Source organism: Tepidisphaeraceae bacterium (assembly GCA_035998445.1).
Classification (GTDB): Bacteria; Planctomycetota; Phycisphaerae; order Tepidisphaerales; family Tepidisphaeraceae; genus DASYHQ01.
On record DASYHQ010000013.1, the window covers coordinates 286,995 to 344,665 of the forward strand.

At 64.6% G+C, this 57,671-nt stretch carries 52 protein-coding genes (2 of these 52 cut by a window edge); 24 read left to right on the plus strand and 28 right to left on the minus strand.

The genetic code is table 11. The features are described 5' to 3' along the window. Together VGN72_04550 and VGN72_04555 are read left to right on the plus strand one after the other, a co-directional pair. Positions 1-301, plus strand: the end of a protein-coding gene (locus VGN72_04550) for an LL-diaminopimelate aminotransferase (GenBank protein ID HEV7298613.1). Its footprint begins 935 nt before the window's first position; the window shows 301 of its 1,236 coding nt (coding positions 936-1,236); its start codon lies beyond the left edge, outside the window; its stop codon occupies positions 299-301. 151 nt (positions 302-452) lie between these two features. Continuing rightward, positions 453-1,457 carry a glycoside hydrolase family 130 protein gene (locus VGN72_04555; GenBank protein ID HEV7298614.1) on the plus strand — a complete coding sequence of 335 codons (1,005 nt, stop codon included), beginning with the start codon at positions 453-455 and terminating at the stop codon, positions 1,455-1,457. Positions 1,458-1,705: 248 nt separating this feature from the next. Here VGN72_04555 and miaA read toward each other — a convergent pair whose 3' ends face one another. Then, positions 1,706-2,644, minus strand: coding sequence for a tRNA (adenosine(37)-N6)-dimethylallyltransferase MiaA (miaA, locus tag VGN72_04560; protein ID HEV7298615.1), 939 nt, complete (start codon positions 2,642-2,644; stop codon positions 1,706-1,708). Positions 2,645-2,831: 187 nt separating this feature from the next. Here miaA and VGN72_04565 point away from each other — a divergent pair, with 187 nt between their 5' ends. Next, complete coding sequence (locus tag VGN72_04565; protein ID HEV7298616.1) at positions 2,832-3,278, plus strand: Hsp20/alpha crystallin family protein; 447 nt, start codon at positions 2,832-2,834, stop codon at positions 3,276-3,278. An 82-nt stretch (positions 3,279-3,360) separates the two neighbouring features. Here the strand turns inward: VGN72_04565 and ligA are convergent, their stop codons facing one another. Beyond that, on the minus strand, positions 3,361-5,556 hold the full coding sequence (gene ligA / locus VGN72_04570) for an NAD-dependent DNA ligase LigA (GenBank protein HEV7298617.1): 2,196 nt from the start codon (positions 5,554-5,556) through the stop codon (positions 3,361-3,363). 64 nt (positions 5,557-5,620) lie between these two features. Here ligA and VGN72_04575 point away from each other — a divergent pair, with 64 nt between their 5' ends. The 4 genes from VGN72_04575 (at position 5,621) to VGN72_04590 (ending at position 10,949) form a co-directional block, all read left to right on the plus strand. Next, complete coding sequence (locus VGN72_04575) at positions 5,621-8,125, plus strand: glutamine amidotransferase (GenBank protein ID HEV7298618.1); 2,505 nt, start codon at positions 5,621-5,623, stop codon at positions 8,123-8,125. A 66-nt stretch (positions 8,126-8,191) separates the two neighbouring features. After that, positions 8,192-9,295, plus strand: a complete 1,104-nt coding sequence (aroB, locus tag VGN72_04580; protein ID HEV7298619.1) for a 3-dehydroquinate synthase — start codon at positions 8,192-8,194, stop codon at positions 9,293-9,295. Positions 9,296-9,300: 5 nt separating this feature from the next. Beyond that, complete coding sequence (gene dprA, locus VGN72_04585; protein HEV7298620.1) at positions 9,301-10,491, plus strand: DNA-processing protein DprA; 1,191 nt, start codon at positions 9,301-9,303, stop codon at positions 10,489-10,491. A 14-nt stretch (positions 10,492-10,505) separates the two neighbouring features. Next, a complete protein-coding gene (locus tag VGN72_04590) occupies positions 10,506-10,949 on the plus strand; it encodes an NUDIX domain-containing protein (protein ID HEV7298621.1) in 444 nt (147 codons plus the stop codon). Between the two features lie 93 nt (positions 10,950-11,042). Here VGN72_04590 and VGN72_04595 read toward each other — a convergent pair whose 3' ends face one another. The 7 genes from VGN72_04595 to VGN72_04625 all read right to left on the minus strand — a co-directional run bounded on the left by VGN72_04595 (position 11,043) and on the right by VGN72_04625 (position 16,388). Beyond that, complete coding sequence (locus tag VGN72_04595; GenBank protein ID HEV7298622.1) at positions 11,043-11,687, minus strand: SGNH/GDSL hydrolase family protein; 645 nt, start codon at positions 11,685-11,687, stop codon at positions 11,043-11,045. Positions 11,688-11,707: 20 nt separating this feature from the next. Continuing rightward, a complete protein-coding gene (locus tag VGN72_04600; protein ID HEV7298623.1) occupies positions 11,708-12,091 on the minus strand; it encodes a globin in 384 nt (127 codons plus the stop codon). A gap of 52 nt (positions 12,092-12,143) precedes the next feature. After that, on the minus strand, positions 12,144-12,929 hold the full coding sequence (locus tag VGN72_04605; GenBank protein HEV7298624.1) for an SDR family oxidoreductase: 786 nt from the start codon (positions 12,927-12,929) through the stop codon (positions 12,144-12,146). Next, positions 12,922-13,392 carry a hypothetical protein gene (locus tag VGN72_04610; GenBank protein ID HEV7298625.1) on the minus strand — a complete coding sequence of 157 codons (471 nt, stop codon included), beginning with the start codon at positions 13,390-13,392 and terminating at the stop codon, positions 12,922-12,924. The genes VGN72_04605 and VGN72_04610 overlap by 8 nt, the downstream gene beginning before the upstream one ends. Next, positions 13,389-13,853, minus strand: a complete 465-nt coding sequence (locus VGN72_04615) for a DUF6036 family nucleotidyltransferase (protein ID HEV7298626.1) — start codon at positions 13,851-13,853, stop codon at positions 13,389-13,391. The genes VGN72_04610 and VGN72_04615 overlap by 4 nt, the downstream gene beginning before the upstream one ends. Before the next feature lie 261 nt (positions 13,854-14,114). Then, a complete protein-coding gene (locus VGN72_04620; GenBank protein HEV7298627.1) occupies positions 14,115-15,143 on the minus strand; it encodes a ketose-bisphosphate aldolase in 1,029 nt (342 codons plus the stop codon). Between the two features lie 144 nt (positions 15,144-15,287). Continuing rightward, complete coding sequence (locus tag VGN72_04625) at positions 15,288-16,388, minus strand: GNAT family N-acetyltransferase (GenBank protein HEV7298628.1); 1,101 nt, start codon at positions 16,386-16,388, stop codon at positions 15,288-15,290. 157 nt (positions 16,389-16,545) lie between these two features. Between VGN72_04625 and VGN72_04630 the strand changes: the two genes are divergently transcribed. The 4 genes from VGN72_04630 to VGN72_04645 all read left to right on the plus strand — a co-directional run bounded on the left by VGN72_04630 (position 16,546) and on the right by VGN72_04645 (position 19,404). Continuing rightward, positions 16,546-17,115 carry a PEP-CTERM sorting domain-containing protein gene (locus VGN72_04630; protein ID HEV7298629.1) on the plus strand — a complete coding sequence of 190 codons (570 nt, stop codon included), beginning with the start codon at positions 16,546-16,548 and terminating at the stop codon, positions 17,113-17,115. 51 nt (positions 17,116-17,166) lie between these two features. Further along, the gene (locus VGN72_04635; GenBank protein HEV7298630.1) at positions 17,167-17,709 is read left to right on the plus strand and encodes a PEP-CTERM sorting domain-containing protein; all 543 of its coding nucleotides are present in this window, start codon (positions 17,167-17,169) and stop codon (positions 17,707-17,709) included. A gap of 96 nt (positions 17,710-17,805) precedes the next feature. Then, complete coding sequence (locus VGN72_04640; GenBank protein HEV7298631.1) at positions 17,806-18,672, plus strand: PEP-CTERM sorting domain-containing protein; 867 nt, start codon at positions 17,806-17,808, stop codon at positions 18,670-18,672. Positions 18,673-18,825: 153 nt separating this feature from the next. Further along, a complete protein-coding gene (locus tag VGN72_04645) occupies positions 18,826-19,404 on the plus strand; it encodes a PEP-CTERM sorting domain-containing protein (GenBank protein HEV7298632.1) in 579 nt (192 codons plus the stop codon). 188 nt (positions 19,405-19,592) lie between these two features. Here the strand turns inward: VGN72_04645 and VGN72_04650 are convergent, their stop codons facing one another. Continuing rightward, entirely contained in the window at positions 19,593-20,300 is a 708-nt protein-coding gene (locus VGN72_04650; protein ID HEV7298633.1) for a hypothetical protein, read from the minus strand. Positions 20,301-20,615: 315 nt separating this feature from the next. Between VGN72_04650 and VGN72_04655 the strand changes: the two genes are divergently transcribed. After that, positions 20,616-21,164, plus strand: coding sequence for a hypothetical protein (locus VGN72_04655; protein ID HEV7298634.1), 549 nt, complete (start codon positions 20,616-20,618; stop codon positions 21,162-21,164). Between the two features lie 58 nt (positions 21,165-21,222). Here the strand turns inward: VGN72_04655 and VGN72_04660 are convergent, their stop codons facing one another. After that, a complete protein-coding gene (locus VGN72_04660) occupies positions 21,223-21,726 on the minus strand; it encodes a hypothetical protein (protein ID HEV7298635.1) in 504 nt (167 codons plus the stop codon). A gap of 490 nt (positions 21,727-22,216) precedes the next feature. On the opposite strand from VGN72_04660, the gene VGN72_04665 reads away from it, so the two are divergent. After that, positions 22,217-22,807 carry a hypothetical protein gene (locus tag VGN72_04665; protein HEV7298636.1) on the plus strand — a complete coding sequence of 197 codons (591 nt, stop codon included), beginning with the start codon at positions 22,217-22,219 and terminating at the stop codon, positions 22,805-22,807. 44 nt (positions 22,808-22,851) lie between these two features. Here the strand turns inward: VGN72_04665 and VGN72_04670 are convergent, their stop codons facing one another. From VGN72_04670 to VGN72_04680, 3 genes are all read right to left on the minus strand, one after another. Continuing rightward, positions 22,852-23,727, minus strand: a complete 876-nt coding sequence (locus VGN72_04670; GenBank protein HEV7298637.1) for a hypothetical protein — start codon at positions 23,725-23,727, stop codon at positions 22,852-22,854. Between the two features lie 273 nt (positions 23,728-24,000). Then, on the minus strand, positions 24,001-24,534 hold the full coding sequence (locus VGN72_04675; GenBank protein HEV7298638.1) for a hypothetical protein: 534 nt from the start codon (positions 24,532-24,534) through the stop codon (positions 24,001-24,003). 41 nt (positions 24,535-24,575) lie between these two features. Continuing rightward, positions 24,576-24,953, minus strand: coding sequence for a type IIL restriction-modification enzyme MmeI (locus tag VGN72_04680; protein HEV7298639.1), 378 nt, complete (start codon positions 24,951-24,953; stop codon positions 24,576-24,578). 160 nt (positions 24,954-25,113) lie between these two features. Between VGN72_04680 and VGN72_04685 the strand changes: the two genes are divergently transcribed. After that, positions 25,114-25,899, plus strand: coding sequence for a nuclease-related domain-containing protein (locus VGN72_04685; GenBank protein HEV7298640.1), 786 nt, complete (start codon positions 25,114-25,116; stop codon positions 25,897-25,899). A gap of 35 nt (positions 25,900-25,934) precedes the next feature. Here VGN72_04685 and VGN72_04690 read toward each other — a convergent pair whose 3' ends face one another. From VGN72_04690 to VGN72_04720, 7 genes are all read right to left on the minus strand, one after another. Further along, positions 25,935-26,447: an RsbRD N-terminal domain-containing protein gene (locus VGN72_04690; protein ID HEV7298641.1), complete on the minus strand. Its 513-nt coding sequence runs from the start codon at positions 26,445-26,447 to the stop codon at positions 25,935-25,937. Positions 26,448-26,711: 264 nt separating this feature from the next. Continuing rightward, entirely contained in the window at positions 26,712-27,512 is an 801-nt protein-coding gene (locus VGN72_04695; protein HEV7298642.1) for a DUF1080 domain-containing protein, read from the minus strand. Positions 27,513-27,686: 174 nt separating this feature from the next. Continuing rightward, on the minus strand, positions 27,687-28,052 hold the full coding sequence (locus VGN72_04700; GenBank protein HEV7298643.1) for a hypothetical protein: 366 nt from the start codon (positions 28,050-28,052) through the stop codon (positions 27,687-27,689). 15 nt (positions 28,053-28,067) lie between these two features. Continuing rightward, positions 28,068-29,369 carry a CvpA family protein gene (locus VGN72_04705; GenBank protein ID HEV7298644.1) on the minus strand — a complete coding sequence of 434 codons (1,302 nt, stop codon included), beginning with the start codon at positions 29,367-29,369 and terminating at the stop codon, positions 28,068-28,070. Between the two features lie 123 nt (positions 29,370-29,492). Then, the gene (locus tag VGN72_04710; protein ID HEV7298645.1) at positions 29,493-31,163 is read right to left on the minus strand and encodes an ATPase, T2SS/T4P/T4SS family; all 1,671 of its coding nucleotides are present in this window, start codon (positions 31,161-31,163) and stop codon (positions 29,493-29,495) included. Between the two features lie 120 nt (positions 31,164-31,283). Beyond that, a complete protein-coding gene (locus VGN72_04715; GenBank protein ID HEV7298646.1) occupies positions 31,284-32,354 on the minus strand; it encodes a 3-isopropylmalate dehydrogenase in 1,071 nt (356 codons plus the stop codon). Between the two features lie 341 nt (positions 32,355-32,695). After that, positions 32,696-35,263, minus strand: coding sequence for a carbohydrate-binding protein (locus VGN72_04720; GenBank protein HEV7298647.1), 2,568 nt, complete (start codon positions 35,261-35,263; stop codon positions 32,696-32,698). A gap of 261 nt (positions 35,264-35,524) precedes the next feature. Between VGN72_04720 and panB the strand changes: the two genes are divergently transcribed. Together panB and VGN72_04730 are read left to right on the plus strand one after the other, a co-directional pair. Continuing rightward, the gene (panB, locus tag VGN72_04725) at positions 35,525-36,418 is read left to right on the plus strand and encodes a 3-methyl-2-oxobutanoate hydroxymethyltransferase (GenBank protein ID HEV7298648.1); all 894 of its coding nucleotides are present in this window, start codon (positions 35,525-35,527) and stop codon (positions 36,416-36,418) included. Between the two features lie 98 nt (positions 36,419-36,516). After that, positions 36,517-38,067 (plus strand): trypsin-like peptidase domain-containing protein, encoded by a 1,551-nt coding sequence (locus VGN72_04730; protein ID HEV7298649.1) that lies wholly within the window; start codon positions 36,517-36,519, stop codon positions 38,065-38,067. Positions 38,068-38,291: 224 nt separating this feature from the next. Here the strand turns inward: VGN72_04730 and VGN72_04735 are convergent, their stop codons facing one another. Beyond that, positions 38,292-39,401, minus strand: a complete 1,110-nt coding sequence (locus VGN72_04735; protein HEV7298650.1) for a glycoside hydrolase family 172 protein — start codon at positions 39,399-39,401, stop codon at positions 38,292-38,294. Between the two features lie 307 nt (positions 39,402-39,708). Between VGN72_04735 and VGN72_04740 the strand changes: the two genes are divergently transcribed. The 6 genes from VGN72_04740 (at position 39,709) to VGN72_04765 (ending at position 50,051) form a co-directional block, all read left to right on the plus strand. Continuing rightward, positions 39,709-43,794: a choice-of-anchor D domain-containing protein gene (locus tag VGN72_04740; protein HEV7298651.1), complete on the plus strand. Its 4,086-nt coding sequence runs from the start codon at positions 39,709-39,711 to the stop codon at positions 43,792-43,794. A gap of 198 nt (positions 43,795-43,992) precedes the next feature. Next, positions 43,993-45,096, plus strand: coding sequence for a LacI family DNA-binding transcriptional regulator (locus VGN72_04745; GenBank protein HEV7298652.1), 1,104 nt, complete (start codon positions 43,993-43,995; stop codon positions 45,094-45,096). Between the two features lie 208 nt (positions 45,097-45,304). Beyond that, entirely contained in the window at positions 45,305-46,198 is an 894-nt protein-coding gene (locus VGN72_04750) for a PEP-CTERM sorting domain-containing protein (GenBank protein ID HEV7298653.1), read from the plus strand. 201 nt (positions 46,199-46,399) lie between these two features. Then, a complete protein-coding gene (locus tag VGN72_04755; protein HEV7298654.1) occupies positions 46,400-47,125 on the plus strand; it encodes a prepilin-type N-terminal cleavage/methylation domain-containing protein in 726 nt (241 codons plus the stop codon). Positions 47,126-47,234: 109 nt separating this feature from the next. Beyond that, positions 47,235-48,065, plus strand: a complete 831-nt coding sequence (locus VGN72_04760; protein HEV7298655.1) for a prepilin-type N-terminal cleavage/methylation domain-containing protein — start codon at positions 47,235-47,237, stop codon at positions 48,063-48,065. A gap of 69 nt (positions 48,066-48,134) precedes the next feature. Beyond that, entirely contained in the window at positions 48,135-50,051 is a 1,917-nt protein-coding gene (locus tag VGN72_04765; GenBank protein ID HEV7298656.1) for a hypothetical protein, read from the plus strand. 115 nt (positions 50,052-50,166) lie between these two features. On the opposite strand, the gene VGN72_04770 is transcribed toward VGN72_04765, so the two are convergent. The 5 genes from VGN72_04770 to VGN72_04790 form a co-directional block, all read right to left on the minus strand. Then, on the minus strand, positions 50,167-51,339 hold the full coding sequence (locus VGN72_04770) for a DUF3618 domain-containing protein (GenBank protein HEV7298657.1): 1,173 nt from the start codon (positions 51,337-51,339) through the stop codon (positions 50,167-50,169). Next, complete coding sequence (locus VGN72_04775; GenBank protein HEV7298658.1) at positions 51,315-51,848, minus strand: phage holin family protein; 534 nt, start codon at positions 51,846-51,848, stop codon at positions 51,315-51,317. Before VGN72_04775 ends, VGN72_04770 begins: the two co-directional genes overlap by 25 nt. A gap of 2 nt (positions 51,849-51,850) precedes the next feature. Then, positions 51,851-52,726 (minus strand): hypothetical protein, encoded by an 876-nt coding sequence (locus tag VGN72_04780; GenBank protein ID HEV7298659.1) that lies wholly within the window; start codon positions 52,724-52,726, stop codon positions 51,851-51,853. A gap of 352 nt (positions 52,727-53,078) precedes the next feature. Continuing rightward, entirely contained in the window at positions 53,079-55,115 is a 2,037-nt protein-coding gene (locus VGN72_04785) for a hypothetical protein (protein HEV7298660.1), read from the minus strand. A 117-nt stretch (positions 55,116-55,232) separates the two neighbouring features. Then, on the minus strand, positions 55,233-56,336 hold the full coding sequence (locus tag VGN72_04790; GenBank protein HEV7298661.1) for a hypothetical protein: 1,104 nt from the start codon (positions 56,334-56,336) through the stop codon (positions 55,233-55,235). Positions 56,337-56,532: 196 nt separating this feature from the next. On the opposite strand from VGN72_04790, the gene VGN72_04795 reads away from it, so the two are divergent. Both VGN72_04795 and VGN72_04800 read left to right on the plus strand, forming a co-directional pair. Next, a complete protein-coding gene (locus VGN72_04795; GenBank protein ID HEV7298662.1) occupies positions 56,533-56,880 on the plus strand; it encodes an SLC13 family permease in 348 nt (115 codons plus the stop codon). Then, entirely contained in the window at positions 56,877-57,128 is a 252-nt protein-coding gene (locus VGN72_04800; protein ID HEV7298663.1) for a hypothetical protein, read from the plus strand. The genes VGN72_04795 and VGN72_04800 overlap by 4 nt, the downstream gene beginning before the upstream one ends. Positions 57,129-57,175: 47 nt before the next feature. Here VGN72_04800 and VGN72_04805 read toward each other — a convergent pair whose 3' ends face one another. Next, positions 57,176-57,671 carry the end of a polyprenol monophosphomannose synthase gene (locus VGN72_04805; protein HEV7298664.1) on the minus strand. Its footprint extends 629 nt past the window's final position, so 496 of the gene's 1,125 nt are visible here — the last part of the coding sequence; the start codon falls outside the window, past its right edge — the gene reads right to left on this strand; the stop codon is at positions 57,176-57,178.

A 57,671-nucleotide genomic window follows, 5' to 3' on the forward strand; every position in this document is an offset into this window, starting at 1 on the left:
GCAGATTCGCTCGCTGCTCGACTTCTACCTCGCCAATGCCAAGCTGATCCGCGAAGGCATTTCGTCCATCGGCCTGAAGGTGTTCGGCGGCGTGAACGCGCCGTACGTGTGGCTGAAGACGCCAGGCAACACGACGAGCTGGCAGTTCTTTGATGATCTGCTGAGCAAGGCCAACGTCGTCGGCACCCCCGGCAGCGGCTTCGGCGCCGCCGGTGAGGGTTACTTCCGCATCAGCGCGTTCAACAGCCGCGCGAACGTGGAAGAGGCGCTGCGTCGCATCAAGGCGAACGTGAAGGCGTAGGCGCAGCCGTCCTGAGCCGACAATGTCATCCTGAGGTACTTCGAAGGATCTCTTCTGTCCCGCGTACAAAAGACGGGGAAAGATCCTTCGGAGTATCTCAGGATGACGAGTGGTGTCGCCCCCCCTCCGCCCCCGTCCTACTGGAACTTCCATGATCACAGCCGACCTCACCTCCGCGAGAATTATCAAGCGTCACCCGACCCCCGTTTTGGCCAAAGAGGACGTGCCCTTCCCCGCCACCTGCATCTTCAACGCCGGTGTCTGCAAGTTCGGCGGGCGCTACGTGATGCTGTTCCGCAACGACGTCGGCGAATGGGGCAAGTCGCACTTCCACACGACCAACCTCGGCCTAGCCTTCAGCGACGACGGCATCAAGTGGACCGTGGAACCCAAGCCGGTTTGGGACAGGTCGGATCCCGGCATTATCGCCGCCACCGATGGCGACATCATGCGCGTCTATGACCCGCGGCTGATCCCGATCAACGGCCGCTGCTACGTCTGCTTCGCCTGCGACACCAAGCACGGCCTGCGCGGTGGCGTGGCGGTGACGGAAGACTTCCACAAGTTCGAGGTGCTGTCGCTGTCCGTCCCGGACAACCGCAACATGGTCCTGTTCCCCGAGAAGATCGACGGCAAGTACGCCCGCCTGGAACGCCCCATGCCCGTCTACAGCCGCGGTGGCGACAAGTTCGACACGTGGTTCAGCGACTCGCCGGACCTGCGGTACTGGGGCAACAGCCACCTGGTCGCCGGCGTCGAACACTTCCCCTACGCCAACGACAAGATCGGCCCGGCCGCCCCACCGATCAAGACAAAAAAGGGTTGGCTGACGACCGTCCACACCGTCGATCGCGACAACGACCGCGGCAAGAACGGCTGGGAAGCCAAGTGGCAGAAACGCTACTGCGCCGGCCTGATGCTGCTGGACCTGCACGAACCTTGGAAGATCGTCGGCCTGAGCCGCCAGCCGCTGTTGGCCCCGGAAAACCAGTGGGAGCGAGACGGCTTCCGCAACGACGTCATCTTCCCCGGCGGCATGATCTTGGAGGACAGCGGCGAAGTGAAGATCTACTACGGCGCCGCCGACACGTACGAATGCCTGGCGACAGCGCACGTGGATGATCTGCTGAAGCTGTGCGAGCCGGTGGCGGGATAGCAGCGGCGACTTGCGAGTCCTTCGGTCGCGTCCCTATCGCCCGCCGCTGCGCCGTCTTTCAACCCGAGCGGAGCCTAAAGGCTTGCGGACAAAACCACAGCCCAGTGCGCTACATGTCATCCCGACTTTAGCGGTAGCGACCCGAGGGATCTCCCAAGGCCGCACCGTCCGTCATTCTAGATCCCTCAGGTCGGCAAGCCTCCCATCGGGATGACATTCCGTGCGGTGCCGAAACTCGAAATGCACCCTCACCTAGCCTCTCGCGGCGTACCGGGAGAGGGATCGGAACCAGCATTCATCACCGCATCGACCAACGTCTCCAACGGCTGGTCGCCGCTGATCCACGTCACGTTTGGGAAGCGCCTGATCCACTTCAATTGCCGCTTGGCTAACTGGCGCGTCGCGATCTTGATCTGCTCGATCGCGTCGGCGAGCGATGACTTACCGTTCAAATACGCGATCAACTCTGCATACCCGGTCGCCTCGGCGGCCGTTGGGGAAAGCTGGCCGTAGGTTCTCAGCAGTTCGCGCGTCTCATCGACCCAGCCGGCGTCGATCATCTGCTTTACCCGCGCGTTGATCCGGCGGTTCAGCGCCTCGCGGTCCCAGTTCAACCCGATCCATTTCGCTGGATGGCGTTGCTCGGCCGAGGCCCAGTCGGTCTGGAAAGATGAGATCGGCTGGCCCGTTAGCTCGTAGACCTCCAGCGCGCGAATCGTCCGCCGACTGTCGTTGCGGTGGATGCGGGCGGCGGCGATGGGGTCGACGGTCGCAAGCCGGGCGTGCAGTTCTTCCGGCGGTTGTGCCCTTAGCCGATCCCGGAGTTCCGCGTCGGCGGCTGGACCGTCGAACAGACCCTCGAACAGGGCTTTGTAATACAGCGGAGTGCCACCCGTAGCGATGATCGGCGTCTGCCCCGCGGCCGACAGCGTCGCGTCCGCAAGCTCGACGAACCGGGCGACCGTGAACGGCTCGTTCGGCGCCACGAGGTCAATCAGATGATGCCGCACCGCCGTCTGCTCGGCCATGGTTGGTTTGGCCGTGCCGATGTCCATGCCGCGGTAGACCTGCATCGAATCGACGCTGAGGATCTCCCCGCCCACGCGGCGCGCGATCTCCATCGCGACGGCCGACTTGCCCGACGCCGTCGCCCCCAGAATGACCAATGTGTTCGGTGTAGATGCCATGATGGCAACGACTGCAAAAATGGCAGAAAACGATCGGACCGTGCCCCGCAGACCCGTTTCGCAACCTATGACTGATCAGCCATTTACGGCACGCGTGCTCGACGCGCCTTTGGCACGACCTTTGTTTTATCCCCTCTCGTCGCGGCAAGACTACTGGAAGCCGTGGATCTAAGAAAGGAGATATGCTATGGCACTGCCCACTCGAGTGAACCGTATGGCAACCATCGATCCGGTGGAAGCGATGCAGCGTGAGTTTGACACCGTGCTCGGTCGGTTCTTCCCGGCCGGCAATGGTAACGGTAACCGCCTGGCGCCCTATGGCGTGGACGTCCGCGAAGATGGCGATCACATCTACGTCGAGGCGGAACTGCCCGGGTTCAAGAAGGATGACGTCGACATCACCTTGGAGAATCAGACCCTCACCATCGCGGCCGAGCGTCGGGAATCGAACGGTGAGGAAAAGAAGGGCGAACTGCTGCTGAACGAGCGCCGCTATACCCGCTTCCTCCGCAGCTTCACCCTGCCACCCACCGTGGACGAGCAGACGGTGAACGCCAGGCTGAGCGACGGCGTGCTCACGATTACGCTCAACAAGCGCGAAGAGAGCAAGCCGCGGAAGATCACGGTCGCCTAAGCGACGGGGTTCCTCTGTCCCTGCTACCGAACGGCGGCGCGCGACAGCGCGCCGCCGTCCTTTTCTGTCGATGTCGGCTGACCTAGTCCGCCTTCACGCGTTGCAGGAATTCGGCCTCGTCGATCACCTCGATGCCCAGCTCCTGCGCTTTGGTCAGTTTGCTGCCCGCATCGTCACCAGCCAGCACAAAGCTGGTCTTCTTGCTCACGCTGCCGCTGGCCTTGCCACCGTTCTTGATCACGAGCGCTTCCGCCTCATCGCGCTTCAGCGTCGGCAGCGTGCCGGTGATGACGACGGTCTTGCCCGCCAGTGGCAGGCCGGCGAGCGCTTCGGGCTTCACGACCGCCTGCTTCGGATCGACCCCCACCGCCTGCAGCGCCGCAACGGCCGCTTGACCGGCGCTGTTGTGGAAGAAGTCGTGGACGCTCTCAGAGGTGATTCGGCCGACGTCGTCCGTCGCCTCCAATTCTTCAACGCTCGCGGCCGCGATCGCATTCAGGCTGCCAAAGGCCGCCGCCAAGCGCCGGCTGCCACCGGTGCCGATGTGATGAATCCCTAGCCCGGCCAGCAATCGCTCCAGTGGTTGCTTGCGGCTGTTCTCGATGTTCTTCACCACCTTGACGGCCACCTTCTCGCCAACGGTGCGCGTCACCGTCTTGTCACCCTGCTCGCTCTCCGAACTTAGCCCCGCCAGGTCCTCGGCCCTCAGCTTGTACAGATCGGCGAACGTGCTCACCATGCCGCGGTCGACGAGCTGATCGATCAGCTTGTCGCCGACGCCTTCGATGTCCATCTGACTGCGATTGCAGAACCAGATCAGCCGTTCCTTCACCTGCGCGGGGCAGGCGGGGTTTGGGCAGTAGATGTCGATGCCGGCGTCCAGCACTTCGACCGGTTCGCTGCATGTCGGGCATTGTTCCGGCAGCTTGGCGGCCTTCACCTGCTTGCGCTTGAAGTGCTGCTCGCACGCCCGGTTCACACAGCGGTAGACGGCCGTGCCGTCGGTGACGGCTTCCCGTTCGACCTTCGTGGCGCACGCCGGACACGCTTTTGGCGCAACGATCGGTTTAGCGCCCTTCGGCCGTTTCTCGGCAATGATCGCCGACACGTACGGAATGACCTCACCCGCCCGTTCGACGACCACGGTGTCGCCGTAGTGCAGATCGAGGCGTTGGATCTGGTCGATGTTGTGCAGCGTGACGTGCGTCACCGTGACCCCGCCGATGAACACCGCTTCCAGATCGCCCACGGGCGTCAGGCTGCCCCCCTTGCCGACCTGCCAGCGAACGTCATTTAACACCGTCGGCTGCTGCTCGGTCTCGTACTTGTACGCGATCAGCCAGCGCGGCGACTTGCTGTGGGCGCCAAGCACCTCTCGCTGTGCAAAAGCGTCGATCTTCATCACCATGCCGTCGGTCATGTAAGGCAACGTGGGGCGCACGGCTTCGAAAGCGTGAATCGTCTTGATCGCTTCCTCCACGTTATCGACCCGGTAGACCTCCTTCGGCAACGGCAGGCCCCAGCCGCGCAGCAGTTGCGTCCATTCCCAATAGCTGTCGGTCGGCAGTGGCTCGACCTGCCCCAGGCCGTGCGCCAGAAAACGCAGCCGGCGCTTGGCCACTATTTTGGGGTCCAGCCGGCGCAGTGTGCCAGAAGTGAGGTTGCGCGGGTTGGCGTACGGTTCGTCTCCCTCGGCCTCGATCTCCTTGTTCACACGCTGGAAGTCGTCGTTGTCCATGTAGACCTCGCCGCGCACTTCAACGATGGGTGGCGGTGGTGGCACCCCCTTCTCGCGGCGCAGCACGAGCGGGATGGATTTGATCGTGCGCGCGTTCACGGTGATGTCGTCCCCCGTGTTTCCGCGCCCGCGCGTGGCGGCCAGCACGAGTTTGCCATCCTCGTACCGCAGGCTGACCGAAGCGCCGTCGATCTTCGGTTCAAGCACGTAACTCGGTTGCTGGCCGCCCAGGGCCTTGCGCATTCGCTCGTCGAACGCGCGCACCTCGGCCTCGCTGTAGGTGTTGTCGATGCTCATCATGGGCACGGCGTGCGTGACGGGTCGCAGTTCCGTCTGCACGTCGCCGCCGACCCGCTGGGTCGGGGAATCGGCGGTACGCAGCTCCGGATACGTGGTTTCGAGGTCGGTCAGCTCGCGCATGAGGCGGTCATATTCCTGATCGGAGACGGTCGGCCGGGCCTCGATGTAGTACAGATAGTTGTGGTGGTTCAGCTGATCCCGTAGTAACTCCGCGACACGCTGCTTTGGCGACGTAGGCATGCGGGAAATATACCGTGGCGCGCCGCCAGTAACATTTCCCCGGTTCGGCAGTAATGTATTCTGCGTGAACGAGTGGTCGATCGACATCCTCCGGCAGGGCCCGTGGGACCTGTGGACATGGATTTGCCTGTTGGCATCTGCGGTTCTGCTGGTCTACGGCGTAATCGCTCGGGCGTGGCTGCACAGCCAGCGCGCGCTGCTGGTTCCGTTGATTACTGCTGGCGTGCTCGGCACGTTGCTGGTCGTCGCGCTGCCGCCGCTGCGGAATCCGAAGGTGGGGCTGGTTTGGACACTGGCGCTGCTGTGCATCCTGTCGACGGTCTTCTACCTGAACCTTCAGTCACAGCTGTCGTCCGCACGCTGGCGGACGTTGCTGGCGATGCGGTACGTCGCGTTGATCCTTCTGGTGCCGATGTTGTTCGAGCCGGTGGTGCGGTACGTATCACGGCCGGCGCCGGAGAAGCCGCTCATCTTTCTGATCGATACATCGGCCTCCATGAGCTTTCCCGATGTGCAGAACGGACCCACCCGGTTGCAGTCGGTCTGGCAAGCGCTGCGGGGCCAATTGCCCGAGCTGCGCGAGCACTTCGTGCCCGAGTTTCACACGTTCGCCGACACCGCCGCGGCGCTGAAGTCACCCGAACAACTCGCGACCCTGCCGGCGGAGGGGCAGAGTACCGACATCGGCAACGGCGTGTCGAAGGCAATGGCGGCCAATGCGCGGGCGGGTGCGGAGATCGTGCTGATCACCGACGGTATAGACAACACGTCGCCGAACGTCGCCGACGTCATCAGCGCATCGCGCCGTCCGATCCATACCGTGCGTGTGGGGTCCGATCAGGCACAGCCGACTGCGATGGCGAACCTATCGGTGGACGACGTGCAGGCCGACGATGATTTCGTCGTCAATCACACCGCGACGGTGCGCGCCACGTTGCATTCCAGCGCACTGGCGAATCGCGTGGTCGACGTGAAGCTGGCCGAGGTAGACGCCGACGGTAAACCACTGACCACACCCACGGTCGAGAAACTCGTCCTGCAACCGCTGCCCGGCGGGCAGATTGTCGAACTGGCGTACAAGCCGACGCGCGTCGGTGTGCACCGCTTGGCGGTCTGGGTCGACCCGATCCCCGGCGAGCGCAGCACGGTCGACAATCGACAGGAGTTTCAGGGGCTGGCGATCGACCCCCGCGTGAAGGTGCTGTACGTCGAGGGCCGTGCCCGGCCCGAATATCGTGAGTTGTCACGTGCGCTATCGCGCGACCCGAACATCGAACTGGCCACACTGTTGCGCATTCAGAACGACCGCTTCGCCGCCGGCGGGTTTGTGGATGCGGTTCCGTTTAAGGAGATGCCGCAATCGCTGGAGCAATGGCAGCGGTTTGACGTTGTCATCCTGGGCGATCTGGACTCCAGCTTCCTCCCGCGCCCGCAACAGGCCGCCATCGAACAGGCGGTGCAGGGCGGCATGGGCCTGCTGATGGTCGGCGGGCAAACCAACTTCGGCCCCGGTGGGTATAAGGACACGCCGATCGAGAAGGCGCTTCCCGTCTTCACCGGCGAGCTGAGCGCACCGCAGGAGAAGGTTCCGTTCGTTCCGAAACTAACCGCCGACGGAAGCGCGCACCCAGCGATGGCCGGCCTGAGCGAGTGGCTCGACGGTGACGCCGCGACCAAGCTGCCACCGTTGCGCGGCAACGTGGTCGTACCCCGGCCGAAGACCGGCGCGCAGGTGTTGTTGATCCACGAGGGTCGCACCGCCGCCGACGGGCAACCGCAGATCGTGCTGGCGACCCACCGCTACGGCGAGGGGCGGGCCGCGGCCTGCACAGTCGACACGACTTACCTCTGGTACCTGCCGTTGCGCGCGATGGGCCAGGACAGCCCGTACAACCGCTTCTGGGGCCAGCTGGTCCGGTGGCTGGCCAACAGCGACGTGCGCAACCGCGATCGTGGGCCAGGGCTGGAGGCGCTGCTGAACAAGAACGTGTTTCAGCTGGGCGAAAGCGTGCGCGTTCGGGCGATGGTACGCGACGAGAAGGGTGACGCGACGCGGTATGCGCAAGTTTCACTCGCGATGACCGCCGGCAGCGCCAGCGAGCAGACCCGCTTCTCTATGGCACCATCCGAAACGCGTAGTGGCATGTACGACGTCACCATCCCCACGCCCGCAAAAGGGGACTACGAGCTGTCGCTGACGGCCACGAAGGATGGCAAGGACCTGGGCCAGCAGAAGCTGAAGTTTTCCGTCATCACCCCCGCCGACGAGATGCTGAAGCTCGCCGCGAATCCTGAGCTGCTGAAGTCCGTCGCCAGCAGAACGAACGGATTCTATTACGAGCTGTCGCAGTTCGGCACGATGGTCTCAGAGTTGGTTCGCACGTCCGCTGGCGACACCGGCATGAAACAGCAGACCGTCCCACTCCACAGCTTCGCGCGGGCCGCCATCACCGCCACCGCCGGTGACCCCGGATGGGACAAGAAGTACGACCTTCCGCTGCAGGGGGTTGCGGCCGTTTGCATCCTGGGTGTCGAATGGTTCCTGCGCCGGCGATGGCAGTTGCCCTGAGCTTCGGCAGCGACGTGGAATGACAACAACCCTGCATCCGGGCTTTCGTTCGATTACAATCCGTCCGTGGATCATGAACGAAATGAAACGCGGGTGGCGGTCAACCTGCCCGACCAAGCCTACGAGGTTCGCGTCGCCCGCGGGCTGCTGCCCTCGATCGGACGCATCGTCCGCGAGTTCAGCCCCACTGCCAAGAAGGCGCTCGTGCTGACCGATGCCAACGTGGCCGGCGTTCTACTTGAACCGGTGACGGCTACGCTCGAGGCGGCCGGCTATCAGGTCACGAGCTGCGCCATTGCGGGCGGCGAGACATCGAAATCGCTCGAAGGTTTGGCCCCGGCATACGACGCCTTCCTGTCGGCCGGTATCGATCGGCGAACACCGTTGATCGCGTTGGGTGGTGGCATCATCGGTGACATGGGTGGCTTCGTCGCGGCCACGCTGTTGCGGGGCGTGCCGTTGATTCAGGTGCCGACGACGCTGCTGGCGATGGTCGATTCGAGCGTGGGCGGCAAGACGGGCGTAAACCACCGCGTGGGCAAGAACCTCGTCGGCGCGTTCTACCATCCGAGCGTCGTGGTCGCCGATGTAGAGACCCTGCGCACCCTGCCCCAACGCGAGCTGCGTGCGGGGCTGGCCGAGTGCATCAAGCACGACATCATTCGCGACGCCGATGGATTCGCCTCGCTGGAAGAGAGCGTCGCCGACGTGCTGCAACTCTACTTGGATCGCCTTGTCGATCTCGTCGCTCACAACGTCGCCATTAAGGCCAAAGTGGTGATGGCCGACCCATTCGAGCATGGCGAGCGTGCGCACCTGAACCTGGGTCACACCTTCGGCCACGCGATCGAGACGACGACTAACTACAAGTACCTGCATGGCGAAGCTGTCGCACTGGGCCTCGTGGCGGCGGCGCGACTGGCGCAGTCCCTCGCGTTGATCGACGCGCCGACGGCGGGCCGGATCGTGCGCCTCGTGGCCGCGGCCGGTCTGCCGACGCACGCGAGCGATCTCGACACCGATCGCATCGTCGCCAGCATGGCCCACGACAAGAAGGTACGAGACGGCCGGCTGCGGTTCGTGTTGCCCAATGGGCTGGGCAGCGCGGTGGTCCGCGATGACGTGCCGGTCGAACTGGTACGGCAAGCCGTGCAATCGCTGCGGGGGTAATGGACATGGGTTTGATTCATTGGCTGACGCTGTCGCTTACACCGGGCATCGGTCCGATCCTGACGCGCCGCATCGTCGACGCCACCGGCAGCGCCGCGGCGGCGTGCGAGGCCACGCTGGCGACGTTGCGCAATATCGAGGGCATCGGCACCGCTAAGGCCGACAAGATTTTCGCGGGGCTGAGGTCGGCGGCTGGATTGGTGCAAGATCAGCTCGACCGCGCCGCCGCTGCGGGGGCTACGATCGTTTGCCCGGACGACGCGCTCTACCCGTTCCTGCTGCGCGAGATTCCCGATCCACCGAGCGTGTTGTACGTGAAGGGGACGCTGCAGCCTCGCGACCTTCACGCCGTCGCGATTGTGGGCAGCCGCAAGTGCAGCCACTACGGCCGCGAGCAGGCCGAGCGGTTCGCGGCGCTGCTGGCCGGTGCGGGGGTCTGCGTGATAAGCGGTGGCGCCAGAGGAATCGATTCGGCCGCCCATCGTGGGGCGTTGTCTCACCCGAACGGGCGCACGCTGGCGGTGCTGGGCAGCGGCATTGACGTCCCCTACCCGCCGGAGAATGCGAACCTCTTCGTGCAGATCGCCCAGCGTGGTGCCGTGATCAGCGAGTATCCAATGGGCACGCCCCCCACGCCCGAGAACTTTCCGAAGCGCAACCGCGTCGTCAGCGGCATGAGTCGCGGTGTGTTAGTCATCGAAGCCGACGAACGCAGCGGCGCGCTCATCACCGCGCGGCAGGCGATCGAGGACCACAACCGCACCGTCTTTGCCCTGCCTGGCCGGGTCGATAACGCGATGAGCCTTGGCCCGCATAAACTGATCCGCGAAGGCGCGACGCTGGTGCGCAATCTGGAAGACATTCTCGAAGAACTTCCACCCCTTTCCGACGCGGCCTCGGCACCGGCCGTTGGTCTCTTCGATGCAGTTGACAGCGCGCCGCAAGTGACGAAGGCCGCGCCGACAGAAGCCATGATCGCCGCAATGCCGGTTGCGCCGCCCGCGGATATCGGACTTTCGGATCGGCAACGCCTACTGCTGGCGCAACTGGACGCGCAACCGCAGTCGATCGATCAGTTGATCGACCGTTCATCGCTGGCGGCCAATGTCGTCCTTCAGGAACTGACGCTGCTCAGCCTGCGCGGCTTGGCCAAACGGGTCGATGGTCAAACCTACGTTCGCGGGCGTGCGCGATGAATACGCGAAGCGACATGATCGCTGTCTTCGTCGTCCGCCGGTCGGCAGATCACGGCCACGAATTCCTGCAATTGCGGCGCTCGGCGAGCGAGTTCATGGCTGGCAGTTGGCAAATCGTTCGCGGGAAGATCGAATCGGGTGAGACGGCCGTCCATGCCGCTCTGCGTGAACTGCTGGAGGAAACAGGACTGACGCCGATCGAGTTCTACGCCCTGTGCAGCGTCGAGACGTTCTTCCTGGCGAGCCGCAACACGATCATGCACGTGCCAGTGTTCTGCGCATTCGTTGATGACACCGCGGCCGTAACGCTCAACGAGGAGCACGATGCTTCCCGCTGGGTTCCGCGACTCCGTATGCGCGCCGCGATCACGTGGGCCAGCGAGCGTGCCGTCTTACGCGAAGTACTCGACGATCTACTGCCCAACAGCCTCGCCAAGCCGCACCTGCGCGTTACTTGAACGGCCAGCAAGGAAACTGAACCGGCTTCACCGTGGTATGGGCGTCTGGCCCATACCACGGTGAAGCGCCATCCGAGCCCGCATTCCCGCTCTTTACATCGAGAAACCGATCGCCTTCAGAAATGCCATCGCAAGGATCGCGTGGCCGTGCGGGTTGGGGTGTACGCGGTCCCCCGCAAGCATGCCGGGGTAGAGCGTCGTCGTCGCGCGGTCGAACGCCGCCTGAGTGTCGACGAAGATCGCGTCGTGGTCGGCGGCCACCTTCTTCACCAATGCGCCATACTCGTCCATGCGGGCACGCATCGGTTCGGACTTGTTCGGCTCGATGTAGAACGGCGTCATCAGCACGAGGCCCTTCAGTGACGGCCTGACCTCGCGCAGGATCTCGCGGTAAGTCGCCTCGTACTCTTCCGGCAGGATAAGCGCCTCAGGCCGCCTCGGCGGAGCGAAGTGGCGCCAGACATCGTTGGTACCGATCATCACCGACAGCCAGTCGGGCTTCTGCTCGATCATGTCGGTCGTCCAGCGGTCCTTCAGGTCGCGCACCGTGTTGCCACTGATGCCGACGTTCACGACGCGGATCTGGCGGTCCGGATACGCACCGCTGATCAGCGCATCAACCATCGCCACATACCCATTGCCAAGTTGCCCGTGCCCCTCGGCGATCGGCCGCGCACGGCCCGTATCGGTAATCGAGTCGCCAATCATGACCAGTTTCTGCTTCTCGGTGATCTTCATCGCGTTCAGTGCTCCAGGTGTTAGTTGCGATTGATCATAAACGTAGCCGCGTCTGCAAAAAAGCGGTCCAGCAGTGGCCGGGCCGTCTCGGGCGTTTGCACCTCATTCAACGCGGCGTTCATCAGGGTGATCCAGCGATCGCGCGCGGCCTGATCGATGTGGAACGGCGCGTGCCGCATGCGCAGCCGAGGGTGCCCCCGCTGCTGCGAATACGTTTGCGGCCCACCGAAGCGCTGGATGAGAAAGTCCCGCAACCGCCGTTCGGCGTTGGCCATGTCGTCCTTGGGATACATGGGTCCCAGCAGGTCGTCCAACGCAACGCGCCGATAGAACGCGGCCGTCAACTGCGTGAAGTACGCCTCGCCGAGCAGCGTGTACAGATGAGTGTCGAGCAGGTTGGTCATGGTAAATCGTAGGCGGCGAGAGAGGTAACCGGTCACGGGTGATGCGGGGCTACTAACGAGCCGAATTCACGCGCTTGGCCGCCTTCAACACCAGGGCGCGCGGCAGCAATCGGGTGGCGACCGTTAACAGGCGGTTGTTCAAGCCGGTGACCGACAACCGCCGACCGGCCATCATGGCATCGTAGCCGATCTTAGCGACGCGCTCGGACGACATCATGCTGATCGTCGTCAGTTTCGAATTGCGGACGTTCGCGCGGTTGAAGAAGTCCGTACCGGTCGGTCCTGGGCAGACGGCCGTGACGGTGATGCCCTTGTGCCGCAACTCAGACGAAAGGGCTTCGCTGAAGCTGAGCACGTACGCCTTCGACGCGTAGTAAACCGCCATCAGCGGCCCCGGCAGAAAGCCGGCGACCGAGGCCACGTTCATGATCCGCCCGCGACCGCTCTTGATCATGCCGGGCAACAGCAGCCGTGTGAGGTGCGTGAGCGTGGCGATGTTCACCTGTATCATCGCCATCTGCTGCGAAACGTCCGCGTCCGCGAAGGGCCCGTGCGTGCCAAAGCCGGCGTTATTAATCAGGATGTCGATCGCAATGCCGCGGTCGGTGAGTTCGGCGACCAGATCCGGCGCGCTGGCTGGATCAGACAGGTCCTTGACGATCACGCGAACCGTGACGCCCGACTGCCGCAACGCCGCTGCGATCAGTTCCAGCGCCGCCTCATTCCGCGCCACAAGCACCAATGAATACCCATCGGCTGCCAACAGGCGCGCCAAGTCGCGGCCGATACCGCTGGAGGCGCCCGTCACTAAGGCGAAGCTGTCTCTCCGATCATTCAATTTCATTCCCCTGCTTGCGGGCTGCGATGAGCAGTTCGTCGGCCAACTGCTGCACCAGCCGTTCGATGTCCGCCAGTGCTTCATCAGGCTTGGCCGCGTCCAGATCATGAACGTGCCAGTACGTCACCCGATTCTCCCAACCGGGATGCCGCGCGACCAACAACGGCCGATGCTCACCCTCCTTCAGCGCGATCACTAGATGCGCTCGCGACAGGTCGTCGGCCGTGCAGGCGATACCACACCGATGCTCGGCGTCACATACCACGCCAAGTTCGATCAAGCGCCTGACGGTGTCACCCGAAATGTTCCCCGGCAAACCAGCCGCCAGCTCAATCGCCAAGCCCCGCGATTCGGCACGAAAAAGGAGACCGCGTTCGCGAGCTATATAATTGAACAGGTGTTCGGCGAACCGGCTGCGGTAATAGTTGCCGGTGCAGAGGAAAAGAATCGTTGGCCAACTCATGATTCCGGGAGCTTTTTCAAGTCCAACTGGTCTTTGTCACGGCCACTCGCGAGCTTGTTCGCACGAAGGTCTGCCAGACTAACGATCGAAACCGGCGTCCCGTCGAGAAGATCGACCACCCGGCGACGGAAGCAGTCTCCAAACGTTACACCTGATGGACCAGTCAGCAGGTCTATCCGAACCGGAGGCACCCCGAACATGTGAACCTTGCCCGGCACCAAGAACCGGTCGGGGTCCGCGGCTGGCTCAGCGAACCCGAACTTGCCGAGCGCGCTGGCCACACGTCGCGCGTTTTCAGCCGTTGTTGCAATCCATAGATCGATGTCGCCGGTGAACCGGTGATACCCGTGGTAGTTCACGGCGTATCCGCCCAGCAAGAGGTACTCAACCCCCTCGGAGTTCAGCAACTCGATAAACTCTCTGAAGTTTGGGTCGAGCGATATCCTCGGTTGCATAGCCATAGTTCAAAGCTCTGATGCGCTCGAGCGCCACCATCCGTTCCACCGGTGTGCACGTCTGCCATTGGCGGACGTCTTCGGCATCGGCAGCGGACATGCTCCCGGACCACGTTGGCCAATCGCGGCGCTTGGGGGTCGCAGCTTCCATGATCGCACCCTTCTCACGCTTAGCAGCCGTCGAACACGCTGTGAAACACGAAGGGATCGCTTCCCGCATTATACGTGGAAGCGATCCCTCAAAATCAATCGAAAGTGCCGCTGAACTCACGCCACCTTCGCGCCCTTGCTGTAGTACCCCGGCATGGGCTTGCCGAGCTTTTCCCAGTGCTTGTTCACAGCCTCTGCCTTGCCGGCGCTGTTGAGCATGTGCAGCTTGCGTTGGACCATCTTCGTGATCGCCTCGCGGGCGGGGCCCAGGTAGTTGCGCGGGTCGAACTCGGCGGCCTTGGTGGCGAAGACTTCCCTGATCTTGGCGGTCATGGCCAGGCGCAGGTCGGTGTCGATGTTCACCTTGCACACGCCGTACTTCTGCACCGCCATGGCGATCTGGTCCTCCGGCACGCCCTTGGCGTTGGGCATGCTGCCGCCGTACTTGTTCACCAAATCGATGAACTCCTGCGGCACGCTGCTGCTGCCGTGCATCACCAGCGGCAGGCCGGGGCAGGTCTTCATGATCTGCTCGATCCGGTCGAACGCCAGCACCGCCTCGTGCTTGAACTTGAACGCGCCGTGGCTCGTGCCGATGGCGACGGCGAGGCTGTCGCACTTGGTCTTTTCCCAGAAGTCCTTCGCCTGCGTCGGCTCGGTCAGGAACTTCTCGATGTTCTTGGCGTATTCTTCCGCGTCCAAACCGACCACGTCTTCCTCGATGCCGCCCAGCATGCCCAGCTCGGCCTCAACGGTCACGCCGGCGGCGTGGGCCAGCTTCACGGCGTCGCTCGTCAGCTTCACGTTGTGGTCGTACTCGTGGTGGCTGCCGTCGATCATCACCGACGTGTAGCCGTCGTTCACGCACTGCTGGATCAGCTCGATCGTGTCGCCGTGGTCGCAGTGGACCGCGATCGGGATCGTCGGGTTCTCGGCGACGCCGGCGTCGATGATGGCCTTCAGGTATCGGATGTTCGCGTACTTGCGCGCGCCCTTGCTGATCTGCAGGATGCACGGCGAGCTTTCCTTCACGCAGGCCTCAATGATCGACTGCGCCAGCTCCATGTTGTTGACGTTGAACGCGCCAATCGCGAATCCCCCGTCGTAGGCAAGGTCGAACATCGGCTTCGTGGTCATCAGCGGCATAGTGTGGGCTTCCTTTCGTGGTGTTTCCCCTTTGATTGTAGAGGAACCCGCGATGGATTCAACGCCCGCGATGTCCCCCACCCGCGCCCCCACCCGCGCCACCGCCCGCGCCACCGCCCCCGCCGTCGTCGCGCCTTACCCCGCTCACGCCACCAACAACGGCCTCACCGTCCCGCCGCCATCGATCGCCCGGTTCACCGCGTACTTCCCGTTCATGGCCGGCTGATATCGCCCCGCGTTCACCTCGTCCAGCCACCGGTCGCGCAGCTCCCGCGCCGCCGCCACCAACTGCGGGTCGTTCTTCACCTTCACCCTCGGCGTCGGCGTCGGCCGCTCCGCCACCTTCGCTAGTTCCGTCGTCGTCACCGCCGTCACGTCGACCGGCATCGGCACCGCAAACACCACCCCGTTGCGCGGCTGCTCCAGCCGCACCGGCGCGATCGCCTTCGCCTTCCGCACCGCCGGCCTTCGCTTCGCCGGTTCATCCGTCAACAACCGCGGCGCCGTCGGCAGCAGCACCGGCATCTCGTCCCGCCAGTTCACGCCCGGCGGAATCGGCAGCACCAACCGATCCTCCCGTATCGCCCCGCCCGTCGTCTGACTCGGAAACCACCACGGCGTTACTTCGTCGTCCTGGCGTATCCGCTTCTGCCAGAAGATATGCGTCCGCGCCTTCTTCTCACTCCCTGTCCGAAACGCCAACGCCACAAACCCCATGCTCTCCCAGAACCGGTTGGCCTCGATGTCCTGCGCGCACCAACAGCAGTACAGCTTGCACCCCCAAGCGCTCCGCTCAAACTGCGCCTTCAATAGCGACGCAGCCACGAGCGACCTTCTATACGCCGGCAACACGTTCATCTGATAGATAATGCCCACGTCGTCGCGCTTGAAGTACTGGTCGCACCCGATCAGATAGCCGACGCGCGTCCCCGTCACCAACGAGCCGGACGCGTGAGCGACGGATTCCGATGCACCGGCCGCTAACGCTCGCGGCTCGTTCACCTCTGCCACCAACACGTGCCCCGCCTTCACCTTCCCCTCCAACTGCTTCGTCGGCATCCACCCCACCTGCTGGGTCGTCTGCTTCTGCATCGCATCCATGAACCCCACGTCCGCCAGCGTCCCCGCCCGCACCGTGATGTTCACCCGTGGCTCCACCGCCAACAGCGTCTGCGTCGCCGCCGCCGCCGTTGTTGCCGTCGCGGCTGTCATCAGAACGTTCGTAGTGGATTGGGTCTCGTTCATCGCCGCGCTCCTAAGCTCGTCCGTTATGGAATTGACGTACAGTTGCTTCGCTTTCGAACCGGCCTCATGCTAGGATGCCCGGGCCGACGGTGACCCCGTCGGCACCGCGTCGATCGACTGGAGATCGTCTGACGCGTTTACCCGGGAGAAAACCGCCATGCCCAGCCACCGCTTCGTTCCGCTTGCCGCCGTCGCAGTCGTCACGTCGCTGTCCGCCGCGTCGGCGGTCGCCGCGCCCATCACCTACTTCGAGCAGGTCAGCGGCGATTTGCCCGGCAACGACGTCTCCACCGCCACCTTCACGCTCGACGTCGGCCTGAACACCGTCAACGGCACCTTCGGCGAAACCGACGGCGGCGACTTCGACGCCTTCGGCTTCATCGTCCCGGCCGGCCTGGAAGTCCTCAGCGGCAAGCTGCTGCTGACCGACGCCACCGGCGACATCCTCGACACCGCCTGGTCGATCGACGCCGGCATCGGCGACTTCACGCCCCAGCTCGAGGTCGTCCTCGCCACCTCGCCCGGCTTCACCCCCTTCGCCGCCGCCACGCTGCCCGCCGGTTCGTACACGATGTCCCACCGCTTCTACGACGGCAACGGCACCGCCAACTACACCTTCATCTTCGACGTCCACCAACCCACCACCGCCGTCCCCGAACCCGCCTCGCTCGGCCTGCTCTCCCTCGCCGGCCTCGCCGTGTTGCGTCGCACGCGTTCGATCGCGTAAGGTTTGTCGGTCGTCCGCCGCTCGTCGTTGTCCGATCTGAAAGGCCCACACATGATCCGCTCGTTCGTCCTCGCCACGTTGCTGTCCGCTGCGCCGGTCCTGGCCGCGCCCATCTCGTACGTCGAATCGATCGACGGCGACTTGCCCGACTCGTTCTTGTATGCCACCACCTTCACGCTCGACGTCGGCCTGAACACCGTCGCCGGCCAGTTCGGCTCCGACACGTCCGACTACGACGCCTTCGGCATCATCGTCCCCGCCGGCCTCGAAGTGATCAGCGGCAACGTGCTGCTCGCCGATACCAGTAACAACCTCACCAGCACCACCTGGCTGCTCTACGACGGCCCCGCCGACGACGCCTCGATCCGCGAGTTCATCGAAGCGCCCTCGCCCGGCTCCACCAACTTCGCCACCACCACCCTGTCCGCCGGCCGCTACACGATGTACCAACAGTTTCTCACCGGCTACGGCAGCGCCAACTTCACCTTCAGCTTCGACGCCCGCCAAACCGCCGCCGTCCCCGAACCCACCTCCCTCGCCTTGCTCTCCCTGGCGGGCGTCGCGTTGATGGCCCGCAGGCGCGCCGGGGTTTAGCCGCGAATTGAATTGACATCGAACTACTGCGAATTAAACTTGCCCTTGCAAGCGTGGTCGTTCATCTCCCTGGCGTTGAAACGGAAGGCTAACTCGATGACTCGTACGTTCCTTTGTGCCGTGGCCAGTGCGTCGATCCTTCTGTCAGCCGAGGCCACCAGCGCCGCGATGATCGTCGCCGACTTCAACGACCTCACCATCGGCACCCTGAACAACAAGGGTGGCGGCACGGGGCTCAGCGGGAACTGGACCGGCAGCGCCGGCGGCTCGGTCGTCGCCAACGACCTGACCTCCACGCTCTACAACCGCCCGCAGGCCGGCAACGCCCGGCGGGCCCGCAGCGAGAACAGCTCCGGCCTTCGTCAGAACTACCGCACGATCGCCGTCTCACCCACCGGCACGGTCTGGTTCTCGTTCCTCGCCCGGGCCGAGGCGTCCGCTTCCCAGGCCGGCCTGTCGATCAACGCGCCCACCCCGACGCCCTTCAACGACCCCGGCACGTTCTACGCCTACCTGTCCGGCAGCACGCTGCAGTACCAGTTCGGCGCCGGCACCGCCGGTAGCGCCGCCAACGTGGCCACGGTCAACTCGACCGCCCTGGTGGTCGGCCGCATCACGATCGCCGGCAGTGGCGGGGCCGATGCGGTCACCCTTTGGGTCAACCCCGACCTGATCGCCAACCCGAACATCGACGCCTACACGCCCGTCTACAACAACGCGTCCGTCAACGCCCTGGACACCTTCTCGCACATCGGCGTCGTCGCCTCCCGCTTCGACGGCGGCAACACCGGCGCCGGCAACGTCGACAACATCCGCATCAGCGACGGCAACGGCAACGCCGCCACCGCCTACACCGACGTCACCGGCGTCACCGCCGTCCCCGAGCCCACGTCCCTCGCCCTGCTCTCGCTCGGCGGCGTGGCCTTGCTCGGGCGTCGCAGATCGATCGCACGCAAGGCATAGAATCGTCCCATCTTGCCGCACTTATCCGGCGTCATCGCGGCGCTCCATCCATTCGCCGCTGCCTGCTTGATTCGGTTCGCCGCGCCGTTACGCTTCATGGGCAGTTCCCGCAAGTTGAGCAGGTCCGCTTACGCCGTTCTGGGGATCATTATCATGAAGCCGTTGTTCGCCGCCTCCGTCCTGGGGTCGCTCTGCGTCCCAGCCACCGTCGCCGTCACCTCGCTGTCCGCCGCGTCGGCCGTCGCCGCGCCGGTCCATTACTTCGAGCAGGTCAGCGGCGATCTGCCGCAGGACTACGCCGGCAACACCGACGCGCCGGTCCTCACGCTCGACGTCGGCCTCAACACGATCAACGGCACCTTCGGCACGACGCCGTCCTACGACTTCGACTCCTTCGTGTTCATCGTCCCCGCCGGCCTCACGGTGCTCAGCGGGCAACTGGTCGTCACCGACGCCACGGGCGACATCGAGGACGGCAGCTGGATGGTGCTCGACGGCATCGGCGTCTTTCAGGAGTTCGTCATCGCCACCTCGCCCGGCGTCACCGACTTCGCCGCCAACACGCTGCCCGCCGACTCCTACCTGATGAGCGGCCTCGACTTCGGCGGCGACGGCACCGCCAACTACACCTTCTCCCTCACCGTCGCCGCCGTCCCCGAACCCGCGTCGCTCGGCCTCTTCGCCCTCGCCGGCGCGGCGCTCTTGCGCCGCAGGGCGACGCGCCGGGCGTAAGCGATCCACGCCAACGGTCCAACCCGGGGCGAGCCGGGTGCCACGATCCGCTGCGCCGCGCCGTGCCGAGCCACCGCTGCGACTCCCGCACGACGCGCCGTAGCGCACCGTGGCACCCGCCCGCCCAATCCACCGACCACCGACGGCGGCCCACACAACTCGGCCGCCGTTCGGCAATCGGCGATCGCTCACGCCGCGATCGTCATCGGCTTGGCCTGCGCTGCGACGCCGGCGAACTGCAGGAACGTCGTCACGGGCATCGATATCGGCCCCGTGAGCGCGGTCCTCGTGTACCACGAACATGCAAGCCATACCTGAGCGCCGGCCGGCACGGTCGCGTCGAACGTGACGGTGAAGTCGCCCTTGGTGAAGTCGCCCTGGTAGGCCCACAGCGCGGGGTCCGAGGGGTAGGACGATCCCACGTAGGAATAGACCTTGGCGCCGATCACGTTGGTCGGTTTGCCGCGCTTCGACTCGCCGTCGTCGCGATGGATCCGGCCCTTGACCGTGCGGCCGACGACCGCCTCGATGTCCATCTTGGCCTGGCTCGTCGGCGCGGTCACCGACGTGGGGCGCTTGGGCACGTGGACGCCGATCAGCGTCTTGTCGGCGTCGCTGATCGACGTGCTGGCGAGGATCAGCTTGTAGTATTCCCGCGCCAGCGGCAAGAGGGCGTCACGCGCTGCGTCGCGAGCCTCGCGAAGCGCCTTCGACCGCGTGCTGGAGGCGTCCGACGCCGTCAGCGCGGCCGCGGCCGCGAGGTAGGCCTCGTGCACGGTCGTGTACGCGCTGAGTTGTGCGACCGAGAGATTGTACTTCGCCGCATCCGCGGTCGCGCGGGCGTAGAAGTTCGTCGTCCAGGCGACGAGGGGCGACTGCAACAGTGGGACGGCCATGGGCCACCTCCTAGGGTAACTGTCAACGGGGCCGTACCCGTCAGAAACCGTTCCGACGCCGCTCGCATTGCATGAAAGATCGGCCGCACCGCTCGGTCGCTTTACGCACATTCAGGAAAATGATTTTATTTACTACAATCGTCTTCGAAGTCCCACTTCTTCCCCGCCGTCCGCTCACCACTCCGCACGTCCGGCCCCCTTCTCCCGCCCGTCGCAGCGGGTCAGATAAAGGCCCGCCCCCCGCACTGCTACACCCAAGCCCCTCAAATCGACGCCTTTAAACCGTCCGTTCGCGTCATTAAAACGTACGAGTTCGTGCCGCGCCCGTACGAGTACGCAGCGCGCCCGTACGAGTTCGTGCCGCGCCCGTACGAGTACGCAGCGCACCCGTACGAGTTCGTGACGCGCCCGTACGAGTTCGCAGCGCGCCCGTACGAGTTCGCAGCGCGCCCGTACGGGTTCGCGCCGCGCCCGTACGGGTTCGCGGCGCGCCCGTACGGGTTCGCGCCGCGCCCGTACGAGTTCGCGGCGCGCCCGTACGGGTTCGCGGCGCGCCCGTACGAGTTCGCGGCGCGCCCGTACGAGTTCGCGGCGCGCCCGTACGAGTTCGCAGCGCGCCCGTACGGGTTCGCAGCGCGCCCGTACGAGTTCGCGGCGCGCCGGTACGAGTGCGCGCCGCGCCCGTACGGCTTCCCGGCTCTAGAGCGTGTTATGCACTTTCCAGCTCAGAGACTGGCTTGGGTGCCACGGTTTGGTACGCCAAGCCGTGCCGGTACGCGCAGACACGGCTTGGAGTACCAAACCGTGGCACCCAGCGTCGTCACGCCTGCGTTACTGGCCCCCAAAGTGCATAACACGCTCTAGATAGACAATTCCGATTTCCTGCCTCATCGCGTAAATGCGACGGCGCTCGAAGAGATCTCTAGTAGCCGCGCGGTTCAGTCGCCGTTGCGGTGGCGACACCGCCGAGGCCTTTCAGGTCTCGCACGCTCGAGACTTGAAATCCCGCGTCCTTCGCAATGTCACGAACGGTCCGGTCCAGACCGACCGGGCACGGTCCAACATAGATCAGCGCGCGCGGTCGAGATGGCAGCCCAATCGTAATCCCGCCAAGGCGGGCCGTCTGATCCGCTGAAGCCAACGCATCGGCGATCCGCGACGCGAGAAGTGGATTCCGTACCACGCGCGAGAGATCGAGCGGCATCGGCGCATCATCGGGCGCCGTGTGTAACATTACCGATGGCGCAGAGGGTTGCTGTCGCGCTACACGGGTCGGATCGAGCGGCCTTACCGTCCGTGGCATTTGGGTTTGCGGGGGATTGATCGGCGGCGCGTGCGTATCACGTTTCGAAAGCCGATATGCCACGTACACGGCGCCGAACGTTGCGCCAGCACCGATGATCGCAGCAATGATGGTGTCCGACACGATTCCTCCTCCTAACGGATCATAATCTATGGCTTGATGCAGTCCTCCGACACCAGCCGGGTGCCACGGTTTGGTACTCCAAGCCGTGTCTGCGCGTACCGGCACGGCTTGGAGTACCAAACCGTGGCACCCAAGCCAGTTTCTGAGCTGGAAAGTGCATAACACGCCGGGTGTTCTCAGACAGGGGCCGCGAAAATGGGAGCCGCGAAAAGGGGACATCCAGAATATCCCGCCGAGCGACTCGCCCGTCGAACACACCTGACCCGGGATATTCTGGATGTCCCCTTTTCGCGGCTCGTGCCATTCCGCCGATCACTTCCGCCTGGCTCGTCTACTGACTCTGTGGACAAACGATACGACGTCAGTGGGGATTTACGCGGGTTGTCGAAAACTTTGCGGATAATCCGCTTCCGGTACTCATCTGGGTACGATCGCCTCAGGGGGAGTACAGTACTCCCCTGAAGAAACCAATCACCTCCAGGAGAATCTCATGTCGCGCTTCGCATGTATTGCATTAAGCATCTGTCTCGTTCTCACCGGCTGCACGTTCTCGGTAAAGGACACGGCTGGGATTCGGCGGTGCCTCGAAGATGCGGGACGCGCCGAGTCGTATGCGGTGGCGATCAAGGAGCGGTACCAGCCTAACGATCCCCAGTACAACCAATTCTCCAGCACGTACCTCGTCGCCTCGACCACAACGAATGGTTACCTTGAGGGTCTTAGCGGCGACATCAGGATCAGGGGCGTCGTCGACGTGCCGGTCGAAGATTACGAGGCGTCCCGGGCCTTCACCGAACTGACACAGCTGGACGCTCAGGGTCGGGAACTGATGGGCGCGGGGGTCGACCCCGCGTCTGTGGTCACGACGGGTGCCATCGTCAAGTTTGCCGTTGAAGTGGTCAATGAGATTCAGGCCTGGCACGACCGAAGGAAAGCGAAGGCGATCGCGGGAGTGATCGAGACCCTGCAGCAATCCAAGATGCGCACGTTCGCTAGCCTTAACCAGCAGGCGCTCGCCACGCGATACGCATCGCCAGCCCCCGGTACGCCGGCGACCGCGCCGGCCTCAGCTCAGCCTTAACCCGACACGTCCACCGGCTGGGCCGGGCCGGCCCAGCCGGTGGATCAACGGAACAGGCGAAGGCCATCGAGCGTAACGCCCGCTGCAGCGGCGTTCATCTCGTAACCGAACGCGGCCGGGTCACGTGCGACGGTCTCCGCCAGCTTCGCAACGCGTAAGGACAGATCAGCAGCACGCCGGCGATCGTCCTCAGTAACGAATGCGGATTCCGCCAGGTGCTGCAGCTCGAATTCCGAGAAAGCGAGCGCCCGCTGATGATGCAGCGGGTGTGTCGGATTTGCCTCCGTGTCGGTGTTGCTGCCTTGCATCACCTGCATCCACGAGAGGAAGAGCATTGGGGCGCCGATGGGCGTCTCCCGCGCCTTCAGCAGAATCTCATGCGCGGTGGCGTCGGCTTGCGTTTCAACTTCGGGCGTTGATTCCACGGTGCCATGCAGCACGTGCGCCACCTCGTGGGCGATGATGAATACGAGCATGCTGTCTGCCGTCGACGCCGCCGCTCTCGCGATGGGCACCGGCCCGCCGACGGCTTCGAGCTTCTGACGAGCGCTCTCGGCGATGACGGGCTCTGACCCGTATCCACCGGGATATGAGATCAGACCCGAGGCGAGCATGGGATTGACGATCACCTCGCCGTTCTCGCGCGATCGCATGTAAAACAGATAGTCGTTCAGCCACTTCACGTCGGCGATGGTCGTCGCGAACTCCGCGGCCAGCGCCACCTTGCCGATCGAACGGATCGTCTCCGCAGAGATGACGATCGCCTGCTTGCCTTGACTGTCGGGCGGCCTTGTGACTGCGAAGAACTTCTGCGTTCCGAACGGGTTCAATGAAATAGACAACGTCCGCAGCTTTTCGCGCTCCGCATCCGTCAAGGCGCACCGGATCAGTTCAAGCCGGTCCTGCAGTATCTGTTGCATTCCTTCGGCGTCATTCTCGCGATGCCGCTGTTCCCACGCGACCAACGCCTCGTCCCCTCGTGGCGCATCGACGCGTCCGTCAAACTCCCGTGGCGATGGCTTACAGCACGATGCGACCGCGACAAAGATCGAGACTGCACAAGCGAACTCATTGCATCGCATGATCCGTCCCCTTTCATATGGTGCGGCGCGTCGCGGGTAACGCATTACCCGTTGCGGTCGCCGACCGAATCGGTTCCATCACAATTCTTGGCACGCCGTCACCAGTCGCTTTCACCCGTCCCGAGAGACGGGGAACTCGAACCCGTAGTACGAACCGTCCACGCGTTCCTGCTCCCAGACTTCCCTGATCGCGGCGGATCTTCCGTAGGAGGCCATGCCCGCCCGCCACGCGTTCCAGACGCGTTCGTCGATGTAGCCGGCGTCGAAGAACAGGAATTCCTCGGCGCACAGGTTGAAATAGTCGACGACCTTGGCTCGGTCCCTGCCCGTCAACGTATCGCGCTTTTGGCTGATCGCGCGCAGTTCCTCGTTCATCCTGTCGTATCGGTCGTTGAACTTCTCGAACAGCTCGATGAAATGAACGGTCTCTGTCGCGTGCTGGTTGAAGAAGAACGCAGCGACCGCGCCGACGACTGCCAGCCAGCCAAATACCCATTCCGGCGTGCGCAGGGCCGGGATCGCCGTGCAGACGACGCCGACCAAGATCGCTATCGCGATGACGCGCCACACGAGACGTGGCCGAACGCGGAGTTTGTTCTTCCGGTCTTCGCGCGGCTCGAGATAGCGTGTGATCGATTCCGACATCGCAGGTCTCCTTTTTCAGGCGGACGGTAGTTGTTCATGGCCTAATGCAGTCGTCGGACACCAGCTTGGCCGGGTCGCCGTACGTTGGGGGCACGTCGGGGGCGGTGACGGGTTGGCCGGCCTGTTCGCGGGCGGCGACGGTGGCGGTAGACCTTGGTGAGGTCGACGCCGCGCTTCTTCATCTCGATGAGGACGACGGGCTTCCAGACGTAGTCGGCGAACGCGGTGCCGCCGCCGTCCTCCTTGGCCTTCCTTATGCGCATCTCGGGCGAGCCGCCGACGTCGAGGGAGCCCTGCTGGCCGAAGGCCTGGAAGAGGCGGTCGAGGAAGATCTGGGCCTGGCCCCGTTCGTCGCCGGTGATGTGCTTGGCGGACCAGTCGACGAAGTCCTGTAGCTTGGCGGTGCGCGATTCGTGCATGAAGCGGTCCCCGGGGTGCGTTGCGACGCCCGCCCGCCCCTTGCCCGGAAGCGCGGCGATGGCGATGAGTGCGGTTGAGTTTCGCAGAGCGGCCGGGGGATGTCCAACCCCTGCGGGGAAGGTGGCACGGGCGGCGCGGAAAAGCTAGAACTAGGCCGATATGGCACATCGGCACGAAAAGGCGGGACAGTACGGGAAGCGCGAGGCCATCAAGCGGCAGCGGCGGATCGGGCTGTTGTTGTTCATCGTCGGGGCGACGGCGATGGCGGGCGTCGGGTTCATCGTGGGGTACTTCCAGCGAGAGGGGCTGCAGTTGTGGGGCCTGCCGGCGGTCGTCCTTCTAGTCGCCGGCGTGAGTTGGGTCATGCGGCACGCAGACCGATCCATCGACAGGTGGTCGAAGGAACGCCTTCGATACCTGCGCGGCGGGCAGGCGGAAGGGTTGGTCGCGTGGCTGTTGGAAGATCTGCCGAACGAGTGGCACATCTTCAACGGCGTGAAGCTGGAGTCGGGCAGCGATAACGACCACGTCGTCGTCGGGCCCGGGGGCGTGTTCTGCATCTCGACGAAGTCGCGGCGCGGGCTGTTTACCGGGACGGCGCTGGGGTTGCTGCACAACGGAAAGAACTGCGACTTCGCGCATCAGGTGCAGCGACAGACGATGAACCTGCGCGACCGGCTCGACGCGATCATGGGCAAGGATGTGCCGTGGATTCAGTCGGTGCTCGCGCTGCCGTTGGGGTGGACGGAGAACGACGCGTTCGGCGGGCAGGTGTGGGTGGTGAACGCAGAGGACATGATCGACCGCATCGCCCCGGAGAAGCCCAGCACGAAGCTGGGGGCCGATCTCGTGAAGCGGCTGGTGAAGGCGATGGAGATGATCCAAGCCAACGCCGCAGAGGCGCACCGGCGGCCGGATGCGGCGGCGGCGGCGCGGGTGGGGTAGATCGGGAAGGTGATGGTGAGCGGGCGGGTGGGCGATCAGGTGGCGTGGGCGCGGGGGAGGCGGACGGTGAAGGTGGTGCCGTCACGCGCGCGGTGGACGGAGTCGGAGTAGCTGCGGATGGCCTCGGTGAGCGACTGGTCGATGGACTCGTGGAAGCGGGTGAGGTCGTCGAGGTCGAGGAGGTCCGGGTCGGGCTTGCTGTCGCGCCACAGCTGCACGACGCTGGCGCGCAGCGCGCGGTACTCGGAGACCATGGCCATCTGGTGGAAGCCGGACTTGGCGCGGCCGATGCCGTGGTCGTCGGAGGCGGCGTCAACGCGGTCGCTGGTGCGGTCGGACCGAACGTTGCCCTTGGACTTGTCGGCGCGCTGGAGGTCGGTCTGGGCGGCGCGCATGTCGTGGGCGGTGGCGTGGAGGATGTCGGCGGCGTGGTCGCGCAGCATGGGGGCATCGACGGTGTGCCCGCCGGGCCAGATGTCCTGGGCGAAGGCCTCCCACTGGTTCAGGATGGGCTCGACGTTGTCGAGGATAACGTCGGCCAGGCGCATGACGGCGTACCTTGTCTCAGGCGGGACGAGCAACGGCGGGCGGGGTGATTGACCGACGATCTACCCCCAACCGGACGCCACTATACCCGGCTGCGACTCCAAGACCAAAGCGGACGTCGCGCCCCCACCGGCGTGGGCGGTTGCCCGCGTTGCGGCGGAGGTAACAGGAACCGTTAACGTGGCCGACGCGTGCGGGCAGGCGGACGCCCCACCGCCCGCGGCGCGGGCGAGTTGGAGGGCGCGGGGGAGCGGCGCGGGGGCACCCTACAGCGCCGAGCGGACGGGGCTTTCGGGGCGGCCGGCGTCGTAGCGGCCCAAGGGGCGGTACCACACGCTGCGGTAGCGGACGAGGTCCTGGTGGTCCTGCAGCACCAGCGGGCCCGTGGGGGCGTGGGGCTTGTAGGCGGGCAGGTTGCGGAAGCCGGTCTGGCCGAGGAGTTCGACGGCGTGGTGGACGTAGACGCCGTTGAACAGCAACGTGAGCCGCGCGGGGCGCACGAGGCGGTCGCCGTCGAAGACGGGGCCGTTCCAGGCGATGTCGTAGGTGTTCCACTGGGTGGGCGGGCGCATGACGTTGGCCAGCGGTGGGATCTGCCCGTAGACGCCACCGGCGACGCCGTCGGCGTAGGTGGGGTTGTCGTAGCAGTCGAGCACCTGCACCTCGTACTTGCCCAGCAGGAAGACGCCCGAGTTGCCGCGGCCCTGGCTCTGGCCCTTCACGATCGTGGGGGCGGTCCACTCGATGTGGTACTGGCCGTCGCCGAAGGACCGTTGCGTGCCGATGTTGCCGGCGTGGGGGACAACCTCGAGCACGCCGTCGGCGAGCGTCCACGGGACGGGGCCGCCGCCATCATCCTTCATCGAGCGCCAGTTGGCCCGCAGCGATTGTTCGGAGCCGTCGAAGAGCACGATGGCATCGCCGGGCGCGCGGCCGACGCTGTCCTGCGTGCTGGCGTCGCCGGGGGTGACGACGGGCGGGATCGGCCGCTGGGCGCCGTGGACCTGCCAGTCGGTGCCGGGGAAGGCGGGGGTATCGGTGTGGGCGTGCAGGGTTTTGGCGTCCATGGGCGTCGGGGTTCCGTTCGACAAGGTTGCGCCACTTGCGCTCCGGCAACGTTGGGCCAAAGGCAATGGCGTGGCCGTGATCTTCCGCGCCGGCGGCGCGGCGTCAACGGGCGTAATCCGAATCGGGCCGAGAGCGGCTGACGCGGGGGCGAGGAAGCCGATGCACTGCGCCGGTCAGGAGTGCGTCAACAACGCAGGAAGGGCCACGACGAAGGCGCTGCGGGCCATGACGCGCGACAGGCCGGCGGCGCGGGCACGGGCGATAATGGCGGCATCGGTGTGAGCAACGAAGCCGACGACCTGTCGAGCGGCGGGGTCGGCCGCGAGCCAGGCGGCGGCGGCATCGAGGGCACCCTCAAGGTTGAGGTCGACGATGAGCAGCGGCGCGATCGCGGGCGACGCAGCGAGCTTGGCGGGGTCGCGGACGACGGTGAGCGGCACCGCGGCCGCCCGGGCCTCGGCCGTCAGGCGGCCGACGAACATGAGGTCGCGGACGAGGGCAATGGCCGGGGCGAGCGAGTCGGTCGGCGAATCGGTCATGGGATGCTCCGCGGCTTAGGGCACCGGCATGACGTCGCGCCCCTGATCGGCGGGCGCGGCCTCGGCCGGCGGCGCGGGCGTGGGGGTTGCGGGCGTGGCGGGGGTTGCGGTGGCGCCCGCGGCGCCGTCGGCGCCGGGCTTGCGCATCACGCCGTCCTGCACGGCGACGCTGCCGCGTTCCTGCACGGGGCGATCGGTCAGGTCGACGCGGGCGAAACGCTTGGCTTCGAGGAAGACGTCGGTGGCGACCTTGTCGCCGGCCACCACGTCGGACAGTTCCACTTCGAACACGAACGCGACGGTGGCGTCGGACTGCGCGACGCTGGCGAACAGGAAGTCGTCGGGTTGGTTGACGATGAGCGTGCCCGACGAGTCGAGCGTGCCGATCGGGAAGTAGTTGCGGCCGTTGGCAACGAGGCGGACGGAGCCGGGGCTGAACCGCACGAGGCGATCGGCGCCGTCGGCGGCGTTGTTGGTGAAGCGCGTCGGCACAACCAGCAGGCCCTGGCCGGGCCCGGGGCGTCGGCGGGCCTCAAGGTTCAGGTTGCGCATGCCCTTGAACTCGCCATCGCGCTGCGCGACCTGCGGCAGCAGCGCCAGCGCGTCGCCGACCTGCACCTGCTGTTCACCGGCGATGTTGAGCGCGGTCCGCCGGCCGCCGACCTCAACGCCCAACCGCTGGCCGAACAGTTCGAGCAGCCAATCCGGGTGGCTGGCCGACAGGGGATTGGACGTGGAGAGGGCGCCGTTGCTCAGGTGCGACACGAGGCCGATCGCCAGGTCGTCGGCGGGCAGCAGCATGCCCGACTGCGGCGCGTTCATATTGGGCGCCTGCAACTCGTCGAAGACGTGCGCGTCACGCTGCTGCGACCGCCCCGCCGCCGGCGGCGCGATCACGTAGCGCTCGGGCGTCAGCGGCATCCGGCTGTAGCCGAACAGCGCCGGGCCGAACGGCAGAGACTGGGCCGCGAACGCGAACAGGCCCACGGAGACCAGACCGGCCACCAGGCCCATAGCCGCCCCGCCCAGCTTCTCGGCCATCACCGGCAGGCGCAGGTTGCCCGGCACCATGCGGTCGCTGATCAGGCGCAGCACGATGTAGACGGTCGCGAACAGCACGCAGGTCACCATGGCGGTCGCCTGGTCGGCGTACTTGCCCTTCAGCATCGCCACGATCACGGTCTCGTGCCACCCGATCGCAATCGCGGCCGCGACGACCACGAAGATCGCGCTGAGCGTCGCGCTGAAGAACCCCTGCAGGTAGTGGAAGTACACCACCACGAACACCAACAAAATCATGAGAAGGCTGAAGATCATAAGCGACTTCCGTTATCAGGCGTCGGAATCGATTGGAAGAGCCCCGGGTTTCTCCAGGCTTCTTCGTCAGACGTTCGAGCGAAACCCCGGGCAAGCCCGGGGCTATGTGTTCCGGCTCGGACGCTATGCAGCTTCGGGCGACGAACCCTTGGCCTTGGCGTCGGGCCCGCGCAACACGCGGAGCACTTCCTGCACGCTCGTGTCCCCGCGCTCGACGACCTCCAGCGCGGCCTCCTGCAGGTAGCGCCCCTTCTGCTTGCGGAACGCCGCCTTTAGTTGGCTGCCCGAGTCGGCCAACAGCGCGGCACGCACGTCGTCGTCCACGTTCAGCACCTCGAACACGCCCACGCGCCCGGCGAAGCGCAGCTCGTTGCAGTAGGTGCAGGGCACGACCTCGCCCTTCTCGTTGCGCATGGGCTGCGATCGGGCCTGGAACAGCTGCGTGACCTTTTCGGGGTCCATGTTCAGCTTACGCAGGGTCGCCGGGTCGGGGCTGTAGGCGACCTTGCAGGCGTTGCAGAGCTTGCGCACGACGCGCCCGGTGATCACCATGCGCAGCTGCGAGTAGGCGGCCTTGTCGTTGCCGACGAGCTTGCGCCACATCTGCAACGCCTCGGTGACGCCATTGGCTCGCAGACCGACGTAGGCGCGATGTTCCTTGGCGAACTCGACCAGCAGTTGGGCCGACTTCGGCTCTTCCAGCGGCGAGACCATCATCACTTCCGGCTGCTGGCTGCCGACCCAGTCGACCATTCGCGACTCTTCGCCCGGCGGGGGCGTGCCGGGCATGGCGTTCTGCGTGATGCCTTCCAAGTCCTGGTCCGGCTCGCGCTCGACGCTCTGAATGTGCTCTACGAACGCGTCATGCGCTCGAATGAGGCCGTACAGCGTGCTGGTGAGGCCCTGCCCCTTCGGCGCGGCCACCAGCACGACACCGGTGCCCTCGGCAGCCGTCTCGCGGATAAGCTTGAGCTGCCGTGCGGTGAAACCGAGCGTGTCGGGCTTGAAGTCGTGTTGCTTCTTCTGATCGACGCGGATGCGCATCGTCTCACCGGCGCTGCTGCCGGCCGTGTTGATGACGAGGTCGTGCTTCTTGCCGTTGACGGCGACCTTCACCTTGCCGCTCTGCGGCTTGCGGCGGTCCTTCGTGTCCATGGCCGCGTAACCCTTGGCCATCGCGATGACACCGGCGGCGTTGTTACGGTCCATCTCGTGAGCACGGTAGCCCACGCCGTCCACGATGTAGCGGACCACGGCGCCCTCACCGTTCGGCACCACTTCGACGATCTCGGCGTTGCGGCGGAGCGGGTCGGAGAGCGATGCCTGCAGCAGATCGTAGGTCGCGCGAAGCGGGTCCTCGGCCTTGGGGGCCACGTGCGGCGAGCCATTGCCCTGCAGGAACGACACCTGGTCGGGGATCTCGGTGACCGTCTTCTCCTTCGGCTTGCCGAAGCTGAAGGCCTCCTTCATTTCGCCCTTGAGGTCCTTCAGGCCCACCTTGGCATTGCGCATGTAAAGGTAGACGCCGATATCGATGCCGAAGAACAGCAGCAGCGCCAGGAAGGAAACAATGAACCCGAACGGGATCAGGAAGAACGCGGCGGCCCCCACCACCATGCCGCCGAGCAAGCCCGCATTAATCTGTTCACGCGGCAGGTGGGCGTAAACCGCGTCTTTATCGGCCCAGGTGAGCAGTTTGGCCCAGACCACGATGACGATCAGGAACGGCACGACCTTGATCAGGCTGATGTAACCGCCTGTTTCCACCGCAGCCACGAGAGACAATTGCAGCATTCGGTCTCCTAACATCACCGCCCGCCTGGCGGTAGAGCATCAATTCTACCCGCGATCCGCAAGGCGGTATAGCCACGACCTTGGTGGCGACAGGGTCACACCAGCTGGATCAGGCTCGGATCAGCTTTCCAGCCGGGCGACCACCGCGTCGCCAACGGCCTGCGTGCCGGCGGTGCCGCCGAGGTCGCGGGTGTGGTTGGCCTTGTCGGTGATCACCTCGCGGCACGCGGTGTTGATCGCCTCGGCCGCTTTGGGTTGGCCCAGGAAGTCCAGCATCATCGCGACGCTCAGGAACGTCGCGATCGGGTTGGCGTACCCCTTGCCCGCGATGTCGGGCGCGCTGCCGTGCACGGGCTCGAACATGCTGGCGGTCTGCTTGGTGGGGTTCAGGTTGCCGCTGGCCGCCATGCCCATGCCACCCTGAATGGCCGCGCCAAGGTCGGTGATGATGTCGCCGAACATGTTCGTCGTCACGATCACGTCGTACGTCTGCGGCTTGGTCACCATGTACATCGTGCAGGCATCGACGTGATGGTATTCCGTCTTGATGTCCGCGTACTCGCTCGCCACCTCGTCGAACGCGCGCTGCCACAGGTTGTGTGCAAACCGCAGCACGTTCGTCTTGGCGACCAGCGTCACCTTCTTGCGGCTGAACTGCTTGGCGTACTCGAACGCGTAGCGAATGGCACGCTCCACGCCGTGCCGCGTCGTCACCTCGATCTGATTGGCGACCTCGTGCTTCGTATTCTTGTAGAGGAAGCCGCCGTTCTGGCAGTACAGCCCTTCCGTGTTCTCCCGGACGATCACCATATCAATGTCGCCCGGCTTCACGTTCGCCAACGGCGTCGGCACGCTCGGCAGCAGCTTCGTGGGGCGCAGGTTGATGTACTGATCGAGCTCGAACCGCATCTTCAATAAGATGTCCGTCTCGATCAGCCCCTGCGGGATCTGCGCATTGCCCCGCGGGTCGGCACCCACCGCGCCGAACAGGATCGCATCGTGGGCGGCCAGTTCCTTTAGCGCCGAGTCAGGCAGCGTGATCTTCGTCTTCAGGTAATGCTCTGCCCCGAAGGGGTAGTCGGTGGTGGTGTACGTGAACCCGAACTTCTTGGCCGCCGTCTTCAGGACCTTCAGCCCTTCCGGAACCACTTCCTTACCCACGCCGTCACCGGGCATCACCGCGATCTTCATATGCCAATCCTTCGTTGTTTGAGGGATTGGGGACGATAGCGACGGGCGGTCGGCGATGCAATCGTGGCGGCCGCTGCTCCCGATCTGGCATTAAAAATAACTTTGCGAGCAATGGGATCGGGTAACGCCGAGTCGGGCGGGGGCTTCGGTGGGAGCGTGCTATGCCTGAACGATTGGCTCGACGGCGCTACAGTCGGGTAGAGCGGCTACTTTCGAGACCAGTACAACCTTGGTTGCAATGCGGTCGTGCCGCAGCACTCACGTGCGACGCGGGCGCCAAAACTCGGCGCGTTCCCGTCGCACGTGAGGGCATAAGTACTTCTTTCGAGCGCCCCCACCGTTCAACGATGGGTCGCCATGTTCGCCGATCCGGAGATGACCGTCAGCGAGTCGAGGTTGACCCCCTCATTGGTGTTGTTGATCAAGCGGACGACGTTGGCGCCCGCCGTCAAATCGAGCGTGAGCGTCATGATGCCCCAGGACGACCAGGAGCCAGTGTTGGGCATAGTGAGGTTGGCGTGGGTAACCGCTCCATTCACGGCCACCCTCAACGGCCGACCGCTCGTGCTGCCGTTGGCGTACCGAAGCTGCACCGTGGTCGCGCCGCCGGCCGCGCGGTCGATGGGCAATTCGACGTACGATCCGGCGGTGCCGAGGTCCGCGTAACCGCTACCGGTGTAGCCGCCGTTGCTCGACTGCTGCGTTACGCCGATCAGCCTCACATCCTCCAGTTGCACTACTTTCGTGTCGCCAATCGTCAACGAGTCAAGGTTCGGGCCACCCGCGCTATCGGCCCACAGGTTTAACGAATTCACGGACCGAATCATTGGGACGGTGACCGACACGGTGCGCCAGGTCGACCACGAGCCGGTTGGTGGAAACGCGAGCGTCGTGGTAGTGCCGCTGCTACTGTCGATGGTAAGGGGTCGGTCGATGGCGCTTCCGTTGGCGTAGCGGAAGGTAATGACAACGGGCCCGTCGGCGATGCGGTTGACCCGGAACTGGACTCGCGATCGAGTATTGAAGTCGGCGAACCCGCTGCCGGTGTAGCCGGCGTGGTTGTTGCCCAGCAGTGTACCGTAGTAGAACCTCGCAGCCTCGGCCTCCAGCGTCGTCGTGGGAACGACCGGGACGATCGTCATCTGGTCGAGGTTCGCGCCACCGGCAGCCGTGGTTGCCACGATCTGGATGGTGTTGGCGCCCTCGACGAGGTAACCGCCCGCATTAACGGTACCCCAATCGCCCCACCCGCCCTGTGGCGAGAACTGGAGCAGGTTCACCTGCTCACCGTTGACGTAGATCGCCATCGGCCGTGGGCCCGTGCTTCCGTTAGCAAAGCGGAACAACAGTGTAACCAAGGCGGGCGATTCGCGGTTGAACGTAAACGTGACGGCAGAGCCCTGCCCCCCAAAGTCGGCGTAGCCGGTGCCGTTGTAGCCTGAATGCTGCGAAGCGACGCCCGTGCCGCCGGTTAGGAAAGCCGACTCGGCCTGAAGCGTGACGGGGGACTGGCTGTTATCGACGGGGTCGCCGACGACTCGGAACAACACCGTCTGCTGCACCTCGGTCATCGACTTAAAGTACTGGTCCCCACTGACCACCACGATACGGCCGGCCTGATCCACGGCCAGGCCGTTACGCGGTGGCGCCACTTCGCCGTTGTACTGGACTGTGTAACGACGCATACCAGGCGTCAATGCATCTGGGGCAAACGTGACGTCGGGCGTCAGATCGGAAGCGTCATACCGTGCCAGGTAACGTGGGCCGTACGACAGTGAACCCGTCACGTACAGCGACCCATCGGAATAAGCGACACCGGTTCCCGCGCGGGTTTCCTCGTTTACCACGCCAAGACCCGCTGTGCGCGCCTTCAGCACACCACCGGCGGTGTCCAGAAGTAGGAGGCCGTTAAAGGGGATGTATGTCCCGTACTCGCTGCTCCACCGCGACACGGCGCCAACCGCCGCGACGTTGCCATTCGGCAGCACGACCAAATCGTGCAGCGTTGCCCCGCTTACTACCGTACCGTGGCCACCATATGAATAAGTTCCGTAGTCGGCCCAGTCATAAAGGTTGGACGTGAAGACGTCGGTGGCGCGCGTACCGTTCTCATTCAACGCCAAGAGATAGAAACGCTCGTATGGTCCATGGGGGGTCTGCCCCGCGTGGGCCGTGCCAGCGACAACAAGCCTACCGGTCGGAAGGATGTCGATCGAGGACCCCGTGAGGCCATGGCCACCGGCGTCTGCACGGTATAACCCGCTGCCGAAGCCACCAAAGGTGGTGTCTTGGTCTCCTGTGGCCGTCAGGCGCGCGACGACGATGCGGGACTCGCGAGTGTCAAAGACGTTCGGCGTCGACGTGCCGACGAGCAGCACCGCTCCATCGTCCTGTATTGCGATGTCGTTCACGCGGTCGTCGGTCGTGCCGACGTGCCATGCAACCTTCCCGTCGCCACTGAACGATCCGTCGAGCGTGCCGTTGGCGTTCAGGCGGGCGATGGCGAAGTCGGTGCCGACGTCGAACGTGGAGGTCGTGTACCCACCGACCACGATCTTGCCTTGGGGCGTGAGCGCGACGGCGGTCGCGTAGTCGTCGTCACGCAGGTCGACGTATGCCAGCCCGTCGCCGCTGAACGACGTGTCGAGCGTGCCGTTGACGTTGTAGCGGGCGACGATCATGTCGCGGTCGCCGCTGGTCGTGTGCCCGACCGCAATAATCTTGCCATCGGCCCGGACAACCGTCGCAGTAAATTGGGCGTTCGCGATTGCCGGCGCGATGCCGTCGCCGCTGAACTCTGTGTCGAGAGCGGACGCTGACAGGAGCGTGCGTGCCTCCAACTGTTCGATCAGCGTAAGCCGGCGAACGGAAGATGAAGTGCGACGGATTTTGCGGTTGTGAAGGCGCATAGCAGCATTCCTTGCTTTGGCGTAGGACTTCCAGAACACCATCAGTTGCGGAGTCGGGCCCCTTAGAACGTAAACCGCCAGTTTGCCAGCGTCACCCAAACGCCTGCGGCCGATTCACTTGCACCACGGTACCGCTGCAACGACCGCCGCGTCAACGGATGAACCGACCGCTACCTCTAATTGGCACCGAACGAGTTACGACCGCACGGCCGAGCGTTTCGCATTGCGCGCCGGCGTAGCGCGTGGGCTATAATCGGCACCATGTCGATCTACCCCCTTACCGCCAAGTTCACGCTAGCCGACCTGCGCAACGCCCGCGTTAGTGGCCGGCGGGTGCCGATGTTGACGTGTTACGACTACACGACCGCGCGGCTCATGCACGACGCGGGGGTGCCCTTCATCCTGGTGGGCGACAGCGCCGCCAACGTCATCCTGGGCCATTCGACGACGCTGCCCGTGTCGCTGGAGTTCATGAGCGAGATCACCGCGGCCGTTCGACGCGGCGCGCCGCAGGCGCTTCTCGTGGCGGACCTGCCGTTCGGCAGCTATGGCGGGTCGGTGGAGCGTGGGTTCGAGTCGTCCATCCGATTGATGAAGCAGACCGGCGCCGATCTGATCAAGATCGAGACGGCCGAGGGTCATTTACCGCTCGTGCGCCAACTGGCCGACGCCGGCGTGGGCGTAATCGCGCACATGGGCCTGCGGCCACAGTCGGTGGGCGTGGTAGGTGGGTTCCGCGCGCAAGGTAAGACCGCCGACGATGCGATGGAAATCGTCTCGCTGGCCATCCGCATGCAGCAGGCGGGCGCGGTTGCGATCTTGCTGGAAGCCGTGCCGCCTGAAGTCGCTGAGAAGGTGGTGGAAGAGACGAACGTGCCCGTCATCGGTTGCGGCGCCGGCCCGGCCTGCCATGGGCACGTCGTGGTGACGCACGACATCCTGGGATTAACGCCCCACCGCCCGAAATTCGCCCCGCTGTTGGGCGACGTGGCGACCCCGATGCGGGCGGCGCTGGCGGCGTACGTGGAGCAGGTGCAGGGCGGGGCCTATCCCGCAGCCGAGCACAACTACAACATGACCGCTGACGAGAAACGGAAGTTTTTGACGTCGTCGCAGCGCGAGGCATCCACCTATCATGAGTCGGGGCCTTGGTAGTTCGCATCTGCTAGCAACCAATCGCCCTCACGCGCGTGATTGAAGACGACGCGCCCCGGCCGACGCTGTGGGCGCATGGATGATTTCAGGAGCAGCAGATGAGCCTTTCCAAGAAACCGCTGGCCACCCTCGCCTTGGCCGCCGCATGCACCGCCGCCGGATACGTGGGCTTCGATGCATTCGAGAACGCCCAATTCGCGCGGGCCGAGCAGCGCGTCGACGCGACGCGCGAGCAGCTCTCGAGCGTCAATGACCTGGCGAGCGTGTTCAAGAGCGTCAACAAGGTGATGGAGCAGTCGGTCGTCAGCATCGAGGTGACGAAGACCAGCCGCGCCGCGGTGAACACGGAGAACCTACCCCCGCAGTTCCGCCGGTTCTTCGACCGCGACGGTGACGGCGAGCCCGATATGGGTGGTGGCGAACCGCAGCGCGGGATTGGTTCGGGCGTGATTATGGAGGTCGACGGTTCGACCGCGTACATCGTCACCAACAACCACGTGGCCGGCGACGCGCAGGAGATGGAGATCACACTGTCCGATGGCCGCGTGATCGACAACGGCAAGCTCCTCGGCACCGATCCCAAGAGCGACCTCGCCGTCGTGAAGATCACTGCCGACCGCGTGATGGCCGCCAAGTGGGGCAACAGCGACCAGCTGTCCAAGGGCGACTGGGTGCTGGCTTTCGGCAGTCCGCTGGGATACGTCGGTTCGATGACGCACGGCATCGTGAGCGCGCTGGAGCGCCAGAGCAACCCGCGCGGTGGCGTGGGCGTGCTGGGGCCGGGCGGGTACGAAAACTTCATTCAGGTCGATGCGCCGATCAATCCCGGCAACAGCGGTGGCCCGCTGGCCAACGTGACGGGCGAGGTGATCGGCATCAACACCGCCATTGCGTCGCGCACCGGTGGCTTCCAGGGCATTGGCTTTGCCATCCCGAGCAATCAGGCGAAGCCGATCTACGAGTCGCTGAAGAACACCGGCAAAGTGACGCGCGGCTGGCTCGGTGTCGAGATCGCCGACGTCGCCCGCCTGCAACAGCAGGCCAAGGCAGCGGGCTATAACGGCACCACCGGCATCCTCGTCAATGGCGCGCTCCGTGGCACGCCGGCGTTCGGCAAGCTGCAGCCAGGCGACGTCATCACGTCGATGAACGGCAAAGAGCTGCGCAACACCCAGGAACTGCGTAACGAGATCGCCGTCACCAAGCCGGGCACTGAAGTCACGTTCGGCGTGACGCGCAACGGTAAGACGAGCGACGTGAAGGTGACGGTCGGCGCTCAGCCCGACGACGTGAACATGGCCCGCGGTGGACCCCAGAGCGGCCCCCCCGGGCAGGCAAGCGTGGAATCGATGGGCTTCAAGGTCGCCGACGCCACCGACGCGCTGCGTCGCCAGTTCGGCATCGAAGAGGCCGGCGACGGCGCCCTCGTGACGGCCGTCGATGCCAGCAGCACCGCCGCCGCGGCCGGGTTGCGGGTGGGTGACCTGATCACCAAGATCAACGATCAGGAAGTGAACAACGCCACCGCTGCTCGCGACGCGCTGCAGAAGGCCGACCCCAAGTCCGACTTCAGCATGCTGGTCGTCAGCAAGCAGGGATCGCGCCTCGTCTTCATCCCGGCCGAGGCCATAGGTGGCGGCGGTCAGTAGGCTGCCTCTTTGAGAAGCTGTGAGTTGACAAACAAGCGTGGGCGACCGTCTCGGTCGCCCACGCTTGTTCAGTTTCACGGCCAGAGCGCCCCGTAAATGCAGTTCGTCATCCTGAGGTACTCCGAAGGATCTCCCCCCGTATTCGCTACGAGAAGAAAGAGATCCTTCGGAGTACCTCAGGATGACGATGTCCGCTGAAGACTCTTGACTCACCCACTCCCCAATTAGATCACTTCCAGATAATCCTTGTCCGGCAGCTTCGGGAACGGGTTGGTCGGCAGCGTCTGGTACCAATAAGCGACGCTGGCGAGGTCGTCCTGCAACGGCAGGAACCGCTCGCCACTGCGCCAGCCGAGGGCTTGAATGGTGATGCGCAGATCATTCTTGAACCGCACCGGGTCCACGATGTGCCAGCGATACAGCCCGAAGCGCTGCTGCACCTCGTACATGTTGCCCGTCCCGTTGCCACGCAGGACCTGCGGCATGCCCGCGTAGGGCGTCGTGAACTCCTGGTAGCGTTTCTCGGCCTTGTTCTCGAAGTTGTAGCTGCCGCAGAAGTAGTCCTCGGTGCCGGTGCCGCAGATCGTCGGGTATTCCTTGTCGCCGTCCATATAGAACTTGATCTCACCCTCGCCCCACCAGCCGTTGTTGTTGACGCCCCACGCCATGTAGGTGCCCACGTACTGGCCGCGGCCCTGGATGCCGTCGACGATCGTGTACACCTCCTTGTACGGCACCGGGTTCACCCGGCGAAACTGCGCGTGGAAATAGCCGACGTCATCCGGCACCTGCGTTAGCGTGTAGTTGATCTGGTAGAAGATCGCGATGTCCTTCACGTCCAGGTTGGTCATCGTGATGCGGCAGCGCTTGCGGAACGGCATCTCCCAATAGCAGTTGAACGCGCTGCCGGGGTTCACGCAGACCGGCAGGCTCGACACTTGCGCAAAACGCGGCGTGCCGATGTTGAACCCGTTGCCCCACCCGCTGGCGAAGAAATCGCCCACCGGGCACTCCACGCTCGGCGTCTCCTGATCGTCCCAGTAGATGCGCAGGATGCTCCACCGCCAGACCGCGCTCACGGTCATCCAGATCTGCTGGACCGCCCCCGGCCCTTCGATGTCGGCGATCGTCAGTTCCTGCCCCGGCTTAATCCACAGGTATGGCGAGATCTTCCAGCCTGGCCCAAGGTCGCGGGCGCAGTGGGCGCTGACGCCTTCGGTCGCCATGCCGCCTTTGCCTTTCTCACCGGTAATGTTCTCCGCGCTTATGGATCGCGTCTCCGCGTCCGAGAACCGCGCGAGGTTGCCGAGGTGCATGCCGAGTCCGTTGAACATGATGGGGTTCCTTCCAATTAAGCAGGTGCGACTGCAACTGTTGCGGAAGCGTACCGGATTTGCCGAAGGCGTCAAAACGTCGTTTCCGTAGGAAGTTGCCTTCGGTGGCGTCGTTACAGGTGGCACGTTCGCGCTTGCCGGCATGAACCGCAGTTGCGACCGCGCGGCAGGCGTTATCAGACTCGGGGGAAGCCCGCGACGGTCCGCATCGCCAGCTTTTAGAACGTATGTTCCAGGTGGCGGCGTTCGCGTGGGTGCGCAAATGTCGGCCGAGCGTGTCGGTCTCGCCAGACCAAGGAATAAATCTGTGTTTGATAAAATCGTCTCAGGTCTCCGTCTGCGCCGTGCCACTGCCAGCGTCATCGAACGCCTTGAGGACCGCCGCCTGATGGCCGCCGACGCGTCGGCAGTTCACGCGATGCCGCTCGTGCTCGAGTTCGATCAAAGCGCCGGCGGCATCCTCGACCGCGATGGTCAGGGTACCGGTTTCAGCGGCGTGCAGGCGATCAACGGTGGCAACGCCTACCAGCCCGCGTTGATCGACCTCGACCCCGTCACCGGCCTGCTGAAGATCACCGCGAAAGGCACCGCCAGCGCCGGCAGCAACTTCGAGGCCGACAGCTCGATGAAGAACGGGCTGGAGACGAAGTTTGACGCCACCGTCGCCGGTGGCTTCTCGATCGGCGTGCGGCTGGTGGGGCCGCTGTCGAACTTCACGGGGCGCAACGATCAGGCCGGCATCTCGTTCGGGCCCGATCAGGACAACTACATCAAGCTGGTCGCGATCAACGTCGGCGGCAAGCAGTACATCCAGTTCATCGATGAGATGAAGGTCGGCAGCACCTACGTGCACTCGGTGGCGGTCGGGGCGTCGTACACGAGCATCGGCAAGTTCAGCGATATCAACTCGCTCGACCTCGTCATGCACGGCAACGCGGCGACAGGCAAGGTGAGCGCGTATTTCAGCATCAACGGTGGCCCGCTGACGAAGGTCAGCCACGAGGTCACGCTGAGCGGCCGGAAGCGCGCCGACTTCTTCAGCGGCGCCGCGACTGCCGGCCTGGCCGTCGTGAAGAAGAACAACGACGCCGCCGACTTCACCGCGACGTTCGATCGGTTCGAGACCTACGCGGGCCAGCCCGTCTCGATGCCGGCGCCGTCGACCAATCCCCCTCCGGTGGTCACAAATCCGCCGCCCGTGGTGACTGATCCTCCTCCGGTCGTCACGAATCCGCCACCCGTGGTGACTGATCCCCCTCCGGTCGTCACGAATCCACCACCCGTGGTTGAACCGCCCGTCATCGTGCGGCCGACCGTGACGGCGGTCAGCCCGGCGGCCAACGCCACGAACGTGTCGCCGATGAACACCACCGTGACGGTCAAGCTGAACCTCGGCGCGTCGGAGATCGTCGACGCCAGCACGCTGACCAACGCGAACGTGGGCCTGTACCGCGCCAGCGACAACACCCGCATCGAGACCACGGTCGCCCTCGCGTCCGACGGCACGCTCGTGCTGGGCGCGGTCGGACTGCTGCAGGAGAACACGACGTACACCGTCGTCGTCACCGACGGGCTGAAGAACGAGGCCGGCACTGCCTTCATGCCCTACAGCGCGACGTTCACCACGGGGCTGACGCCGGTGAAGATCGCGGTGAGCGGGACGAAGTACTATTTCAACGACGTGCGCCTCACCAGCGGCACGAACGTCGCCGGTGCGGCGCAGGCGATCACCATCACGAACACCGGCACCGCGGCGCTCGTGCTGAACGCCGGCGACGCCTTCACGCTGAGCGGCGCCAATGCCGATCAGTTCGTCCTGCTGAACAAGCCGAGCGGCACGACCACCGTGCAGCCTGGTCAGAGCTTCAAGCTGAACGTCGCGATGAACGCGACCTCGCTCGGCTTGAAGACGGCGACCCTGACGATCGTCAGCAACGACCCGCTTCGCCCAACGATCACGGTCGCGCTGCGCGGTCTGGGCACCGCCGGCGTTGGGGGCAATAACGAACCGTCGCTGCAGGCCATCCTGGACCTGTACGAAATCCCGGTCAACACTGGCGACAGCAACCCCGCCACCACGGCGCTCTACAGCGCCACGGAACTGCTCAGCAACAGCGAGGAAATCGCCGGCATGGAGCGGCTGTTGCGCGCCAATACCGCGCTGCCGGTCACGATCACGCCGCTGGCAGTCATGGGCGTGTCGAGCAGCCCTGTGCTGACGTTCGGCTATTACGACCCCGGGACGACCGGCGCCAAGACCGCCCTTTTCACCGTCGGCAACGCCGACGCGCAGAGCGTCGCTCCGACCATTAGCGGCATCACCTCGTTCACGCCGGCGGGCACCAAGAGCTTCGGCCTGTACGCGACCTGGCCCGGCTTCAAGAACGCTGACAACCTCAACTTCCGTGACTCGTTCAGCGAGGATGCGCTGAACACCTGGGCGACGCAGAACACTCACAAGTTCCGCTTCTACCCGATGAAGACCGCCGACGGCGCCGTGGTCGCCAACAGCTACATCGTGGCCGCGGAAGACTTCGACGGCAGCTACGATAGCAACGATATCGTCTTCATCATCTCCAACGTCCAGCCCGCAGCGGCCGGGCCGGAGATCGGCGTGAAGAGCAACGACAACGTTGGCTTCGACAACCGCCTCCTGTTCCACCGCATCGGCACGCAGAACGCCACGATCGGCGACGTCGTGCGCGACGTGAACTCGCTGCGCATCCGCAATACCGGCAGCCAGGACCTGACGATCAGCAACGTGACGGTTCCGAGCGGTTGGATCCTGCTGGACGCGCCCACGCAGCCCATCGCGCCGGGCGCCTTCTACGATCTGAAGGTCCAGTTCGTGTTCGACGGCGGCAACTCGGCCAGCACGCGCTCTGGCACGCTGACGTTCAACACCAACGACGCCGACGAACCGAGCGTCTCGGTGACGCTGGCCGGGCGGTACCAGGTACAGTCGGAAAACGACCGCGAGCCCAACCTGCAGGCGATCTTCAACCTGTTCGGCTACAGGACGCAGGCGCTGTCGTCCGGGCAGTCGTTCACCGCCAATAAGGGCAAGGTCGAAGCGTTCGGCGATGAGGTCCTGAGCCCCTACTGGCAGCAGGCCGACAGCCAACGGCCGGTGCAGGTGCGCCAGCTGGCCGCGTTCCACACGCAGGGCAGCAGCGCCACGATCCGCCGACACACCAAGGGCAGCACGTCGCTCACGTCGATCGTGACGCACGACAATCGCGAGGCGCAGTCGATCCTACCCCACCGCTCGAGCACGGGCGGAACGCTGGACGCGTTCGGGTCGTTCAACGCCACCGGTACGTTCGGCTTCAACCTCGACGGCGAGTGGAGCGACGACACCCTCAACCCACAGGAAAAGCCGGGTGGCGGGTACGGACACCACGTGCGGTTCTACGTCGCCAAGGACGCCAGCGGCAACGTGATTCCCAACACGTACCTTGCGGTGATGGACTACCGGAGCATCAACTACGACTTCCAGGACAACGTTTATCTCATCAGCAACGTCAAGCCCGAGGGCCCTGCGGTCCCCACTGGGTTGGCCGCGGTGCCGACGAACGAAGGCATCGCGCTCGACTGGACCGACAACGCCGCCCGCAACCTCGCCGGCTACAACGTCTATCGTGGCACGACGGGCAACGGTACGTACGCGAAGGTAAACGACGCGCCGCTGACGGTGTCGCAGTTCCACGACACCACCGCGCCGAGCGGGCAGGCGGTTTACTACCGTGTGACCGCGATCGACACCTTCGGCACCGAGTCGGCCGTGGCGGCGATCAGCGGCAGTTGGCCGAGCGACGCGATCCCACCCAACACGCCGACCGGCCTGGCGGCCGTCGAATCGAGCGGCGGCGTCTCGCTGACGTGGAGCGCGAACGCCGATGTGGACCTGGCCGGGTACGATGTCTACCGCAGCAGCGCGGCCAACGGCACGTTCACTAAGTTGAACGCCACGTTGCTGACCGGCACGTCGTACGCCGACACCACCGCGCCGGTCGGCGCGACGAGCTATTACCGGCTGGTCGCGGTCGACACCGCTGGCCTCAACTCGACGCCAGCGTTGACGAACGCGACGACACCGGTCCAACCGGTCGCGCCCGCACAGCCGACGAACCTGATGTTCACCAGTTCGATCAACGGCATCACGCTCGACTGGGACGACAATCCCGAAGCGAACCTGACTGGCTACAACGTCTACTTCGCCACCTCGGCCAACGGAACGTACGAGAAGCTGAACGACGCGCTGCTGACGAGCTCGTTCTTCAGCCACACGACCGCCCCGACGGGCATCGCGAGCTACTATCGCGTTGCTGCGGTAAACGTGAACGGTTTGGAGTCGGCCTTCGCGATTGGGAGGGAGACGCGCATGGAGTAAACAAGTCGAAGTGGATCAGGTTCAAGCTCCGGACTGGCTGCCAACGCGGTCAGTCCGGATTTAGGTGTCACACCCGCTCATCTCCGTGGGAGAGGTCGCGGCGGTTTCAGCGAATCGAGAGAATCAAAAAAATTACAGCTTTTTTTGCTTTCGGAGCGATCCGAAGATATATCATTGAGCAGTTGAAGACTTAGGGATATGAGTACTGAAGCGGTCAAACCTCAAGCGTTGCGTCGTCCTCCGGGAGGCGGGCGCGTCACGCTGGAGCACCTCGCAGCGGCGACCGGACTGGCTCGGACGACGATTTCCGACATCATGAACCGCAACGTCGGCACGAAGTACTCCGCCGAGACGCGCGATCGCGTGATGAAGGCCGTCAACGAACTGGGCTACTTGCCCGTTCGGGCGGCCCAGCAGTTGGCGCGCGGGCGTTCGGGGCAGATCGGCCTGATGCTGACGCGCGACTTCTCGAACCCGTTCTTCGCCCGCGTCGCCGACGTGGTTGAACGCGAGGTGCGTAAGCTCGGCTACCGCCTGCAGATGACCGTCACCGACGGTGAAGAGGGCTCCGAGGCTGAGCGCTTGCGCCAGTTGCAGAGCGACGCGGTCGAGGGCCTCATCATCGGTCCCGTCTACGAAAAACTCGACTTGGACATGCACGCCAACCTGCTGAAGGGCAGCCTGCCCACCGTGCTGTTTGGTGGCTCGATCGGTAGCGTGTTCGATGAGGTCGCCATACACGATGCGATCGGTTGGCGGCTGGCGATCCAACACTTGACGGAACGCGGCCATCGGAACATCGCGTTCCTATCTGCCCCACCAAGCCGCTTGACCGCGGACAATGTCAACGAGCGGTTCAGCGCGCTGCTTGAGCTGCGGGTCGCGGGCGTGTTCCACGCCGAGTGGATCTTCTGGCAGCACGACACCGGCCGCTTCGAGGATTCACTGGCCGTCAGTCGCGAGTTTTCGCAGCGGTGGTTACAAGCGCCCGCAGACGACCGCCCGACCGCGGTCATCTGTCATAACGACCAGGTGGCGTTGACCGCGCTGTCGGCGTTCCACGAGGCCGGCATCCGCGTGCCTAACGACCTGTCGCTCATCGGCTGCGACAACCTGCCGGAAAGCGCGTACCTCGTGCCGTCCCTGACGAGCATCGACAACCATGTCGACGAGCAGATGCGGCAGGCCGTGAACCGGTTGATGGCGCGGATCGAGTCGCCTGGAGCGGACCGGGCAACGATCGTCGTTCAACCGTCGCTCGTAACGCGCGGGTCGGTCATTTCAGTACATCGTGAACCGTAGAATCTGAAAACCAACTATTTCTGACTGATATTTTGAAGTTTTCGGAGCGTTCCGAGTAGGAAATTACGATTAACAAGTTAGGAATATTTGGAAGCCGGGACATCCGCGCTGAAGCACCTTCGATATCAACGTGATTCTTGAATGCGCTGGGTTGCCAAATGTCGGCCAGCCCCGCACCAGGCCATTATCTTCTTGGAGAGGAAACCAAATGCATTGCAAGTCCAACATTCTCGCCACGACCTTCGTCACCTGCGCGATCGCCGCCGCGATGACCGCCCCGACGGCTTCGGCGGCGCCGTTCTACGACAACGATTTCAGTGGTGACGCCGTGGGCGCGCGTCCCAACGGCTTCACGATCAACTTTCCCACCCCGGCTAACGTCGGTGATGGCAGTATGGCCGGGGACGTCGGCGTCACGGTCGTCGGCACGTCCGCCATTGGTGGCGGGAACGCGCTGCGCATGTACGATCAATCTGGTGGAAACGGTGCCACGTTGGTCAGGGCCAGCACCGCCCTGACCACGGCCACCGATTCAGGCCTCTTCAGCTTCAACTTCACCGCGGGCCCCAACCTTACAGCCAATATTGGCAACTCGTTCTTGCGCGTCGCGCTGGGCACGACGGGCGTTGACGCATCGTCGTCGTCGTCCACGAGCAACTTCCAGCGCATCAGCTTCGATAGCACGCCTGTGGGCACGTCTGGAACGTTCCGCGCCAGCAACGTCACGAGCGGCAGCTTAGAGGACACGACCGTTGGGACCGGCTTCACGGAGACCGCCAACAACCTTGTCGAGATCGTCTTCAACCGCACGTCGACACCGATCGTTTACGATAAGGCCGGCGCGCAGGCGGTCGCGGCCGGCAAGTACGACCTGTACCTCAACAGCACCCTCGTGGCCAACGACTTCGTGATGCGCGCCGGCACGACCGCCGTCGGTGCGATCGGGTTCGGAACCGGTGGCAGCCAGGCCGGCGCCGACTGGATCGTCGACAACGTGAACGTCAGCGCCGTACCCGCGGCCGTTCCAGAGCCGGCGACGCTCGGCGTGTTGACCATCGCCAGCCTGGGCCTGCTGGCCCGCCGGCGTCGGACGATGGCGTAAGGATTTAGGGCGGTTCTGCCGCCGCCGGAGATTCCCGGTGGCCCCCTTAACGGTGGGCCGCCGGCTTGCCCGCGTCGCGAGGCGCGGCTGACACATGCAGGAGACCGGCCGTGTTGACCCGGCACGTCGCGTCTGGCCCGAAGAAGGCCGATGCGAGAGTGACAAACAGTGAATGGAAGAACCAGTCGTCTAGGAGATGCCATGTCCCCCCGCAATCCCAGTCTCGCCCGCGGCTTTACCCTGGTGGAACTACTCGTCGTCATCGGGATCATCGCGCTGCTGATCAGCATGCTGCTGCCGGCGTTGAACAAGGCCCGGCAGTCGGCAGTGAAGGTGCAGTGCGCGGCGCAGCTACGGCAGATCGGGCAGGCGGTCACGCTGTACACGCAGAACGAGCGCAGCAAGAACAATAAGCTCGGCGTGCTACCCGCGTTGGATCGCAGTTGGATGGGGCCTGCGTTCACGTGGAACTACAGCCAACCGTTGAAATGGGAGTTCCAGAAGTACCTGTCCAGCCTGGCGCCGGGGCAGGCGAACCGGATCATGTTCTGCCCTGCCTTCGGGTCAAGCGCTACGAACGCGCAGCGGGTCGGAACCAACAATCAGAACCTGTACGGCTACAATCCTTGGCTCGCCAACTCGTTCGGTTTTTCGGGCGCACTGGAGAGCCGTCCCGCGTCGTCGTTCCGACCCGCCGCCGAACGCGTCGTGTTTGCCGATGCGTTCGACAACGCGCTCTACAAGTTCGGGCAGCCCGGCGGGGGCGGCTGGTCTCAGGACATGTTCAACACGACGTTCGACTACCGGCACGGGTTCTCGGCCAACGTGCTGTTCCTCGACGGGCACGTCCAGGACTTTAGAGACGCGCGGCCCACAGTAGGTCCCAACCCGCTGCCGGCGCGCGACGCGTTCGTCGGACCGGAATAACGCCGGACATGGGCGGCGCGCCGCATCGCACGCGCTGTCGCGGGACGCCCGCGAATTCCGCGGCTGTATGCGACGTCCGCCGTGACGTTAATTGCAACGAAAGGTAAACGTGCCCCTTTACAATCCCTGTCCCATAACGAGCACTGCCAACGTGCGATTGGCGGCGGCGGCGACGACCGAACGGTCCGTCACGCCGCCAAACGCCGGGTTCACACTGGTCGAACTGCTCGTGGTTATCGGGATCATCGCGCTGCTGATCAGCATACTTCTACCCTCCCTGCACAAGGCACGGCAGGCGGCGCTGAAGGTGCAGTGCGCCAGCAACCTGCGTCAGGGTGGGCTGGCCATCAGTCAATATCTGCAGTTGTCGAAGGGGCGCCTGCCCCACCGTGGGGTATGGCCCAACAGTGGCGAAAGCTGGTACACGCCGATCAGCCGCCTGACGGGAAGGCTGACGGAGAATTCGGCTCAAAAGAACCACGTGACCGGTTCAACAATGAGCGATGCCAAGCAGATCCTGCCCCAGGGCATCTGGTCATGCCCCTCAATCGGCGGCCAGGAGTTTGGCGGCGACACCCCAAATCACTATGCCGGCAACGCCAACTTCTTCCTTGGCAACAGCAGTGGCGGGTTCGGACCACCGTTGCCAAACCTGCCTGTGGGCCGCATCCGCGAATCGGCTATCAAGGTGATGCTCGTCGAGTTCAATATGATGAACCAGGACACCCGCACCGTCGGGTTTACCCCGACGGGGTTGCTCACGCTGAACTCACGCATCCCGACGGCATGGGATGTCGATGGCCACAGGACCGTTGGAGGCACCTCGGAACCGCGGTATCGGCACAGCGGCAAGACGGCCACGACGTTGTTCGTGGATGGTCATGTCGAATCGGTCCCCAAGGGAACGTTGATCTATCGCAATTTCGCAGTCGGCAGCTAATTCTAATCGCGCATTTCAGCATCCAAGCAAATGCGCACGAATCATTCACTTACCACAGAGGCCTCAACGATGAATACTGGTGGCGATCGCTCGATCACATGGACGCTCTTGGCCGCCCTACTACTTCAACCGGTGACCGCCTCCGCGGCTGCGGGCACCGAGCCGGTGGGAGAGAAGATGGAGGCCGAATCCAAGCGGGCTTCGGATTCCGAAGTCGTCGATGATGCCGACGCTTCTGGTGGCCAGGCGGTCAGCAATGGAAAGGCGTGGCAGCCGTTGGTTTCCGTGGCGGCGCCGGCCGAAGGGGGCGATCGATTGACGGTCCACGTGCGGCACCGCGGGGGGCCGTTGTTGATGAAGGCGGTGATGGATGGCAAGCAGGTCGATCGGAAGTCGATCTTCGCCAAGCCCGAGGCGTGGACGTGGTCGAGCTTCGGCACCTTCGATCGTGCCGATCTTGGCTCGGCGGTGGTGATCATCCGCGGTGCCGGTGACGCGCCGGTAGCAGTGGACGCGGTCGTGTTCGCGCCGGCGACCGGTGAGAAGTCGGCGACGCCCAAGCCGCAGGCCGCGGTGCCGGGTGTGGACGGGCCCGCGCTGCCGGCGGAGGCGATGGAGAAGTCGACCGAGAAGACCATGCCCCCCGCGGCGCCCGATGCGTCGCTGGCACCGGTGACGTTCAGCGCGACCATCAATTGGAACGAGGTTGTCGCAAAGGCGCAGCCCACCATCTGGGGCGTCGCCGACTACGAGATTAAGGGTCCCAAGAGCGCTGCGAATGAGGGTTACCGATCGTTCCTGACGAAGCTGAACTCGCCGTTCATTCGTATCCATCACGCGAGCCTGCCGATGGCCTGGATGACGGAGGACGAAAAGTCGTGGGACGTCGAGAAGATCAAGGCCAGTTGGGCGGCCGCCGGGCCAGCGTACGGTGACGCGAAGCTCATGCTGAACCTGGCGTCGTGGCCGAAGTGGATGAGTCGCGAGGACGGCACGCTCGACATTCAACACGCCGATGCGTACGCCCAACTGTACGTCGAGCTGATGCGCATCATGCGGGATGACGTCGGCCGGAAGGTGGACTTCTGGGAGATCACCAACGAGCGCGACGGCCTGTACGAGAAGCGCGAGCGCCTGCCGGAACTGTGGCAGCTCTATAACACCGTCGCCGCCGCCATCAAGAAGGAAGACCCGAACGCCCAGACGGGCGGGCCGGCGTTCACGTGGGCCAAGCCGCAGTGGGTGGACGGATTTCTGAAGGAATGCGCGCCACTGGCGGACTTCGTCACCTACCACAACTACGGCATCGGAGACTCGTACGACAGCAACGAGAAGCTTTACGGCACGTTGAACACGATCGAGCGCCACGCGCGTTTCATGCGGACTGCGGTGGACCGGTCCGCACCGGAAGGCAAGCACATCCCGATCTTCCTCGACGAGTACAACGTGAAGTGGGTCTGGAACCCGATCGAACCTCGCCACGCCAACAGCGTCGGCGCTGCCTTCCAAGCCGCGGTCGTTAGGCGGGTGGCGCTGGCGGGCATCGATGGTGCCAACGTCTGGCACGTGAAGGGCAACGCCTATGGCTTAATCGACGCGGAGAACGTCGAACGCCCCACGTCGGCGATGTTCCTATGGGGCCCGCAGCACTTGGTGGGTGACATCGCGGCGGCAAACGTCTCGTTCGCGACCGATGCCGATGCGCAGGCGGTCGCGAATGCCGATGATGCCGAGCAGTCACCGTCCGCCCCCGACCTCGTTGAGCTGCTGCCGGTAACGGGTGAGGACGGTCGGCGAGCGCTGCTGGTCATTTCCAAGGCCCCCCGAACGATTGTTCTGCAAAGTGCCACCAGCCTTCTGGGTGGCGCTCCGTCGACCGTGAAGCGGGTCGATGCGGATGGCATTCACGATCAGGTCGAACTCGATGCGGACGCACCGCTGACGGTGCCCGGTTACTCTCTCACCCTGCTGTCGGCTCGCTCTTAGGCGCAAGCGCTCGCGCCGAGCCAACTACGCTAAAGCGGAACGCAGAACAGCCCCCGATCCCACCGCGATGAACATCGGCAGGATCGGGGGCGTTTGCGTTAGCGGACGGTGGAGGTCAGAGCTTCGTCTGATCCTTCTGCCGCTTCGATTCGTCGCGAGCTGCATCCTTGGCCCGCTCGGCGACCTGCTGGCCCTTTTGCGCTAGCGAGCCGGGATCGATCCCCTCTCGTTTGGCGGACTCGGTGGCGGCATGTTTCACGTCCTGCACGACGTGCTTGACCTTTTCCACAAGGGAATCGCCACCCTGCTTGCTGGCCTCGTCCTCGGCGGCCGAGGCGGTGGCGGCGGCAACGTGCTTGCCGCTTTCCAAGACGGATTGACCGGCATCCTTGGCACGTTCCTTCAGCTCATCGGCGCGCTGGCCCATCAGCCGATCTTCCGTCTCGGTGCTGGGCAGAAGCAGACCACCGAGCATGCCCAGCGCCATGGCAGCGGCGCCCATGGCCAAGGGGTAGTCTTCGATGCCCCGTTCGACGTAGTGCTTGCTGGCACGGTAGCCACGGTACGCCTGGTCGGACGCGCCGGATGCGTAGTCGCCCATCGCGCCACCGGCACTGCCGGCCGAGTCGCGCGCTGAGCCCATCCAATCCGACGCCGTTTCGGCCAGCGAGCTGGCCCTGTCCTTGGCCGACTGCATTGCACCACTGGCCTTGCCGGCCACCGAACTGGCAGCGCCACCAACGGCGTCCTTAGTGCGATCGACCACACCGGGCCCAGTGCTGGTCGGCCCGCTGCTGGCGCCACCACCCGTGCCACGGCGGGACGCGTCGTCGCCGTACTCAGCGGTGTAGGGTTGACCGGTACGGGCGTCGACGTATGAGCCGCTGTATTCGGGCACGTCCCACTTGCGGGGCGTGTAGTCGGCGCGCGTGCGCCCACGCGAGCTGCTGCCGTTGTCCATGAGCAGCCAGGTGATGCCGGCGCCGATCAGCGCCGCCGGCACCGGGTTCTCCTTGAGCTTGTCGAGCACCTTCGAGCCGACGTCTTTGAACGAGTCGGACCCGCCCGATGAACTGCCCGAGCCGCGAAACGCGTCGAGCACGTCGTCGAGCAGGTGACGAGGCTTCAGGCGGTCCTGCAGCGCGTCGACCGTCTCGTCCATGTCGGCGCGCGTGCGGTCGATATCCCGGCGGATCGCCTCGGCGGAGGTGCCTTCCGGGTACGGTGGTGGCGGCGTTGCCGACGAGGCGTGGCCAGCGGGATTTACTTGGTTTGGTTGGTAAGCCATTGTTTATCCTCTTTCAGGGATTCGACGGTTTTCTCCGGGACGACCGACTCGTTCTTCAGGGCGTTGATACCCTTCTGCATCAGCATGTAGCCGATGAAGGCGGTTACGCCGCCGACGACGAGGAACGCGATGATGCCGGCCAGGAAGTGGTTCAGGTCCAGCGCGACCAAGCCGAAGTAGAGCGCGATCGCCACGCCGTACAGCAACACCATCGCGCCGGCATAGGCGATGGCACCACCGACGGCGATGCTGGCGGTGTTCTTGCCGGCGCGGCTGGCCTTCTCGGACATCTCCGTCTTGGCCAGCGCGATCTCCTGACGCATGAGCGTCGCGCTCTCGTCGCGAAGTTCCTTCAACAGCGTCCCGATGGACCGGCTCTCGGCACCAGCGCCGTCGCGCAGAATGTCGGGGTTACCTCGGGTTGTGTCGGTGTCGAACCGTTCGGTTCGACCCGCAGCGCCACCGCGGAGGTCGGTACGTTCACGTTCAAAGGGTGATGAGTCTGCCATGATTAGTAGACCTCCGGTTTCGTGGTGGCCACACCTGGCGACGCCGGCGATCCGGGGGATGTCGGGTCGCTTGCAAGCGACGGTGACGCCCCACCCGGCGACCCGGAACTGCCGGCCGTCGCGGTGGTGCCAAGGGTGCCGAGGGTCGCAGGCGATGTGGCCATCGCGCCGACCCCGGTCGCACCGTCAGCGACGCTGTCGAACTGCCGCGTGGCCTGCGGTGGGGAAGGCAGGCGGTGCGCGTAGTCCGGCTCGTCCATGTAGCGCGGCACGCCGCGATAACCCTGGTAGCCGCGCATGTCCGGCTGTTCACGGCGTTCGGCGCTAGCCTTCAGGAAGCGCGTGAGCGCCAGGCCCGCGACGAACATCCCGCCCAGAAACCATTCCGGTCGACGGCGGCCGAACGACTGGGCATCGCGCCAGAGCGTGTTCAGGTCGCGCTCCCGCAGGTACTCACCCACGCGCTGCACCTCGTCGGCAGCGGCGTCGATGTAGCCGGCGATGTTGTCGTCCTGTTCCTCGCGGAACTTATCGGCGGCACGGTGGGCGGCGTCGCTGAACGTGTTGATCTGCTCGGCGGCGCGTGACTTCTGCTGGTCCAGCATCGCGACGCCCTGCGACTGCGCCTGCCGGGCATATTCCGCAGCCTTGCGCTGCGCCTGCTCGGCGACCTGGCCGGCCTTCTCCTTGGCCTGCCGGCCAGCATCGCTGGCGGTGTTTTTGATCTGATCACCGGTGGCACGGGCCTGATCGCGTACCGTTTCACCGGCCCGCTTCACGTCTTCGCGAAGCTGATCAGGATCGTTACGCGGGGCCGACGCGGATTCGGGCCGAGCGCCGCCGACATCGGTGCCGGGGGGTTTGTTACGGGTCTCCATACGGAACTCCTTCTAATCGTTCCCTGTTCGGACGCCCGCATGAACGACGTGTTGGCGGGCTTACGGTTCGCTCTGGCAGGCGTCGCAAAGCCCGTACCTTCACCCCCTCGTCGCACGCAATATGTCGTTAGATATGGATCGCGCCCATGCGAAGAGCGAATGTAGACACGACGAGATCGCAGCAGCTCTCGGTGGCGTACATGCTCTGCGGGGCTTGCCAGAGCCCTCATTGTGGGCGCGCAAAAACACAGGGGCGGCAATGCCGCCCCTGAGGCTCAACTGATGGGTTCGGTCGGTCGGTGCGCCACGTGCTGCGCTACGCTCACCGATCGTGTTGGTGGTTGCGCCCGCTCTAGTTCATCGCTGCAGGTGCGGCAGCGGTCAGCGCAGTGTCGGGACGGTCGCCCTTGAAGTTGATGCGCTTCGAGACGCCGTCGAATGAGAACCAGTCCTGCTGCAGCGCTGCGCTGCGTTGCGACGTCTCGAAAAGCGCCGCGGATATCTGGTCGGTAAACGCCCCATCGCTCGTCGGCTCTACCGGGGCGGAGGTGACGTTAACGGCCAGCACCTGGCGCGACGTGGGCAGCGTGATCATGCCCAGCGGGCGGCCTTGAGCGTCCCGCGTCTCCGACGACAGGACCGACCACACGCCGCTCAGGAACGCCGCCCGGTCAGCGGTGTCCGCAAGGTCTAGCCCCGGCACCTGCTCGAACTGGTTACCCGGGTTCACCGGCCCCACTGCGGTCACCTCGCGGCCCTGCTGCTGCGCAACGGACTCAAGCGTACCGGCCTTGGCCGTTTCAATCAGTGCGTTGGCGGCCTCCCGGGCGGCGTCGGCGGCCTTCTTCAGGGCGGCGTCCCTCTGCACCTGCGCCAGCACCGATTCCAGCGACGGCGCGCGGTGCTTCGGCTCGGCATCGGTCACGCGGAAGTAGTAGAGGTTGCCCTGGAAGTCCTCCAGCGGCTGCGAGAACTGCTTCATCCGCAAACCAGCGCTGGTGGTCGTGAACGGCTCACCGGCGAACACCAGCGAGGCGAAATCGATACTGCTGTCGGACAACATCGCCCCGCCGATGTTCGGCAACGCGCGGGCGGCGGTGCGGTCCAGCCAATCGGCATGATTCGTCACCGAAGGCAGCACGCCAAACTGCTTTTGCACGTCTTGCGCGACCTGCTCCAGGTACCCGTACGACGGGTAACCGTCCGCGGGCGGGGTGGTCGCGCTGGCGGTGGTGGTGGCAGTCGTCGGTTGGGTGGCCGGGCCGGCGGCGGCGTAGTCCTTGGTGAATCGATCGGTCAGATATGTGTTGATCTTCGCGCTCAGCGCCGCGATCTCCGGCTCCATCACGCGATCCGTCGCCTGCTTCTGCTGTTCCGGCGGCAAATCGCTGAACGACCGCTCGGTCGGTCGCGTCGCCGCGGGCGCGGCGCTCAGGTCGAAGCCAGTGGTGGGCGAGGGCACCGTGGTCGGCTCGGCTGCGGGAAATTCGGCTTTGTTCAACAGGAAATACTTACGAGCCGCCACGCCCCAATCGTAAGGCGAGCGGGTCTTCTCGATGGCCGCCACGAGCTGGTCGCGGTTGATCGACAGCGTTTGTACCTTCACGCGATCTGGCACCTGATAGCCAAACCCTAACGGGTTCGTCTCGCTCATCAGCCCCACTGGCACATCGGCGTACTTGTCGAACAGCGCTTGCAGATCTTGCTGCGACGGCGCTGTGGTCGCGACCGCTGCGGTGGTTGGAATGCCCGCCGGCGCGCTGCTGAACGACACGATGTCGGCATTGATGCGGGCCAGGCCGCGGGCCAGCAGACGCTGCCGCATTGGCTGGGTCGACTTGGCCACGCCCGCCACGCGCGCGTAGGACGCCTCGACCATCAGGAAGTCGCGGATCGCCTCGCGAGTACGCGTCGTCTCACCCGCGTCCACTGCGCTGCGCAACCGATAGTCGGAAGCCAATGCCAGGTCGACCCGTTCGTCCGAAACCGTGATGCCGGCCGCCTCGGCCTCCTTCAACAGCAGGAGGAACGTGTCGGGACCGCCGATGATCTCGATCGGCGCAGGGGGCGTGTTGCTGTACGGGTTTGGCTGGATCAGACCCGTCAGCTCCGCCAGCCGCTGTGGCGACGGATCGCCAAGGCTTAGCAGCAGCGGGACGGGTTGGCCCATCATGGTCGTCGTCGTCACCTGGTTCAGCAGGATGTCCCAGTCGCTCCGCGCCCGCTGGTAGTCGCCGACGGTAATCGCCTCATCGCCCATGTAGGCGCGGGCGACACCGGTGTTGTCGCTCATCTGTTGCATGCCCACAGGCATCAGAAATGCGATCATCAAAACAACGGCGAAGACGGCGATGAGCTTCTTGTTATGGTCGCGAATGAGTCGGTACATGTTGGATAGGGATGAAGGTTGAGGAATGAAGGATGAAAAGGAAACAGGGAACGGGAGACGCAGACCGGGGATGACAAGGCGTTAACTTCATCCTTCATCCGTCATGCTTGTGCGATGTCATTGGGCGGCCTTCAGCCGCTCGACCGCAGCCTTGGCATCGCCAGCGACGGGGCTGTTGGGGTAAGCCGAGGCCACCTGCTGATACAAATCGCGCGCCTGGGCGGGCTGCTTGAGCTTCTCCAGAATGGCGGCCGTCTTCGCGAGGCTGCGGGCGACGTTGGCGTTGTTGGGTTGGTCCTTCCCGAACGCGACGACGCGCATGTACGCCAGCGCCAGGTCCCTGAGCACCTTCTCGTCGGTGGTATCGCCGGCGAGGCCCGACTTGGCCTCGGCCAACGCGTACAGCGCAGCCGCCTGCTGGGCGGGTTCGTTGAAGATCGCGCGGTTCTGCTCGATCTCCGTCAATGCCTTCTGGTAGTTCTTCTCGTCGAGCGCGAGGCTGGCGAGGTTGATCTTCAGATCGGCCAGCGCCGCGGCGGCGGCGGGGTTGGACGCGTCGGCGGCGCTCAGCTTCAACAGCCGCTCGGCGGTCTCACCGGCGGCGCGGTTGTCGCCACGGGCGCGGTGCAGTTCGAGCAGGAAGCCCAGCAGCATGACCTTCTGCTGGTCCTTCAACTTCGCGTCGCCGGCGGCCGATTCCACTTCCTTGGCGGCCGAGTCCAGGAACGTCGACTTGCCCTCGGGCAACGCCGGCTTGCTGCGGGCCGCCAGTTCCGGGCTGCGCGCCACCAGCGCGACGTACCCACTGACGGCGGCGTCGAACCGGCCCGTCTTGGCGGCCGACTCGACCAGCCGCTGGGCGGCGCGGTCCTTCAACCAGTCCTTCGTGGTCGCGCGCACCGTGCGCTGATAGCCGTCGGTCGCCTTGGCAAAGTCGCCAGCGAGATAGGCGATCTCGGCGTCGTTGAACGCCTGCTCACCGTCGACGGTGATCTGCGACACCTGTGCCAGTGGCCGCGAGTTTTCCTGGCCCGTCGAGGTGCGGTAAAGCAGGTCGTCACCTTTGATGTCCAGGATCTTCACGCGCTCGTACGGAATGCCCTTGCCCTCGCCCGACGAACTGGCGACAAACGAGTCGGCCCGCACCGGCGACGCCGTCGCAACGGCCAAGGCCAAGGCGAAGAGCACACCACGACCGATCGACTTCTGTTTCAGCTTCATTCAAAGACCTCCGCACATACAGGCAGGACCGAGGCGATCGCACGACGCCACCTATTGTATGGAATACACCACGCGCCTTCCAGCATAGGGTTGCGTCCAGAAATAGCCCCGGGCTTGCCCGGGGTCCTTATTCTTTCGCGTCGACTAGAAGACCGTAGGCAGGCCCGGAGTTAGGCGGCCGCGACAAACGCTGACGATGGGCGCCATCGTGATGTTCATCTGCGGGCCCAATGCGCGCGAACTGGTCGAACGGCGGGTGGATTGGTGGACGCTGACGTTCTTCATGATGCTCTTCGCGTCCGTCGGCACGCTGGAACATACCGGCGTCACGCAGGTGATCGCGCAGAAACTGATCGCCGTCACCGGTGGCAACCAGTCTGCGCTGATCACCATCGTGGAATGGGCGACCGGCTGGCTGATCGCATTTTTGGACAACGTGCTGGCAGTGGCGACGTTCATGCCGGTGGTGCACGACGTGCGCGTGAACTGGGCGTCGACGCATCCCGGGCTGGGGGTCACTACCCGGCCGCGATGTACTGGATGATGCTGTTTGGCGGCACGTTGATGGGCAACATGACCGTGATCGGCTCGACCGCGAACATCATCGCGGTGGGCATCCTGAAAAAGCGCGGCCACGGAACCGTGCGGTTCTTGCAGTGGTTCAAGATCGGGCTGATCCTCTCGATCGTCTCGATAGTGGTCGCGATGGTCCTGCTGGGCTTGCAAACGCAGGGATTCACCGCTGGTGAAATATTGCCGCCCCCATTGGGGGCGGCGGTGACGGCTCAATGATTTGAACGAAATCGCGCAATGCGCGACTTGCGCACGTGGTGCGGGTCCTACCGCCGGGCCGTCATCTCTTCTGCACGTGGTTCGGCGTGAAGCCCGCGTAAGTCGAGCAGCAGTTCCTTCCGGCAGACGTACCGGCCGACCATCGCGGCGGCGTAACCCAGGACAAACAGTTCCCACGGTGATGGCGCGTCCAGCCGCCACGCCGCCCAGGCCACCACGATCGCGCAGGCGCCCCATTCGACCGCCGAGGCGATCCAAAAGTCGCGCCACGGGTGCCGCGTGCGCAGGAACTCGGCCTGCGTACGCACGTAACGGAAGTGGAAGATCGCAGTAGTAGCGACGGCAACGGGATACGAAGCGATGGCGGCCATCGCCTGCCCGACTGGGCTGCGGTAGACGGAAATCAGCACCACGAATGCGATGGCGGCAACGAACCACGCGACGCCCACCGCAATGGTGAACTTCACCAACGGCGACAGCCGCGGGAAGGTGTAGTCGTACAGCCGACTGAGGTGTTCGAGGTATTTGAACTGCTGCGTGAGC

Excerpts from the sequence above, each read along its gene's own strand:
- VGN72_04625 (HEV7298628.1), bottom strand. The coding sequence starts at position 16,388 with ATGAACGAGACCCAATCCACTACGAACGTTCTGATGACAGCCGCGACG.
- VGN72_04705 (HEV7298644.1), bottom strand. The coding sequence starts at position 29,369 with ATGATCTTCAGCCTTCTCATGATTTTGTTGGTGTTCGTGGTGGTGTAC.
- VGN72_04700 (HEV7298643.1), bottom strand. The coding sequence starts at position 28,052 with ATGACCGATTCGCCGACCGACTCGCTCGCCCCGGCCATTGCCCTCGTC.
- VGN72_04635 (HEV7298630.1), top strand. The coding sequence starts at position 17,167 with ATGATCCGCTCGTTCGTCCTCGCCACGTTGCTGTCCGCTGCGCCGGTC.
- VGN72_04615 (HEV7298626.1), bottom strand. The coding sequence starts at position 13,853 with ATGGCTATGCAACCGAGGATATCGCTCGACCCAAACTTCAGAGAGTTT.
- VGN72_04715 (HEV7298646.1), bottom strand. The coding sequence starts at position 32,354 with ATGAAGATCGCGGTGATGCCCGGTGACGGCGTGGGTAAGGAAGTGGTT.
- VGN72_04680 (HEV7298639.1), bottom strand. The coding sequence starts at position 24,953 with ATGCACGAATCGCGCACCGCCAAGCTACAGGACTTCGTCGACTGGTCC.
- miaA (HEV7298615.1), bottom strand. The coding sequence starts at position 2,644 with ATGGCATCTACACCGAACACATTGGTCATTCTGGGGGCGACGGCGTCG.
- VGN72_04675 (HEV7298638.1), bottom strand. The coding sequence starts at position 24,534 with ATGTCGGAATCGATCACACGCTATCTCGAGCCGCGCGAAGACCGGAAG.
- VGN72_04765 (HEV7298656.1), top strand. The coding sequence starts at position 48,135 with ATGAATACTGGTGGCGATCGCTCGATCACATGGACGCTCTTGGCCGCC.
- VGN72_04590 (HEV7298621.1), top strand. The coding sequence starts at position 10,506 with ATGATCGCTGTCTTCGTCGTCCGCCGGTCGGCAGATCACGGCCACGAA.
- VGN72_04630 (HEV7298629.1), top strand. The coding sequence starts at position 16,546 with ATGCCCAGCCACCGCTTCGTTCCGCTTGCCGCCGTCGCAGTCGTCACG.
- ligA (HEV7298617.1), bottom strand. The coding sequence starts at position 5,556 with ATGCCTACGTCGCCAAAGCAGCGTGTCGCGGAGTTACTACGGGATCAG.
- VGN72_04735 (HEV7298650.1), bottom strand. The coding sequence starts at position 39,401 with ATGTTCAACGGACTCGGCATGCACCTCGGCAACCTCGCGCGGTTCTCG.
- VGN72_04665 (HEV7298636.1), top strand. The coding sequence starts at position 22,217 with ATGTCGCGCTTCGCATGTATTGCATTAAGCATCTGTCTCGTTCTCACC.
- VGN72_04555 (HEV7298614.1), top strand. The coding sequence starts at position 453 with ATGATCACAGCCGACCTCACCTCCGCGAGAATTATCAAGCGTCACCCG.
- VGN72_04670 (HEV7298637.1), bottom strand. The coding sequence starts at position 23,727 with ATGCAACAGATACTGCAGGACCGGCTTGAACTGATCCGGTGCGCCTTG.
- VGN72_04780 (HEV7298659.1), bottom strand. The coding sequence starts at position 52,726 with ATGGAGACCCGTAACAAACCCCCCGGCACCGATGTCGGCGGCGCTCGG.
- panB (HEV7298648.1), top strand. The coding sequence starts at position 35,525 with ATGTCGATCTACCCCCTTACCGCCAAGTTCACGCTAGCCGACCTGCGC.
- VGN72_04800 (HEV7298663.1), top strand. The coding sequence starts at position 56,877 with ATGATGCTGTTTGGCGGCACGTTGATGGGCAACATGACCGTGATCGGC.
- VGN72_04785 (HEV7298660.1), bottom strand. The coding sequence starts at position 55,115 with ATGTACCGACTCATTCGCGACCATAACAAGAAGCTCATCGCCGTCTTC.
- VGN72_04710 (HEV7298645.1), bottom strand. The coding sequence starts at position 31,163 with ATGCTGCAATTGTCTCTCGTGGCTGCGGTGGAAACAGGCGGTTACATC.
- VGN72_04565 (HEV7298616.1), top strand. The coding sequence starts at position 2,832 with ATGGCACTGCCCACTCGAGTGAACCGTATGGCAACCATCGATCCGGTG.
- VGN72_04650 (HEV7298633.1), bottom strand. The coding sequence starts at position 20,300 with ATGGCCGTCCCACTGTTGCAGTCGCCCCTCGTCGCCTGGACGACGAAC.
- VGN72_04685 (HEV7298640.1), top strand. The coding sequence starts at position 25,114 with ATGGCACATCGGCACGAAAAGGCGGGACAGTACGGGAAGCGCGAGGCC.
- VGN72_04750 (HEV7298653.1), top strand. The coding sequence starts at position 45,305 with ATGCATTGCAAGTCCAACATTCTCGCCACGACCTTCGTCACCTGCGCG.
- VGN72_04755 (HEV7298654.1), top strand. The coding sequence starts at position 46,400 with ATGTCCCCCCGCAATCCCAGTCTCGCCCGCGGCTTTACCCTGGTGGAA.
- VGN72_04620 (HEV7298627.1), bottom strand. The coding sequence starts at position 15,143 with ATGCCGCTGATGACCACGAAGCCGATGTTCGACCTTGCCTACGACGGG.
- VGN72_04770 (HEV7298657.1), bottom strand. The coding sequence starts at position 51,339 with ATGGCTTACCAACCAAACCAAGTAAATCCCGCTGGCCACGCCTCGTCG.
- VGN72_04730 (HEV7298649.1), top strand. The coding sequence starts at position 36,517 with ATGAGCCTTTCCAAGAAACCGCTGGCCACCCTCGCCTTGGCCGCCGCA.
- VGN72_04720 (HEV7298647.1), bottom strand. The coding sequence starts at position 35,263 with ATGCGCCTTCACAACCGCAAAATCCGTCGCACTTCATCTTCCGTTCGC.
- VGN72_04775 (HEV7298658.1), bottom strand. The coding sequence starts at position 51,848 with ATGGCAGACTCATCACCCTTTGAACGTGAACGTACCGACCTCCGCGGT.
- VGN72_04690 (HEV7298641.1), bottom strand. The coding sequence starts at position 26,447 with ATGCGCCTGGCCGACGTTATCCTCGACAACGTCGAGCCCATCCTGAAC.
- VGN72_04790 (HEV7298661.1), bottom strand. The coding sequence starts at position 56,336 with ATGAAGCTGAAACAGAAGTCGATCGGTCGTGGTGTGCTCTTCGCCTTG.
- VGN72_04595 (HEV7298622.1), bottom strand. The coding sequence starts at position 11,687 with ATGAAGATCACCGAGAAGCAGAAACTGGTCATGATTGGCGACTCGATT.
- VGN72_04600 (HEV7298623.1), bottom strand. The coding sequence starts at position 12,091 with ATGACCAACCTGCTCGACACTCATCTGTACACGCTGCTCGGCGAGGCG.
- dprA (HEV7298620.1), top strand. The coding sequence starts at position 9,301 with ATGGGTTTGATTCATTGGCTGACGCTGTCGCTTACACCGGGCATCGGT.
- VGN72_04795 (HEV7298662.1), top strand. The coding sequence starts at position 56,533 with ATGGGCGCCATCGTGATGTTCATCTGCGGGCCCAATGCGCGCGAACTG.
- VGN72_04640 (HEV7298631.1), top strand. The coding sequence starts at position 17,806 with ATGACTCGTACGTTCCTTTGTGCCGTGGCCAGTGCGTCGATCCTTCTG.
- VGN72_04610 (HEV7298625.1), bottom strand. The coding sequence starts at position 13,392 with ATGAGTTGGCCAACGATTCTTTTCCTCTGCACCGGCAACTATTACCGC.
- VGN72_04745 (HEV7298652.1), top strand. The coding sequence starts at position 43,993 with ATGAGTACTGAAGCGGTCAAACCTCAAGCGTTGCGTCGTCCTCCGGGA.
- VGN72_04695 (HEV7298642.1), bottom strand. The coding sequence starts at position 27,512 with ATGGACGCCAAAACCCTGCACGCCCACACCGATACCCCCGCCTTCCCC.
- VGN72_04645 (HEV7298632.1), top strand. The coding sequence starts at position 18,826 with ATGAAGCCGTTGTTCGCCGCCTCCGTCCTGGGGTCGCTCTGCGTCCCA.